We start from the raw sequence: 56504 nt of genomic DNA, 5'->3' as shown, positions 1-56504 counted from the left end.
CCCGAAGGCACCGCGACGCACAGCGGCCACGTCACTCCAACGGCACAGCCCCGGGTGCCCGGGCCTCGGGCCGGAGGCAATGCTGGGGAGGCCGCCTTTCCGCAGGAAGGGGTACTGCCGTGACACCGAAGAACGGGCGCATCAGGCGCAGGACCAGGACCAGGACCAGGCCCCGCTACGGGTACACACACGTGCACGTCACCGTGACACAGACCCCCTCGGCCAAACGGATCGCGGGTGAGCACCAGGGACGGGACGACGTCGGTGTGGGGGACGTCTCGTTCGCGTTCAGTGTTCCCCACGGCTCGGCAGTGGTTCCCGTGGTGCCCTCGGACGCACGAGACGCTGACCCGGTACTCGAGCATGCCCGTCTGCTGGACGAGCTGCTCCGCTGCGCCGTCGACGCGCCGCCAGGGTCCGTCGTCCACCTCCTGGCGAGCCACGACCCCCATACGGCTAGGCTGGGCCGGGCCATACGGGCCATACGGGAAGAACTGCTGCGGACCGAGCGGAACACCGACGGCTCCCTCCACTCCGGATCCTCCCGCTCCGGCACCACCGTGCTCGACCCGGTGACCCACGACCCTGCCTGGTGACCTCCCCGCAGCTTCCGAACGGGGGCGTAGGAAGGATTCGTCATGTGCGGTACCGAGGCTGTTGCGAGGCGAAAGGTCCTGGTCAGCGACCTTGATGGCACGCTCCTTGGAGGCGACGAGGACAGCCGCCGCCGGCTGCGCCGCGCGTTGGACCGCCATCGCGACATCACCGTGGTCTACGCGACGGGCCGCAATCTCACCTCGGTCCGGTCCCTGCTTGCCGAGGACCTCTTCGTCCCCTGGCCGCAATGGATCATCGCGGATGTCGGGGCGAGTGTCATCGACACCATGGACATGTCCCATTCCGAGCCGGTTGAGACGGTGCTGCGCACCGGATGGCCGGGGGAGCGCCGAGTCCGGCAGGCACTGCGCCGCTTTCCGCAGCTCGTCTACCAGGACGCCGTCGTGCAGGAAGGCAGGTGCTCCTACTACCTGGCCGCAGGCGAGCTGTCGGACGAGATCACGGCGACCATCGAGGCGATGGGATGCTCCTGGACGTATTCCGCGGACCTGTACTTCGACGTGCTTCCGCCGCATGCGGGCAAGGGTCCGGCCCTACGGGAACTCATGCACCGCCTCCACTGGCCGCGGGCAGACCTGCTGGTGGCCGGGGACTCGCTCAACGACCTGTCACTTTTTCGGCTCGGCACGCACGGAGTCGTCGTCGGCAACGCCGAACCGGCACTGGTCGCGCAGTTGGCCGGCGATCCGCTGGTCCACCGCCCGGCACTCGACGGCGCCGCAGCCGTGCTGCACGCGCTGGAACGGCTCGGCTGGGTGCGGTCGCCCAGACGCGTGGTGATCGGGTATCACCGCCCGCCCTGGCAGCGGTACGAAGGCCGCTGGCGGCCGCCGGCGAGTCCCAACGGAATCTTGCCGACCCTCGTGTCCGCCCTCGGGGCCGACAGCGGTGAGCTGGACGCCGTATGGGCCGCCGCCACGACCGAGGACGCGGCCACGGCGGCCACGATTCCCCCAGGACTGCCCCTGACGCTGCTTCCGCTGCCGGCCGACCAGTGGGCCGGGTACTTCCACCGCGCCTGCAAGGAAACCCTGTGGCCCGCCCTGACCTCCCAAGCACACCTCATCCGCCACGACCCGACCGCCTGGGCGGACTACGAAGCCGTCAACGCCGCTTTCGCGCAGCATGTCAGTGCCCACGCCGACTACGGCGGAACCGTGTGGCTGCACGACTACAACCTGTGGCTGGTCCCCGCTCTGCTCAGACAACACCGTCCCGATCTGACGGTCGGCCTGTTCCACCACACTCCGTTCCCCGACCCGCGGACGTTCCGGCGGCTCCCCGAAGCCGAGCAACTGTGCGCCTCCCTCGCACAGCTTGACTGGGCCGGGTTCCACACCGCCCGGTTCGCCGGGAACTTCCGCAGCCTGATGGCCGACGTCGCCGCCCGGGTACCCCGCATCGGGGTGCACCCCCTGGGCATCGACCGCAGAGCCGTCGCATCCCTCGCCCGAGCCCGAGCCCGAGCCCGAGCCCGAGCCCGAGCCCGAGCCGCTGTCGCGACGGGGACGGACGGCGGAGAGCACCGGGTGATCCTCTCCGTGGAGCGACTCGACTACGCCAAGGCCCCCGTGCACAAGATCCACGCTCTGGGAGAACTCCTGAACGAGTACCCGGCTTTGCGCGGACGAACGCGCTTCCGCCTCGTGTGTCCGCCTCCGGAGAAGGGGATACACGCGTACGACACCACCCGCGCGGAACTCGAAGGGGCCATCGCCGAACTGAACGGGTACTGGCGGAAGGACGGCTGGGAACCGGTCGAGTACATCACCAGAACGCTGCCCTTCGAGGAGGTCGTCGACCACTACCTGGCGGCCGATGTCTTCTGGGTGACGTCCCTGGCCGACGGCATGAACCTCACGGCTCAGGAGTACGTCACCGCTCAGGCGGCCACCGGCGGTTCGGGCGTGCTGGTCCTCTCGCGCCATGCCGGTGCCGCCGACTACGTGAAGGGCCATGCCCTCCTCACCGACCCGCACTCCCGGCACGACCTCGTGGAGAAACTGCGCACCGCCCTCGCGATGCCCCCCACGCTACGCCGGGCACACACGGCTCGTCTCGCCGGCCTCCTGGCGGCACCGGCTCCCGCCGAATGGGCCCGCAGCATCGTTGCGGCCATCGGCGGAGGTGACGACTGGCGGTCCGCGTCGGCCCGGACGTGAGGCGGTGTACATCCGTGATGCTCGGCGGTGGTTCTTGGAGTTGCAGGTCCTGATGAAGCGCTGCGCCGCAGGTGGTCATCGGTGAGCGGGCGGCGCCGGTTCGCGGTTGGTCAGGGGGTCCTCGACCACGACCGCCAGGCGATGCCCCGGCGTCGAAGCCGGGTCCGGGTCGACTTCGAGCTGTAGCCCTTGTCGCCGATGACGTGGCCGGGCCGCTCGCGCGGTCGGCCCGGTGCCGTTCGAGGCACCTGTATGGCGTCCATCGCGGCGGTGAACTGGGTGCAGTCGTTGGTGTTCCCGCCGGTCAGGATGAAGGCCGGCGGAGCCCCCTTTCCGGGCTCCCGCCGCATGCTGGTCGGCACGAACGGCAGTGGAGTCGACCGACACGAGCCACTCGATGTCGCCCCGGATCCGGGGTCGCCTGGCGGGACGTGCCTGAGTGGGACGGGTCGTGGGCCGGCCGAACTTCCACACGATCCCGTTCAGGACCGTTCGGTCATCCAGCCGCGGCCGCCCGAAAACAGGCCGGGGCAGCAGCGGCTCCACGCGTTCCCACTCGGCATCGGACAGTTCATGGCGACGTATCACCACACCACGTGATCCACAATCCAAGATCAGCTTGGCGACAGACCCCAGGGGGTCTCAGCCCCTGGGCCTGAGACCCCCGATGCCTCGGCGGGTGCGCCCGGATCCCCGTCCGGGCGCACCCGCCCACGCATGTCCTGGCTCGTGTCGCCCGACTACGCCGAAACGTTGGCGCCTGCGCTGGGGGCGAACCCGCTCCCCTGCTCGGCGAACACGTTGATCGCGGCGCCCAGGAACTCCACCAACCCGGGGTGGTAGGAATCGTGGAACGCCCTCATGGCCTCGTCCTCGGCGTAGAAGAGCGACATGCCGACGTAAGCCTCCTTGGAGGGGGTGTAGAACCGGCAGACGATGTCGAAGTGCCTGCGGACGAGCTCCTGGATCTGTTGGTCCCCGGGCAGGGAGCCGCCGTCCAGGAAAGCGGTGATCTCCCGGTACAGGACGTCCCAGTCCTGGTGGACCCGCTCCCTGTCCACATGTTCCCAGTCGTTGGTCTCGGCAAGGCTCTTCGCCTGCTCCTCGGCCAACGACCGGCGACACTCGTCCTCGTAACTGTTCCCCACGGCACTGCTTCCCATTGTTGCGTCGCCTCTCCAGTGAACCCGGGAGACCGCCGACATCGACATCGACATCGACATCGACCGACCGTCGGTGATCAACTTCCGGTCCAGGCCGGACGATGACACACAGCCACCCGGACGGCAAACCAATTCCTGGGCCCTCCGGCGCTTCGTCCCGGTCAGCCCGGCGGCGGAAAGGCGCAGCTCGAACGGCGAGCCGTCGAAGCGGAGCGTCCAGGCGTTCCATTCCGCGGGCCCGGATTCCCGCGGCGAACTCGCGCCGCTGCTCCCGGCAGACGCGGGCCTCCTGCACTCGTGTGCGTACTCGGGCCGGGCCGCCCGAGGCGGCCGCCACCGCGCCCACCCGGCAGCGCGGCGCGCACGGGTAGGCGTGAACACCGCTGGAAAGGGGGGCAACATACGGTCGAGCGACCGAGACCTGCGGCCGGCACCGCACACCCCGGGCGCCGGATGCCGGGGGCCCGGTCCCTCGACGCCATGACCGGAACACGAGCGGAGCGGCCCATGCTTCTCTACGCCCAGACCCCAGCACGGCGGAACCGCCAGATCCTCGCCGACCTGATCGCCATGGTCATGATCGCCGGCACCGTGTGGTTCGCGCTGGCTGTCCACGACGCGATCATGCTGCTGGCCGAGCCGGGACGAAAGGTGGAGAGCGCGGGCGAAGGCTTCGCCGGCGCCCTCGACGACGCTGCCAAAACCGCCTCGGACGTGCCGCTCGTCGGCCACCTCCTGAAGAAACCGTTCCAGTCCGCGGCCGACGCCGGCACCGGGCTCGCCGATGCCGGACAGTCACTGCAGGACGCCGTCGACCAGTTGGCCACCCTGGCTGCAGTCGTCCTGATCGTCGTCCCCATTGCCTTCGTCCTCCTCTTGTGGCTTCCCCCGCGCCTGCGCTGGATCCGTCGCAGCGCCGCCCTCCGAAGCCTTCTCCACGCACCTGGAGGCGCCGACCTCCTCGCGCTGCGCGCCCTCACCGGACCGCCGGGCGCCCTCCGCGCGATCCCTGTCCCGCCGGGCGGCCTCGCGGACGCCTGGCGCCGCGGCGACCGGCACGTCGTCGCCGCCTTGTCCGAGTGCGCCCTCACGACGGCGGGGCTGCGGCCCTGACCGGCGAAACAGGTAGCTGGTGAGGGCGACAGCCGCTATGCACAAAACCAGGGATACGTTCTCAGCGAAGCGGATGATGCTGCGGGCGATGCCCAGCAGGGCCGTAGTGGGGGAGTCGCGCGTCCAGTCCCGCAGGAGGGGACAGCAGGATGCCCCCGACCCCTTCCAGGGAAGGAGTCCGCGTGCGGCTCCCCGTCGCCCAGGACCCCCGTGACGGGGAAGACGGTGTTCTCGGCGAGCCGCAGCAACAGGAAGGCCGGCTTCGGAGTGGCGGGCGTGCGGCCGGAGGCGTAGTTCCCGCCGCCCATCTGCAGAGCGAGGAGGTAGTGGAAAGCGCGGTCGACTGCCATGTTGCTGCAGCTGGACGCGGCCAGCGAGACAGTCGACGACCTGGCCCGGACCACCGAGGATGCCTACCGCTCACATCCGGATGCGGCGATCACGCTTGGCATTCCCGGGATCGGCCCCCAGGTTCGGTGCCCGCATTCTGGGCGAGAGGGGTGATGACAGGAGCCGGTTCGCCACCCGGCTGACCGGCACGGTCTCCGGACGGGAACGGCGCAACGGCCGGGGACAGGGCTCATGAAAATGCCTTCCGTGGAGGTGCTCGTTCTTGCACCCCACCACTGCCAGCCCCCCGGCCTCACAGGAAGGAAACAGTGCTACCGGTGAGTCACCGGTGAGCTCGCGCCATCCAGTGAAAGCTCCCCAGTACAGGTCAGAGCCCTGCCGACAGGACTTCACCAGTGATGAACCCTGTCCCGGTGACCTCACCAACCACCTCACCGCTCCCACCACCGCACCGGGAGCCGATCCGGCGCGCGTGCGGACGAAGCGGTAAGTGCCTGCCAGCTCGTCGGGCGTGTTGGTCACGCGCAGGCGGGCAGGGGCAGTCTGGAGCGGTGGTGAGCACGAAGACCCCGCGTTGTCGGGAGTGCGGAAGGCCGTTTCCCGACGGACCGAGGAAGAGTGGCGTCGACGTCGCCTTCAGGAGGCGTCACCCTCGTGGTGGCCGTTTCCGTCACTAGGAGGGGTCAGACGTGCCGACGCGGCCACTGCGCTCCGCCCCGGCTGACAGCATCCCGAAGTGGAGGACACATGTGTGGAGGACACATGTGCAGCTGCGGAACCCTGCCCGACCACGACGAGTGCTCAACCTGTGCCGTCCCCCCGGCGTTCGCCGGCTCCGCGGCCGAGGACGAATTGTCCAGGCCTACCCCGTCCCACACCTCAGCGTACCCGGACGAGCCGCCCTTCTGAGAGGGAGCGGCCCTTGCGTCAGAACGGCGGGTCTTCGCTGTAGCCGCCGCCTATCCAGTTGCCTTTGCCGTCCCAAGAAGCGCGTGCAGCTCTCAGGCGGGCATAGTGCTCGCGGGCTGCGATGTCGGACGCGTTCTCCCATCCGCTGGTGTCGTGACCCCATGCCTTCAGTGCGTCCAGGACGCGGTCGCGATGGCGCCGGTCAGTGCTGGTGGCCAGTAGACGTCGTGCGTGGCCGGTGAGATCAGCCTGGTGCTGGGTGAGAAGTGGGTGCTCTATGAGAGGAACGGCAGCGATCAGAGCGGCGTGGCGCACGTCCGCGGTGTCATGGCCGAGGAGGGCTCCCACAGCGGAGAAGATCGCTGGCCGTGCGTCCCTAAACGCAAGCATCTCCGCGTACTCATCGAGACATTCCTCCCCGTAGAGACGTTCGTCCATGGCAACGCACTCGTCGTCGGCGTCGTAGGCGGTGTCGCCGAGCCAGTCGAGGAGCTGCACGAGGGTCGGGTGGGTCGGGGGTTCCGTAGTGTCGTGGCTGCAGTCGCCTGCCGTGATGGCCGGGTGGTTGAGGATCGCCGCGACGAAGAGCGCCACGGGCACGGTGGCCTCGTAGATGCTGTTCTGGTGAGTTACGGGGCCCAGCGCATCCTGGAGAGCGGACTTCCTGATGACCGGGTCCGAGCTGGTCAGGAGTGTCAGCGCCGCCGGCAGGGATTCACCCGTGCCGCAGGCAGTGGCCAGCGACGCCCAGTCTGTGCTGTCCAGCAGTGTCTGAAAGGGAGGGAGCTCGGCGGGGCGAGGCTGCTCGGTCTGTCTGCGGCTGCGGGTCACAGGCTGAGGCTATTGCGTTGATGAGCCGGAGTTGTGCCCGGGCTCACGTGGAGAGCAGGACGCGCTTGCGGAGTAGTTTCGAAGCCTGCGCGGCCGAACATCTGGCGCTTGAGCTCTTGATCCGGTTGATGTGGCCTTCGACGACTCCGGAGTTCCACGGTTGCGTGAGGCCGGCGGTGACTGCGTCGAGGTCGCGTTCCAGGTGCCGGGCGAATCGCCGCAGGCCGGGCGGGTCGGCGGTGGTTGCGGTTTCGATCCATGCCGGCAGTTGGTGGCCTTGCAGCTGGGTGAGCCTGTGGGCGAAGGTGCGCGCGTGCCCGGTGAGTGCGTCCAGTTCGGGGCAGTTGGCCAGCACGGCTTTGAGCTGGAGTCGGTCGCCCTGGGCCACGGCGGCGGGGTGAGGCCGAGGGCCGACCGGCTGGGGTTTGCCGCGTAGGTTCCGGCTGGCGTAGGCGCGAACGCTGGGAAACCGCAGGTAAGAGCCGTGTATTCGACTCGACCAGCACCCGCACCCCGGACAGGCCGCCCGCCTGGTCGTGGACCGGGCCTCCACTCTTACGACAGCGTCAGTCACGTCGGCCGACTCCACCGACATGTTCTCCACCGGCCCGAACAACAGCTCTTCCAGCTGCGGCCGCACGTTGTTCACAGCGCAGAACTGTCGACGCCGTCACCCCTCCGGCAGGTCGATTTTGGGGCGATGTGAATCACCATCGAACGACGACCAGCCGGCACGCTGTGTACGCGACCACAAGAAGTGGACCAGAGCCGGTTCTCACCTACGCAGCCAACCGGGTCGTGGTTCCGTCTCATAGGGGGCAGTCGCCGGTTCTCCCGGCCGGGTCGCTGGAGCCCCTACCAGGGGTGAGTGCCTGTTGCTCCGGCAGATGATCGCCATCGGCACCCGGTGATCGGCGCCCGCGACGCTGCCGCCCTGTTCACGGGGTTCGCCAGCCCCTGCAGGCCTTGCGCGGCTGAGGGGGAATCAGTGGGGGAGGTAGGAGGGGGACATTGAGGGGGACGCAAGAGGGGGAAACCGCCCGGGATACCGACCTGATCCCGCACCTTGCATTCGCACTGGTCAGGCGCCCCTTTCGGTGGTGGTGACCAGCCAGACTTTATTTATGTAGGGAGGAGGAGGCGATGGGCTTGTAGGGCGCCTGACGGATAGGCGGGACCGGAAGCGAGCGGCGGTGCTTCAACCCGCTGCGGGAGAGCCGTGAGCTGTGCCAACTGCTGGTTCATCTCCTGCCGGCCGCCAGTGGGCGGTCAGGCTGGGCGGCGTCGGCGGTGCCGAGCCGGGGATCGCATCCGATCGCGTCGTAGGCGTCGACCAGGAGCAGCTGGATGTCCGCGGGCGCGAGTGAGTTGTGGTGGACACCGAGGGCGTGGCGGCCAACCTCGCACCGGGCTGCGTCCGGGCTCGGTGTACCCACCTCGCTGGCCCGGCCGGCCGGGCTTCGGGGAGGAGGCGTTCGGCAGTGCGGGTGCTGATGTCGTGGTGCGGCGAGGGGGCTTATAGGCGAATCAAATGTGGCCGACGCCCACTTCCGCTGAAAGCGGGTGGCAAGGGCGCCGGCCGACCGAAGAACACACCACGAGAGAACCCGCGTGCATCATCAGGCCGAGCATAGCGCCCGGACCGGGTGCAGGCACGCACCCGTGATCCGCGTTGGACGAACCGCCGTGAGCCGGCGGGAGCTTGCTGACGCCCTGGGGATGACATGGCCGACGTTCCGCCGGCTCAAACCGCACGACGCCGAAGGCTTCCCCGAACCGATCAGTTCGCAGGGGGCGCTGGTGCTGATGTGGGACCTGGAACAGGTCACCGCCCACCGAGACGGCAGACCGCAGCCGGCCCTTCCGACCGAAGAGGACGACACGGACCTGCTCGACCGCCGGGAGGCGGCCGTCGTGCCGGCCGTAAAGCCGCGCAGCATCGACAGCTATACAACCGACCCGAGCCTCGCCGACCACGTTGTGGTGGTGGGCGGGGTCGAGCACTGGCCCCGCGGCGTGCTGCGTGCCTACGGAGCCGCCCGAGGCACCATGACTGCGCCCAGCGGCCGGCCGACCGGATCCGGCGACATGGTCCCCCGGGATCTACTCCCCGGACGCATCGCTGAACTCCTCGACGCCGAACCCGCGGTCACTGCCGCCCACGCCGTCGACGTCCTCGGCATCTCCACCTCCACCGCGCAGAAGCACCTCCAGCACGAACGGGCGACGCGCATCGCCGCGCAGATGCACACCGAGCCAGGTCTCAGCGCCGAAGAGGCCGCAGACCGCCTCGGATACCCCCCGGCACTCCGCCGCAGCGCCGCGAAGGCAGCTTAGCAGCTTCACGACAAGCGCTGACATCCCCCAAGACCGGCGTGCCGGCTTCGCTGCGCTGCGTCCGGAACGAGCGCTGCGCGCTCTCACTGTGAATGCGTAGGTCCGTGGTCCGCGACAGCGGGTTGGCGTCAGCGCTGGTGGGGGCGGCTCAGCTGAGGGGGAAGGCTTATGGTCTGGCGGGCTGCTGTCACGGTGTGACCAGTCGGCTGCCGTGAGGTGACCGCCTGCTGGGGTATCGGCTGGCACCAGCCCCCACACGCACACCGGGCCTTGCCGTACTGACACGGGGTGGCGTTTGGTTTTGTCGGGCGCTGCTACGAAACCGTTCCTCTGCACCCCACGGACGACCGTTCAGGAACCGTAGGTGATGGATACCTGCGCCGACCCGGTGGCGGGGCCGGAAGTGCCGCCCGCCGGGACGAGGTTCGACCCGCCACCGCCGCCACCGGGCCCGCCGGCGCCGGCAATGACCAGGAAGCAGCCGCCGCCTCCGCCGCCACCGTGCCAGCCGCCGCCACCACCGCCCCCGCCGATTCCGCCACCGCCCGTGCCGCCGGTACCGGGCCTGCCGTCGGTGCCGGCCTTGGAGTCCTCGGGGCAGGCGGCTCCGCCCTTGCCGCCGTGGGTCTGGGTTCCGCCGCCACCCCCGCCGCCGCTTTCCGGTCGCTCGCCGCCGGGCTTCCCGATGTCGCCGGCGTTTCCGCCGGTGGCCTCGCGGACGGGACCGGCGAAGCTGGAGCCGCGTCCGCCGCCCCCGCCGCCGGCGGCGACGATGAGGCGGGGGTCGGTGCCGGCAACGCCGGTCAGGGCACAGTTCGCGCGCGCCGAGCTGCAGGTGCGGACGTCACTGGCACCGCCGCCGCTGCCGCCGGGGTGCTGACCGGTGACGGCTCCGCCGCCCGTGTCGACGTTGACGTAGTAGGTGGTGCCGGGCACCACGGTGAGGGTGGCGGTGACGGTGGCGCCGGTCCCGCCCGCTCCGCCCTCGATGGCGGACTGTCCCGGCTCGCCTGTGGCGGTGACAGTCAGTCGGGTGACGCCGGCCGGTACGACGAACCGTTGGTTGGCGCCGGCGGTGAAGGTCTTGGTCACGGGCGCCGCTGCGGCGGGCGCCGCGGGCACCACCAGGACCGCTGGCAACGCCGCGGTGGCGAGCAGGAGCGCGGCACGTCGGGCTGTGCGCTGAGGGCGGTTGGACTGTTGTGCGGTCAAAGTCACGATGGGGACTCCTGGACAGGGCCGTGCCCCCCGGACGCGCGGACGTAGGTAGATGGTCCGGCCCCTGCACGGGACCGTCCGCCGCGGACCGGCCGGGCCGCAGCGGTCAGGCGTCATGCTCTCCCTCAGTCTCCCCGTTTCCCGGTCCGCCCGCCTCCCGGCGTCCCGGTCCGTCGCGGCCCCAACCACCCCCATCCCGGGACCGCCCGCAGTTACGGGACGTCGCCCCGCCACCCGAACCGGCAGGGGTAGACGCCATCGGCTTCGGCCGGCTCGTACGCGCAGCGGCCACCCGGCCCGAACGCCCCCCCGTTCCGACATCAGCAAGGCGCCGTCGGCGAGTTCCATCGGACCCCAGCCCGTCACGTCGAGCAGCCGGCCGTCCATCGGGCCGCCCACCAGCTCTCCACAGGAGTGGCCCGGCACCGGACCAGGGTCAGCGTCGTCCAGGTCCGCCCCGTAGACCCGCTGGTCCTTCCACGCAGCATCCACCCGCCCACCCTCCCACCCCGCTCCCACCCCCGGGCCGGGATCGCCGTTCTGCCTCCGGTGATGGGAACCCGCGCATTTCCCCGCCCCTGCTCTCGGTTCCCCAGCTCGTTGCCGCTTGAAGCAAGTGGGAAGAAGCCCAGGGTGAAGGCGCCGGTGACCTGCAACAACCGGCAGCCGTCCTGGTCTACCCCGTGGTGAAGCGTGCGGTGGGCCGGTCACCGTTCTGCGCCTGCTGCGCGCGCTGTGCGACGGCCCTGGCGAGGGCTTCGAGAACCGTCGGCGACGGAGCGCCCTTGGTAACGCCGTGCGTGATCTCGGCAAAGATGGTGCCGACAGTCAGCTCGATGCGCAGCGAGCCGCTCGTCGATGTGAAGCCGGCGCTCATGTCACCGACTTGCTGGAGCGATGTCCTGCGCCAGTCCCGGGGCTCCAACGTGGACTCGTAGACCGCCTTGGCCTTGTCTGCGCTGTCCATCGATGCGAGCTCCACTTTTGCTCCGGAGGAGCCTCCCGGACCGATCAGCCGGGCGGTCACCTTGTAGCGAAAGCCGCAGAGCGCGCCGTCACACGGGTCGTCGTAGACGTAGAGATCCGCTTCCTTCCCCATCGACCATCCAGACGGCAGGTCCTCGATACCAGGAACGATCAACTTCCCCAGATCCTGCGGTACCGCCGCCACCGCCTTCTTCTGCCCGCCAGGCTGCATGCCGTCCGGTGTTCCTCCGCTCCCGCCGCTGCTGCACCCCGCCAAAAGGACGGCCAGCGCCCCACAGGCGACTGCCTTCCCTAAACCCGTCCAACGCGCGCTGACGAGCATCCCAGCCCCCTCTAGACCGCACCGCACGGTGTCGTCCCCTGCCCAGCACGGCCATCATGGCGGCGGCCACTGCACACGCCAACCCCGCCTCCTACACGACGTGCGGCTGCGCCACATCCAGGAGCAGTTCACCACCGGCCCGGCCGCGACGGCGTCTTCCACCGGCCTCACCAGGCGTGGGAGGACGCCGCAGGTCTGGCGGTCAACGACGGCTTCCGGGTTCGACGACTTGGAGGTCACCGCAGCCAGCCTGCAGGAGTTCCTCTAGCGGCTCGGTCATTGAATCACCGGCCCGCTCTGACTGGCCGAGGCCAGCGTCCGGGCACCTCCCATGCCAAAGTGGTGGGGAGTCAAGTGAGCAGGTCTGGCCAATGGTCGAGCACTGGGTGGGGAAATTCAATGAGCCCCATCAGACGCCGGGGGTGTGCCGGTCCTCCTGGCCGTGGGCGAGGATCGGCAGCAGTGTCTCGGCGGCGTCGCATCGGGTGCAGGCGAGTGTGCCGGGCCGGCCGAGGGCGTCGAGCGCGGCCGCCGTCTTGACCGGCACGGCTCGGTGCGTCGCCAGCGGGCATCCCTCGGCTTGCACGGTGGCCGCCCGGGCGCTGGTGCGGCCGTCCAGCACCCACACCCACGGCGTTGCCGGGGCCGCTGCCGCACCGGTGGGGTTGCGGTGGGTGGGTACCTGGGCCAGGGCGGCGCCGGTGATGGGGCGCAGCTGTGCGGAGGTCACCCACGTGCTGTACTCCGAGGGCTCGACGCCGCCGCCTTCGGTGGTTTGCCACAGGGGTACGCCGATGCGGTACATCCACAGCCCGGTGTCCATCCGGAGCCGCTCGTGGGGCCGTACGCGTCCGATCTCCTGCCCGTCGGCAGCAGGAGAGTGATCGCTGCGGGCGGTGGTGGGGGGCGGTCATGATCAGGGGCGGGAAAGCCGTTCCGCCCGGGCCTGCCGGCATGCCGTGCACAGGGGGCTCGCGCCGGCTCCGTAGCGTGTGGTGGCCCGGCGGCAGCGGACGCACGGCCCGGTCGAGACCGGCGAGGGCCGCGCGGGTGTGGCCTCGATGCGGCGGCTCATGCTGCCGCCTTCCGCCCCGGGGCCCGTGGGGGTGCGGGCGGCGCGGTGCAGGTCGGCTGCGTCGGCCCGTCGGCCGGTGGGGGCGGTCCAGTAGGGGTGCGTGCACAGGCGCGCCGACAGGTCGAGAAGCCGGCGCCGCAGCGCGGTCGTGCCGGCCCCGGCGGGGGCCTGCGCCAGTTCGGCGTAGGTTTCAGTGGTCTCACCCTCGAACAGAAACACGTGTTCGAATTCCTGTGCGAATGCCTCGCCGAACCCGTGTCCCGTGCCGCTGGATCTTGACCGTTGTCATCGGACTTTGACGGTCGCGGCTTTGTGTCATCGGAGTGTGACCACCGCAGGTCAGCGACTCAGTGCGTTGAGTCGCCGACCTGCACTTATGTGCAGTTCCTCGTAGACGTGCAGGTCAGAGCCCTGCGTTCGTCATGCAGGCTGCTCGATGTGTGGTGACGGGGAGTCAGGAAGGCTTGACCGTAGAGAGCGGGGTGGCGGTCACCTTGTTGTCGCACTGGGCCCACCACCCGTCCTTCAGGGCGACCTGGTGCTTCCCGGAGTGCGGCAGCCCGATGACCATCGTCGGATACGCCGCCGGGGTCTTGCCCGACACGCAGTAGCCGTCGCCCTCCCCCTGGACCTGGACGAAGGTCAGCTTCACCCATGCCTTGCCCTGCGGCCGGACTGTCACGGTGGCCGCCTTGCCGGTGGGGGTGACCTTGAGCGGGGTGTTGCCGGCGCCCGTGACCGTCGGGTAGCCCTTCAGGACGCACGTCTTCCGGGAGACGTTGGTGAACTGCACGACCGCCGCCCCGGTCCCGGTCCCGACGGGCCGGTGGGCGGCCTGCCAGGCGCTGACCTGGAGGGCGGAGGCCGGGCAGGCCGGCGGCGGGGTGGAGGTGGTGGTGGTGCTCGCCGCCATGGCGGTGCCGGGCAGGATGCCGGTCATCGCCGCCGCGGCGGCCGTGACCGCCGTCGCAGCCAGAGCCGCCCTGCGAATGCCGTTGCTGTGACGCATGCTGTCGTCCCCCTGAGTCGTCTCGTCCGCGGGTTTCGGTCGCCGGTTGTTGCCCCGCGGTACGCGTGGTACGCGAGTGAAGATATGCGCGGGAGAGCGGGAGGGTTCCGTGTGGCGACCACCTGTGACGGAACGGTCAAACTTCGATGGCAAACGGTCAAGATTCAGTGGCACGGGACAACCCGCAAAGCGCCAGATGGGCGAGATGGGGCTGTCCAGTCTCACATGGCCTGGTCCCCGTCTCAGGTGCGGATGACAGGGCGGCATCCCGATGCTTCAACGATCTGTATGACCAGTACGTCGACACGGAAGAGCCGGCAGTTCCTCCGGTTGAACGAATATCGGCCTTCGTGGCCGTGCTTTTGCGACGGTGGCCGGATCGCGCCGAAGGCGACGATGACACCTCGCCGTGGGCAACGGCTCCGCTGACCGGGGAGGCCCGTGGCCCCTTGATCTACTTCCCCATGAGCTGGAGCATGGCCGACGAGGCGTCCGCCCACGCGGCGGAAGCCGCTTCTTCGATGGGTCTCAACTGTTTTGACCCGCAGGCGCGGCAGCTCCGGCCTTGAGCTTTAGCCCGCCGGCATCGGACCAGATCAACTGAGACGAGGTTCGGTATCCACCGCTGCCGGACCACATCAGCTGAGAATCCGACTCGCGGTGCGTCTCGGACAGCCTGGTCGCCGCAGGTCACAGCCCGACTCTCGAACCAGATCCTTTTCTGGCCGCGGAAGCCGCCCGCCACCATTGTCTCGTCCTGCCGGATGACCCGGAGGGTGTGGGTCACCGCCTTGTGCTCCAGGTTCTTCGTCGCGCTGCTGTGGGAGTACCCCAGGGCCAGGCTGTACGTCGTCGTTACCGACGCGCTCGCAAAACCCGAGCTGACACCCAGGACGTTGTGCGCGTCGCGATCCGCACGACCGTGGAGCACTGCGCGAGTATCGAGGGCTCGCGCTCGTGGCGTGACGCGCTCGGTCGGTAGCCAGGGCCCCGGCGCTGCACCGTTCCGACGGGTCCGAGGCACACAGGAACTGGCGGAGCGGGGTCGCTGACTCGGCCGCCGTTCGTCCGGTGAGGCTCTGGCGCACCTGGCCAACTGCCGTGTTCCTGCGTTAGGTTGCGCCGGAACCGACCTTCGGCCACTCGCCCCTTCGGGCCGTAGCGGTCATCTCTCTGATCCGCTTACACCGTTTGGGAGAGTCATGCGCAAATGCAGAGTGTGGCCCGCTGCGATCACGGGCGTCGTCGCCCTCGCCGTCGCCGCCGTGCCCGCTGTCGCGTCCGGCGTTCAGGAGCAGCCCTCGTCGACGACTGCCGGGAGCGACGCGTTCTACACCTACAACGGCAGCAAGCCGCTGTCCTCGTACAGTCCCGGGGACGTGCTCAAGGTCCGGACGCTGACGTACCACGTCCTGGGTATCGCGACCCCCCTCCAGGCGACGCAGCTGCTCTACCGCACCACCGACGCGCAGGGCCACCCGTCCGCAGGCGTGACCTCCGTGCTGCGCAGCCCTGGTGGCGACGGCCGCAAGGTCGTGTCGTACCAGTCGTTCTACGACTCGCTCGACCCCGAAGACGGTCCATCCCGGGCGGTCGCGGGCAACGTCAAGCTGCCCGGCGGCTTGATCGCGAACGGCGAGTCCACGCTCGTGGCGCCGCTCCTGCTGTCCGGCTACGACGTCGTCCTCCCCGACACCGAGGGGCAGGCCGCCCACCTCACGGCCTCCCGCGAGTACGGATACAACACGCTGGACTCCCTGCGTGCCGCTTCCAGCGCGGAGTCGCGGACCGGCATCAGCCCCGACGCGCGCGTCGGCCTCATGGGCTACTCCGGCGGCGCCGTCGCGACCAACTGGGCCGCTTCCCTCGCGCCCACGTACGCCCCTGACGTCAACAAGCGCCTGGTGGGATACGCCGAGGGCGGGGTGCTCGTGAAGCCCTCGCACATCCTCAGGTACATCGAAGGCAGTCAGGTGTGGTCCGGGCTCATCCCGGAGTTGCTCATCGGGCAAGCGCGTTCGTACGACTTCGACCTCAAGAAGTACCTGAACGACTACGGCAAGCAGCTGGTCGACGAGCACCAGCACTCCTCGATCGCCGACGTGCTGGGCCACTACCCCGGTCTGACGTGGAAGAAGATGGCGAAGCCGGAGTACGCGAACCCGAACTCCGTACCCGAGCTCGTCGAGGCGGTAAACAAGTCCAACCTCGGCCTGGCACCGACCCCGACCGTCCCCGGCTACATCGGTCAGGGCAACGCCGGGTTCCTGGAGGGAACCACGAGCAACATCGCGGGCATCGGCTCGGGCGATGGCATCACGGTCGCCGGGGACACACGGGCGCTGGCGCGGAAGTACTGCGCCGAGGGCGACGCCGCGGTCTGGTACCAGCAGTACGACGTCCTCAGCCACTTGACCGCGCCCACGGCCACGGTGCCCACCGCGCTCGCCTGGCTGCGCGCCCGGTTCGCCGGCGAGGAGGCCCCGTCCTCCTGCGGCAGCATTGCCCAAGGCAACTCACTTGCGGCTGATGAGACGGCGCGGATCCGCCGTCCCTGAGCACGATCCGCCGGATCGTGCAGTTCTCCGAAGCCCGGACCGTCTCTCCAGCCCAGCAGATGCCCTCATCGTCGATCTCAACCCGGATGATGTCGTCGCTGGCGACGCCACGGACGAACCACGGGGTGTTGTCCAGCCGCACGGTGCCGTCGCCGAGGTCCACGGCCCACAGGCTCTCGACACTCGCCGGCGGCCAGCCGTCTTCATCGATGTCCATCCGGAAGTGGACCTTCACACTGGATTCGAACCGATGACATCCGTGTCCTGCGCTCGGGGCTCTACCTGAGCAGCGCTTTCCAGGCGCTGTCCCTGAGCTAAAGACGCTTTCGGCCAGAGAGCGTCCCCCCCGCCTGGCTTCTAGGGTGGGAGGGATGCCGATCTCTCCTGTGAATCCACAGTAGCTGCCAGGTTGCACGACCGGCGGCCTCACGGCTGCTCGGCCGCACCCTCCGAGTCCGGTGCGTTGCGCTCTCGCAAGCCAGAGGGGTGGCTCGCGGCCGCCCTGTCCGCCCACTCGAAGGACAGCACGACAAGTGTCGTTCTCAATGGACAGATCTGGTGCTCAGGCACAACCGGTGTGGCTGAGCGGGGTAGTTGGCGAAATTCGCCAACTACCCCGCTCAGAACTTCGCCCATACAGCGCTTGGTAGACGGTGAGTGGGATCTCATGGGTCTGCTGCTGTGCCGGTCCGGCCCCTGGCCGGATGGGGTCATCTGCCGAGTGCGACCGGGCCGAGGTCGGGCGGTAGGTGGCGTACGGCCAGTGCCACGGCCTCGTGCGGTGTGGCGAACAGGCCGAGGTCTGGAGTGATGAAACCCCTTCCCACTCCGTACGTGCCGTCGCTGCCCGCGGTCAGGCAGGGTCCGCCCAGGGTCAGGCTCGGGCGGGTGGTGGCGGAGAAGCGCAGCGCCCAGTGGCTCGTGAACGGGTAGAGGGCGCGCAGCGTCGGCTCGGCGTACGCCGCCTCGATCAGGGCCTGGTACGACTCCTGCCAGGTGTACTTCAGGTCGGCCGCCTCCTGGCGCATGCCCTGCCACTCGGATTCCGTCAGACGCACGGGATCGTTGTCGGGCACCTCGAACCGGCCGGTCAGGTGTACGAAGGGGGCCGCCCGGCGGATGTCCTCCAGGGGCGCTCCGTCGTGCCACGCCCTCGCAGCCCTGGCGACTTCCGCCAGGTCCTTCGTCTCGCCGTCGACAAGGAGCAGGCCCTGGAACGGCTCCTCGCCCCGGATCGACCACTGCCGTTCGTACTGCCCTGCGCTGATCCGCAGCGGCTCGCGGTGCGGCAGGGTGCTCGCGACGGACGCGTGGAGCAGCGGAGCGCTGTCGGAGGACGTGACGGGGGCGGTGTCGAGGTGGCCTTCCGCCTCGGCTCGGAGCGCGGTGGCGAGGCTGCCGCAGGTCGCGACGTCGGGGTACAGAACGTCGGGATCAGGAAGGGTAGGCACGGCTCCTGAGTATGCCTGACCTGCTGATTCCAGGAGCAGGCAGGCCGGCTCCCTCACTGATCGCGGATTTCTGCCGCCTGGTCACCCTGGAACCAGCCTTTGCCCTCTTCCTCGCTCACTCCGCCAGCCAAGACGCTCATCCGCCATCTATCGCGCTCGGTCCCGACTCTGAGCATCGGAGTTGTCCTTGGGGGCCAGACAGCGCGCTCAGTCACAACCGGTGTGACTGAGCGCGGTACTTGGCCCCACCGGCCAAGTACCGCGCTCAGTTCGGAGCCCTCCCAAACGGCCCTAAAGGTGCGGGGCGCCCTGGTCAGCTGCCGCAGGCGCATCCCGCGACGGCCTTGGCCTCGGCCGGCGTCTGGGCCGGGTCGACGGTCTGCTCGTCGGGGGTGCAGCAAGCGGTGGTGCCGCAGCAGGCGTCCGGGGCGCCTGCGGCGCTCTTGCCCAAGGTGTCGGAGTCGGCCTTGACGACGTAGACCTCCCACGGCTCCTTGCCGGGCCCGGTGACCCACACCTTGTCCTGGAGGGCGTAGCAGCAGGAGGTGTCGTTCTCCTCGAAGGTGGCCAGGCCCGTGTCCTTGAGCCGGGTGGTGGCCGCGGTGACGTCCTCGGTGGTGGCGACCTCGACGCCGAGGTGGTCCAGGCGGGTCTCCTCGCCGGCCTCGCCCTCGATGAGGACGAGCTTGAGCGGAGGCTCGGTGATGGCGAAGTTGGCGTAGCCGTCACGGCGCTTGGCGGGCTCGGTGTTGAAGAGCTTGGAGTAGAAGGCGATCGAGGCTTCGAGGTCGGCGACGCGCAGGGCGAGCTGGACACGGGACATGACGGTCTCCCAACGACTTGTTTCGACGCTTATCAATACAGTCGACCTTGCCACCCGATTAGATGACTGTCAACATAGAGAAATGTCGAATCAAGCTGGTCTGCCGGTGCTCGGACAGGACGACGTCGCGTGCTGCGCGCCGATGGTCCGTGAGCCGCTGGGTGAGGAGGCCGCGGCTGAGCTGTCGCGGATGTTCAAGGCGCTGTCGGACCCGATCAGGCTGCGGCTGCTGTCGCTCATCGCCTCGCACGAGGGCGGCGAGGCGTGCGTGTGCGACCTGACCGGTCCCTTCGACGTCTCGCAGCCGACGATCTCCCACCACCTGAAGGTGCTGCGCGAGGCCGGGCTGGTTGGGTCCGAGCGGCGCGGGACGTGGGTGTACTACTGGGTGCTGCCCGAGGCGTTGGCGAAGCTGTCCGCGCTGCTGGAGATCCCCGCGATGTCCGCGAAGGCTCCCGCGTGAGCGCGTCCGCGCCGCTGATACGGCGGGCAGCGGTCGAGGGGCTGGGGACGGCCGCGCTGGTCGCGGTGGTGGTCGGCTCCGGGATACAGGCCACCGAACTGACCCACGACGTCGGGGTGCAGCTGCTGGCCAACTCCCTGGCCACCGTCTTCGGGCTCGGCGTGCTCATCGCCTTCCTGGGACCGGTGTCCGGGGCCCACTTCAACCCCGCGGTGACCCTGGCCGCCTGGTTCACCGCCCGGCGCACCGGCGACGGCCCGGGCCTGCGCGACGTCGCCGCGTACCTGCCCGCGCAGATCGCCGGGGCGATCGGCGGCGCGGTGCTGGCCGACGCCATGTTCGGCAAGCCTCTGCTCGCTTTCTCCACCCACGAGCGGTGGGCCGGGCACCTGTGGCTCGCGGAGGTCGTGGCCACGGCGGGGCTGGTCTGGCTCATCTTCGGTCTCGCCCGCGCCGGCCGCGCGCACCTCGCGCCGCTGCTGGTCGCCGCCTACATCGGGGCGGCGTACTGGTTCACCTCCTCCACCTCCTTCGCGAACCCGGCCGTGACGATCGGCCGGGCGTTCACCGACACCTTCGCCGGCATCGCCCCCACCTCCGTGCTGCCCTTCCTCGCCGCCCAGCTGATCGGCGCCGCCGCCGGTCTCGGCCTGGTCGCGCTCTGCTTCGGCCGCCCGGCCGCCGCAGGCGAGGACGAGAACGAGGTCGTCGTCGCCCATGCCCGGCAGCAGCCCCTCGCTCCCGCCCGTTCCACCGAAGAAAGCGCCCTGGCTTGATGAGCACATCCCCCGTCCCGTCCGTGCTGTTCGTCTGCGTGCACAACGCCGGCCGGTCCCAGATGGCCGCCGCCTTCCTCACCCACCTCGGCGGCAATCGGGTCCAGGTCCGCTCGGCCGGTTCCGCCCCCGCCGACACCGTGAACCCCGCCGTCGTGGAGGCCCTGGCCGAGGTCGGCATCGACATCTCCGCCGAGACGCCCAAGGCCCTCACCACCGAAGCGGTGCAGGCCTCGGACGTGGTGATCACCATGGGCTGCGGCGACGCCTGCCCCTACTTCCCCGGCAAGCGCTACCTCGACTGGCAGCTGGAGGACCCCGCCGGGCAGGGCGTCGCCGCGGTCCGCCCGATCCGCGACGAGATCGAGCGCCGCATCCGCGGCCTGCTCTCCGAACTCGGCATCGACCCCGCAGCGTGACCGCCGCCGAGACCGGCGTGCGCATCGCGCCCATGGGGCCGGAGCACGCCGAGCAGGTCTTGGCGATCTACCAGCTGGGCATCGACGAGGGCAACGCCACGTTCGAGACCACCGCCCCGACCTGGAAGGCGTTCGACAAGGCCAAGCTGCCCGCCCACCGCCTGGTCGCCCTCGACGGCGGCCGTGTGCTGGGGTGGGCCGCCGTGGTGCCGGTCTCCGACCGGTGCGCGTACGCCGGCGTCGTCGAGCACTCCGTCTACGTCCACCCCGACGCCCGCGGCCGCGGCGTCGGCCTTGCGCTGCTGGAAGCGCTGCTCGCCTCCACCGACGCCGCCGGGATCTGGACGGTGCAGTCCGGCATCTTCCCGGAGAACACCGCCAGCCTCGCCCTCCACCAGCGCGCCGGCTTCCGCATCATCGGCACCCGCGAACGCATCGGCCAACACCACGGCACATGGCGCGACGTCGTCCTCCTCGAACGCCGCAGCCCCCTCATCAGCTGACCCCGCACGCTCCGGCCACGGTTCTTCCACAGGCCAGTAGCACGCACACAGTGCCAACAAGCGTGCTCAAGGGCCAACCAGCGCGCACGGTCACATACCCGGTGTGACTGTGCAAGTTGGTTGGCCTGGGCTGGGACAACTTCGATGCACAGGGGTCGGCAGAGGGGTTGACGACACAGGTATCGCTTCCGGCGATGCCCTCGGGGGCTTGCCCGGCGTTCGCTCAGGTCTCAGGTCTCAGGTCTCAGGTCTCGGGCCTGGGGGCGAGGGTGATGAGGGTGGTGGCGATCTGGTCGAGGCGGTCGGGGGCGAGGGCGTAGAGGACGTAGTAGCCCTCGCGTTGGGTGGTGGTGAGTCCTGCCTGGGTGAGTTGGTGGAGGTGGCGGGAGATCACGGAGGGGGACAGACCGAGGAGGGTGGCGAGTTCCTGGGTGGTACGGCTCCGGGCGGCGAGGTGGGTGATGATCTGCAAGCGTGGGGCAGCGGCCAGGGCCCGGAGTGCGGTGAGGGTGTCTTCCTGGCTGGTGGGGCGGGCGGTCGAGGCCGGCGCGAGGGGCAGGGCGGGGTAGGTGATCCGTAGGGGCCAGGGGGCGTCGCAGGTGACGCGGACGTGGGGCCAGACGTAGTGGCTGGCGGTGAACGTCACGGGGTGTTTGTGGGTGACGGTGATGTCGTGGTCGTGCGGGCGGTCGAGCCGCAGGGTCCGCCGGGCGGGGTCGACGCGGATCTGGGGGGCGAGGGTGCGCAGCATCGGGAGCAGGCCCTGGTGGGCGATCCGGGTGCCTGAGCGGGCGATCGACTCGTACAGGGAGGGTTCGATGCGCTCCCACTCCTGGGCGAAGGCGGCGTCCCAGTAGTCCTCCAGCACGGTGAGCGCGTCGTCGAGGACGGGGAAGGGGTCGGTGAGGATGCTCTCCAGCCGTGCCGCCCGGTCGGGATCGCTGTCCCGGTATTCGGCGAGGACCGCGTCGCGGGTGGCGGGGTCGTCGACGAGGTCGTCTCCGGTGTGGAGGGTGGTGTCGACGAGCGTGCGGGCGAGTTCGGCGGCCAGCAGGGTGGGCGGCAGTGCCCGTACGGCCGCGAGCTGACTTGCGAAGTCGGCATCGTGATCACCGGCGCGGCTTTCGAAGAGGGCGGGGATGTAGTCGGCCACGACGAAGCCGTGCTCGCGCATCCGCCGGCGCAGGGCTGTGGGCAGGCGGCGGCACCGCCTCACCCAGGGCACGTGCAGGGCGTGGTGGCCGGGGTCGGTCAGGACGTGCCAGGAGTGCACGGCTTCGAGCAGGGGTGAGATGGAGAAGGCGATGTCCTCCTCGGCCGTCTCGGCGAAGCGCAGGGTGATCACGATTGCAGGATTTCACAATCAGTTGATCGGATCTCGCCATGTCGATCAGGATCAGGGACAGACCGCGCGCCGCCCGGCCGCAGGTCGACTCCCCTCCTCTTCCGAGCCGAAGGCGCAGGTTTCTTCCATGAGTACGCCCGAAGCACCCTGGCGAGCCGTGCTGGACGCGGACGGCAGTACGTACACCGTCCACGAGCACGCCGCCGCGCACAGCGTCGAAGAGCGCCAGGCCCTGCCCTTCCCCTGGTCGCAGGCGGTCAAGACGCTCGCCTTCACCACCCCGGAGATCCCGCTGCTGCTCGTGGCGCTGCGCGCGGAGGACCGGGTGGACTACGCCCACCTGGCGGCCGTGCTCGGCACCAGCCGCTCCCGGCTGCGCACGGCAGACGCCGCCCTGCTCGCCGCCGAGGGCCTGGCGCCCGGGGGCGTCCCGCCGGTCAGTCACCGGCCCGGGGTGCCGTGCCTGATCGACACCGCGGTCGCGGAACCCGACCGGCCCGTCTACTGCGGCGCCGGAACGGCCGACCGCACCCTCCAGATCGGCTCCGCCAACCTGGCCCGCCTTCCCCGCGCGCAGCTCGCCGTCCTCTCCCGGTAGCCGCCCGCCCGCGCGCCGGGACCGCCCCTCGTCACATCACGCAACGCGCGCAGCCCTTTCCGGCCGCATGGCACAGATCAGGAAGTACCGGCTCATGGTGAGTACCGAAAGCCTCCTCGCGTTCGCCGCGATGTCCCTCGTCGTGATCGCGATCCCCGGCCCGAGCGTCCTGTTCGTCGTCGGCCGCGCCCTCGCCCACGGCCGCCGCACCGCGCTCGCCACCGTCCTGGGCAACCTCCTGGGCTGCTACGCCCTCGTCCTGGCCGTCGCCCTCGGCGTCGGCGCCCTGGTCCAGAGCTCGGCCACCGTGTTCACCACCGTCAAGCTGGCCGGCGCCGCCTACCTCGTCTGCCTCGGTGTCCAGGCATACCGCCACCGTGGCCGGCTGCGCGCCGGCCTGGCGACCGGGGAAGGCGAGCGGCGCGGTGATCTCCGCACGGTCCTGGACGGCCTACTGGTGGGCGCCACCAACCCCAAGGGCCTGGTCTTCTTCGCCGCCGTCCTGCCGCAGTTCGTCAACCACGACGCCGGGAGCATCCCGCTGCAGATGATGATCCTCGGCCTGATCCCGGCCGGCATCGGCCTGGCCTGCGACACCGTCTGGGGCCTGGGCGCCTCGGCCGCCCGGGCCTGGTTCACCGGCTCCGACCGACGCCTGTCGATGATCGGCGGCGCTGGCGGCATCGCCCTGATCGGCCTCGGCCTCACCGTCGCCACCACCCGCCACTGACCCCGCCCCGGACCAGTGGGCCGCCGCCGAGCCGTACGGACCCGCTGCCGCGCCGTCGGTCACCGACGAAAGCGCCCAAGTTCGAGATTTCGGAGGCGTTGGCACCACGAACTTGGTCCTGACGGCCGGGATCCTCGGCTGTGTACGGCTCGGTTCCGATTGATTCGGTGTCGAAGTGCATACGTCTTCGGTGCCCGGTGAGCCGGTCCGTGGTCAGCCGACTTCAGGTACCGCGCCAGGCGGAGGAGGCTCCTCCGCAGTGACACACCGGGAGCGGCCGACCCACGAATCCGGCGTCAGGGAAGACCATTCAACTTCGATCTCAACGCCGTGGACTGTGCGGGTATAGTCCGCGAGTTGCGTGAAGATCGCCGTCTGCACGTCCTCAAGGGCCGCATCGGCGGGCATCGGGACCTTGCCACATCCGCCGCCCCAGCCATGGGCAACGAACGTGAAGGGCCACACGTTTTGCCCGGACAGCAGGATGATCTCCCTCGGTATGCCGAAAGAAGGTTGCTTCTTCTTCGTCTTGGGTCGTCTCGCCACGGTGCCATCCAACCCGACGGACCTCGGCGTCCGGCACCCGGCGTACACACCGCAGGCTTTCCGTGGACTGAGGACCGTCCCACTGACACAACTCTGCGCGCCCCGCACATCAAATCTGTGCACGCCGGGTGTCTCTCGGTAACGGTTTCGCACACCCTGATGAGGTTCAGCCATCGAAGGCTGTTCCTGTGGCTCCTGGCCACCCTTGCGGCGATGTTGTAGGCCGTGCACGTCGTGCTTCGCGTCGCGACGGCGAGGACAGGGGGAGCGATTCCGATGGACACCCGGGATGTCATACGCCTGATGGGTCGCCGGACAGCACTGCGGTACGGGCTGGCCGGTGTCGTGGCTGCGGCCTTGGCTGCCTGCTCGCGTAGCGGTGACTCCACCAGCGTCAAGTTCCAGACCTTGGACGCCTTCCTCCAAGGGGCCTGGGACTTCGAGGCCGAGACCGGGGACCGGGCCAAGATCACGGTGCGGCCAGGTGGGAGCTGGGTGGTGATGGGAGGTGAAGAGGACAACCCGTGGAGGGCGGAAGGCACCTGGTCCCTCGCCGCGGGCAACCTGTCGGTGGCCATCGGGCAACCACACAAGCCGTACATCGTGCATGACGTGCCCAAGGAGGTGGAGAAGGTACTGGCAGGCTCGTACACCATCTCAGGTGGGCTGACGGACAACCAGGACAAGGGTTACCGCAATATGCAGGTCGGCTACAGCAAGAACAAGGTGGTGCTGACGTTCCCCGACTACGTGGAGGCAGGACGGACCCGGGTCGTCACCTGCACCAGGGTTTCTGAGGCTCCGTAACGAAGCCTTCGCCGGGCAGGGCGCAAGCCGACAAGGTCCTGGACACCCTCCTGGAGGTAGTCGGGATCGCGGAGGACGTCGTCGCATTCCGTGGGGGCGCTCACGATTTCCGAGTAGAGCGGGTACCCACCGCACAGGACGTCGGCTTCCCCGACAACGCTTTTGGCGTCGCCTCGCCGGCCTTTCTGTGGGAGAGATTCCGGCATGCCTCGGCATGATCCAGTAGGCACCCTCGACGCTTGACGACGGTCATTGGGAAATCAGTCACAACAGGCGTGTCCTCCTGGTCTCGGTCGGACAAGGGGTCGGGGTGGAATGTCCGGGTGTAGCGCAGTCCGGTGTCGGGGGTGGTGTTGAAAACCGCGCACGGGTGTTGCGGGTCGTCGCCGGTGACGGCGGCCTCTTCGAGGATCCGGTCCTCGCGGAGTCGTTGGGCGGTGACCGGAAGGTCCTGGAGTAAGGGCTGCATCCAGCCGATGGTGACCGGCGTGCGAGAGTGCGCGCGGTCTGCAAGCTGAGGAACAGGTGTGGGTTGCGGGTGTGTGGCCAGCGTGAGTGGCGGAGTTGGATGTAGTCGGCGTCGGCCTGACGGGTGAGGGCGTCGAGGGGTGGTCGATGTTGCCGTGCACGAGCCGGCCGCCGGTGAAGTCGACAGCAGCCAAGGGCAACGCGGGCCTGGTGGGGATAGAGCGCGTGAATTGCCGGCGTCGTCGTTGCCACACCGCGGCGGTGGCCCTGTCGTCGGTACTCGCCCTCGTCACCGGCCTCGGCTCAGCCGCTTCCGCCACCGCTGAACCCAGTCCGACGACCGGCCCGCGAACCACCGCGGCCGTGGCGCGGCAGGAAGACCTACGGACCGAGTGCGCCAAGCATCCGGAAGCGAATACCCAGAAGGGCTGGGTCAAGAGCCGCTTCGAAACGTGCGTGCACCAGCCCGTCTACCTCAAGCTCATGGACGACAGGGGGCGGATGCGCGGCGAGCTCTGGTTTGACCTGTGGATCCTCGGGTTCGCCTACGACGGATCCCGGCGCGTCATCGCGGCGTCGACGGCGGACTGGCCGAGCGCCTCGCTGAAGTGCGACTTCCCGGTCCCGGTGGGGCTGACGACGCAGAGGTTCTCGCGCCGGCCGACCCATTCCTGAGTCCGCAGCGCGGACTGCGTGGGAACTGGAATCGAGGACGCTTCCTCGTTCCAGATGTGGAAGGTCTTGCCGGTCGGGAAGGCAGCCCGAGTGCGGCGGGTGTGGAGGTTCGCCGCGTCGCGGCCGGCGGCTTCCTCCGTCGGCAGGGCCCGCACGATCTCGGCGGGATACCAGCGTTGGGCCTTCGCGGTGGGGATGATGTCCACCATCGTCCGACGGATGTGCGGCAGCTCCAAGCACCGGGTCAGGGCAATTGCCTCATCGAACGCGGCGTCGGTCGCGACCGCGACGGCGGAGGCCGGGGCGGCCAGCCTGGGCCGTGCAGGGTGCAGTTGCGGTGCCCCTCATCAAGGATTCCTCGCTGTGATTGGCTAGATTGATCGGGTGTTCGAACGAGTGGATGCTGAAGAGTCCGCAGCCCTGGAGGCGCTCGCCCGGAAGGTCCGCAACGAGTTGGCGGCTGCGGGCCTGCCTGTGCTCGCCGGGTTGAACCCGGTCCTGGCCGGCGGCGCCGAGGTGGACATCGACGACGGAGCCGACGCGGCGGGCGGGGTGTTCGTCGGCTGGCAGGCAAGCCCCCGTTTGCGGGCATGCGCGAGCCACGCGTTCGGGCTGAAGCACCTGGACGATCCGGTCCTGCGGCACTCCAGCGCGATCAGGGCCGCGATGATGCAGGCGATGGCCGCGGTCTTGGCCTCGGCCGGCTTCAGCGTCGAGGACGCGCGCGACGAATATCGCCCGCAGCAGCTACGGGTCCTGGCCGGACCGCCGTCCGGGCAGCCCCCGATGTGGCAGCTCCGTGACGACGAGGTGGCCCTGTAGGGCTGGCAGGACGACGCCCCTGCCGGGGCGGACTCAACCCGCGCCGGATCAGGGTGTGTGGTGTGGTGAATCCTGACCAGGCGGAGGTGCCCGGTTGCAGGCTGTGGATCTTGACTGGCGGGCACTGAGCACGGCCCGGCCCCGGGCCCGCTCACCCCTCGCCGACCTCGAACCCGTCGCTCCAGGCGGTGGTCGGGTGTTCTTGGCGGGGGTGGCGTGTATGGCCCAGGTGGGTAGGGCCGCGGTGGCGTGCTGGCGGCGCCGCCCCCCGACTTCCCGGCCCCGGTGGGCGGTACGGCACTCCGAATCGTTGATCACCTGGGCCGCGATCACGCTCATGACCAGGTGCATCACTCGCCGACAGTCCCGCCGGGCCAGCCAACCAGCTCTTCGCGACCACACCCGGGACTGATGGGGACACCGCCACCTCCCGCCCCCTTGGGAACGGCGGCGGCCACCGTCAGGTCGCCAAGCGACATACGCAACCGCCCCCAGCTGCTGTTCCAACGTCCGGTCGCCGCCGCCCGCTCCCGAGCGACGCCACCGCCATCCCGGGCGACTGCGAGTCCCGGACCAGGCGGCCCTGGCCGGAATCACCTATGTTGCGAACCGGTGTCGGATGGTGCGATGTAGTCGCGCCTGCTCGTGCCGCATCGCCGCGTCCGGCGCTCGACGCCTCCTGGTGCGGCGAGCGGCAAGGCGGTCGCTGTCCGGGGGTGCCGCGGGGGCCGCGGCGCAGACCGGCTTCACCTTTGCGCCGCTGCTCCTCGTCCTTGGCGAGTGGAGCGGGCTGCGGTTGTGTGTGGAGGGCGTAGGCGTCACCGCAGCCGCAACTGCCTGGGAACCCGACGCGGCTGCCGACAGCGCCTGGCCGCCTTGGCCCGGTCGAACCTCATCCCGCCCGCTCCGCCGCCCGTATGGAGAAGCGGTGACGAGCCGGCAGACGCCGTGCGGTCGCCTTCCGTGAGTTGCTTCGGCCCTGTCTGTGCGGATGGTCCCCCTTCCTCACCAGTGGGTGAGGTCGAACACCTGGGAACAGTAGGGGTCGGTTTTGTCGGAGGGGTTGTAGCGGAGCTGGTCGTCGGCGATGAGACTGGGCAGAGCTGCCGCCAGGCCTGTGATCCCGGCCCTGGGCACCCCGTCCTCATCCCGTAGAGCGACATCGAGTCCGCACGGGGCCTCCTGGGCGTTGCCGGTGACGTAGAGCCGTGCTCGCCCGGAATCGAGGAGCAGGAAGCCGACCAGGAGGAGGTCCTGCTCGCCGGTGCCCGCCACCGTGGTGAGGGCGGTGGCGGCGGCGTGAAGTGAGTCGGTGACGTCCAGGGCGGCGGGGCGGGTGTCGAGGAACTCGCGCAGGGTTTCGCTGGGCATGACGGGGATCCCGTGAGCCTCCCGGACGAGGTCGGCCTCGTTGTGCCGTTCTGGGGAAGGGTGACGCACCAGATTGCGCACGGCGGCCACCAACTCCGCGGCGGGGATGTCGTGCCCGACGCGATCGAGTAGCGGCACGTCGTATGCCAGAGACGTCGTCAGCGTCACCCCATCCCAGACGACCACACGTACGACGTCGGGCTGCTGCGGAAGGGGGAGGACCGCTCGGACGACGGGTCCGCCTCCAAGGGGAGTCGTCGTGCACCGGAGCATGGCCCTGACCAGGGCGGCCTGTAGCCGAGTGAGTCCCCCGCTCTGCCAGGGGGAAGCCGGATCCGACTGTGCGTCGTCGCCCAAGGGCGTGGGGGGCGGTGGTGTCATGTTTCGTTCACCGCATCCGGGCACCTGTTCCGTGACACCCGCTCACAGTACGCAGTGATGGTGCCGATCTTCTGGCTTTGGTCGGAGAGTTGGTATTCACCGTCGGCGGTCTTGTAGTCGTACTGGGCAACGACCTTGATGCGAGCGAGGATTGCCCCGAGACGGTTGGTGAGCACCCCTCCGTACTCGCGCCGCGCACCCTTCTTCACGGGGTGCTCGCTGGTGACGATTTTGATGACTTTGGGGTCGCGAATGTTGTGCCGTCCGGAAAAATGCTGCCAACCGAAAATGCTGTTCCCTTCCCGGGTCGGGATGGCCTTTCCTTCACCGTCCGTGCTGACGAACCTGACGACGCTCCAGTGGCTGGCGCCTCCTGGTGCCGCAAAGGTTCGTGCGTGCGGCGTGGCGGCGGTTGCCAGGCCGGCGGCCTGGGCACGGTCCTCCCCGTACGCGACCGCGTACTCCGCATCAGACATCACGCTCAGATCTTCTTGTCCCCGCGGTAGGGTGCGCGAGGCCGCCGGCGGGGCAGCGGCAAGGGCCACCAGGAGCGTGGCTCCTGCAGTGGCAAGGGCCACGGTGGTACAGAACCGGACGATCAAGCAGGCCTCCTCGGGCGCACCCATGAGAGCGGAAGGTGCTGTCGCTCCCAAGGATGGAACAGCAGCGTCGGCTGGAACGGACCGAACGAGGAGGTTCACCCGAGTGAGCGCGGCGGCGCCGCTGATACGGCGGGCGACGGTCGAGGGCCTGGGGACGGCCGCGCTGGTCGCGGTGGTGGTCGGATCCGGGATCCAGGCCACCGAACTGACCCACGACGTCGGGGCGCAGCTGCTGGCCAACTCCCTGGCCACCGTCTTCGGCCTCGGCGTGCTCATCGCCTTCCTGGCCCCGGTGTCCGGAGCGCACTTCAACCCCGCGGTCACCCTGGCCGCCTGGTTCACCGGCCGACGCACCGGCGACGGCCCCGCCCTGTGCGACGTCGCCGCCTACCTGCCCGCCCAGGTCGCCGGGGCCGTCGGGGGCGTGGTGCTGGCCGACGCCATGTTCGGCAAGCCGCTGATTGCCCTCTCCACCCACGAGCGGTGGACCGGGCACCTATGGCTCGCGGAGGTGGTGGCCACGGCGGGACTGGTCTGGCTCGTCTTCGGTCTCGCCCGCGCCGGCCGCGCGCACCTGGCGCCCTCATGTCCGTTCCACCGAAGAAGGGTCTGGCCCAAGTTGTGTGGGCGACTACTCGTTGTAGTTGTTGATCTCTGCTTCAGGTGCTCCCAGGTCGCCCGGATTTCGCTCCTCGTATGGCTGGCGTGCTCGACATTCGGTCGCCGTGAGCAAAGATCCCTCTGCGGTCGAAGAGCTGTTGTTTCCCTCGAACACGATGGTCGCGATCACGTCCGTCGAGTCGGACGGTGAAGAGATACGCGTCGAGGCACGGGCAACCGCGAGCGGCGCTTGCTGTCCTGGTTGCGGAGGCTGGTCAGCTCAGGTCCACGGCTCTTACCAGCGTTTCCCCACAGACCTGGCCTGTGGTGGGCGGCCGTGCGTGCTGGTGCTGAAGGTCCGCCGGTTCCTCTGTGCGGCGCCGGCCTGTCCAAGGCGCACGTTCGTCGAGCAGGTACCGGGACTGACCAGGCGCCACGGTCGTACTACCGAGCGCCTGCGGTCCACGATGAGCAAGGTCGGGCTGGCGCTCGCCGGGCGGGCCGGTGCACGCCTCGCCACGCATCTGGGCATCGTGACCAGCCGCAATACGCTGCTGCGGCGGGTGATGGACCTGCCCGACCCGGCACCGACCGAGCCCCTCGCCGTCGGCGTGGACGACTTCGCCCTGCGCCGCGGCCATGTCTACGGCACCGTCGTGATCGACGCCGAGACCCACCGGGTTCTCGACCTGCTGCCCGAGCGCGATGCAGCCACCCTCGTCCCCTGGCTCGCGGCCCACCCGGAATCGAAGTCATCTGCCGCGACCGCGCCGGCGCCTACGCCGAAGCAGCCGACACCGCTGCGCCCCAAGCCCTCCAGGTCGCCGACCGGTTCCACCTCTGGCCGAACCTCGCTTCCGCCGTCGAGAAGACGGTGGCTGCCCACCGCTCCAACCTGCGTGACTTACCGCTTCCGGTCCCCGAGCTGGAACCCCTCTGGGAGACGCCGACCGGAGAAGTCACCGATCCGGACGATGAAGTGGACATCCCGTCAGGCAGTTCGCCGAGCGGGCCCGGATGCACGACGCTCTTGCCCACGAGCTCCTCGCCCAGGGCATGAGCCTGCGGGCCGTCGCACATCCTTTGGGATGGGGTCGACACACCGTGCAGCGATACGCTCGTGCAGCGTCCTGGCAGGACATGGTCAAGGGGCGGAAGCGGCAGCTTCCGAGCAAGCTCGATCCGTTCAAGCCCTACCTGGCCGCACGCTGGCCGAGACTGCTGGAAGGGTGCCTGTCCTCGCTCTCTTCCGGGAGATCACTGCCCGAGGCTTCCGCGGTCACTACACCATCGTGTGCGAGTGGATCCGCCGCGATCTACCTCAGCGGGAAGGCTTCACTCCCGCCCCGCCCCCGCCGTCAGTACGACGGGTAGCCGGCTGGATCACCCGACACCCGGCCACCCTGACCGAAGAGAAGAAGGTCCACCGCAAGGCGGTCCTCGACCGCATCCCGGAACTGGCCTGCGCCGCCGAACTGACGAGCTCGTTCGCGGAAATTCTCACCATGCTCGACGGCCTGCGCCTGCCCGAATGGATCACCGAGGCGGTGACCGCCGGCCTGCCTGGCATCAGCACCTTCGCGGCCGGGCTCGAAAGCGATTTCGATGCGGTCACCGCCGGACGCACCACCGACTGGAACTCCGGACCGGTCGAAGGCGCAGTCAACCGGATCAAAATGCTCAAACGGCAGATGTTCGGCCGCGCCGGCTTCGAACTCCTCCGCAAGCGCGTCCTGCTCTACTCCTGACAAGGCCGCTCAGGGCGCGTCGTCGATCAACCCGAAGCCCTCTGGAAACGCTTCCAGGAACTCGCGGCGACCTGGGTTGTTCTCGGCGACTGCCATCTCCCCGACCAGATCGATCAACTCCTGTCGCTGATCACTCGGCAGCGTGCTGACCACATGGCCCACACCCTCCATGACCTTGACCGCGTCGTCCTGGTCCATCTGCTCGTCCTCGCTACCGTCGATGAACCACAGGACATCGACCAGAGCCTCGGCCAAGGCACGAGTCAGTGACGGGTACGAGTACGTCATGAGGGCCTCCCGGCGGATCAACGACAGAGTCCGGCCATCCGACCACACACCACTGACATCACTGTCCGTGAGCCCCCAGAAGAAGTGGACCAGAGCCGGCCTCGGTGGGGTGCCAAGAGGCGTGCAGGTTGGCCCGGACGCCGGTGCGGAAGTGCCGCTCCAGCGCCTCGGCCAGGGCCTGGACACCGGGGTGGTTCTTCCGGCGACTGGGGGGCAAGACGTGGCCCGGATCAGTTGCTGCTCAACCATCTGCCGTCGCTTCTGGTGTGCAACGTTTCTGAGTGGTGCTCAGCTGTGAGGGAAAGCAGCTGACGGTGATTCGAACATATGACAGATTGGTGGGCGCGCGACCTGATCTTCATCCTCGAAGGAGCAGTTTTGCCCCGCAAGTTGACCACAGCCGTCATGACGGCGGCCATGATCACCGCCACACTGGCCGTTGCCCCCTTTGCCGTGGCTTCGTCACCGTCGAAGAACACGCCGGTGACTGCCGGGTCCCCGACCTCCTCCACCCTCGGCACGGTGGACAAGGCGACCCTTAAGCGGCAGGCCCAGCTGGACGCTCTCGCCGATCAGATCACCGGCACCAGCGGCACGGAGGCTGAACACGTCGGCGGCTACGGCGGAGTTGTGGTGCACCCGGAGACGGGTGAGCTTTCCCTGTATTGGAAGGGTGGTGTCCCGCAGAACGTCAAGGATGTCCAGGCGAGTGCCGCCGCCAAGGGTCTGAAGGTGACGGTCTCCCCGGCCGCGTACTCCGCGCAGGAGCTGGAGGCGGCCCGCGACGCCTTGAAGAAGGCCGTCAAGGGTAAGGACGCGGCTACGGAGCCGGCCGCAGCGTGGAATTCCATCGCGGTCCTTCCCGATGGCAGTGGCTTGTCCGTCACCTACAACTCGCCTACGTCGCAACCCGCTCCGTCCGCGAAGTTCGGGAAGTTCGGGAAGAGCACGACTCACCCGATCTCGGCGCAGCGGATCACCAGCGCGTCCGCGGTGGATGTTGCTGCCCGTGCGCAGACGCTGGCCGGTGTGCCGGTGCAGGCGGCCGCCGCCTCGGAGACGGAGGACACCAGCACTCGGTCCTCCGACGTCGCACCGTTCTGGGCCGGTGCGCATTTGGTCAACCCTGACGGCTCCTGGTGCACATCTGCCTTCGGCGGTACGTATACGGGCACGGGCAGCAATATCATCCTGACCGCGTCGCACTGCGGGACGTCTGGGGCGTTCACCACGCCCCAGGGTGTCAACGAGGGATACGCCGGGATCTCCAACACCGACTATGACACGACGTTCGTGAACGTGGGCAGCGCGGCTGGGAACCAGTTCTACGATGGGGCGTGGAACGACCCGACCGGGTTCCACAAGCACGTTGCGGGCTGGGGTCTCAACAAGGCCGGCGACTATGTGTGCACCTCGGGTTCAATGTCCGGTATCCACTGCAACCTCCTGGTGAAGTACGCCGGGGTGACGATGAACATCGGCGGCATCGACCGGTATAACGTCGTCCAGGCGATACGGACCGACACCAGCATGGCGGTGGCACGGGGTGACAGTGGTGGCCCGGTTGTCACCAGCGCGGACGGCACCTACGGAAACGACATGCAGGCCCGAGGCCTGATCAGTGGTTCCTGGGGTAGCACTGTGGGGTGCCCGGCCGGGAGTGTCGCCAACAGTGGGACCACATGCTATGAGGGTGTCGCCTTCATCGGTATGTCTGCCATTGTGAACAAGATGGGATTCAGCCTCAACACCTGACCTGACAGGGGAGCTTCGTGATACGGACCACCGCTCGCACCGCCGCCATCGTTCTGGCCGCGATGCTCCTCGTCGGGTGCGGTACCGGTCACAGTGGCTCCGCTCTCGCGCTGCCGACGCCCTCGCCCGGTGACACCGCAGGACAGATCATGTCCGTCACCGGCGAGGGGTTCACCATCTGCGGGGTCGGTCTGAGCATGCCCGGCACGTACAACGTGACGGTGTGCGGAGACCTGGCGAAGGCGCGCGCGGTGCTGGATACCCGCTTCCCCGGCCAGACGGCACCGGTCGCCTACAGGCCGGATGACGGCGGCGCGCACACCCCTCAGGAGCTCGTGCTGCAGTACTGGGTGAACCACACCAAGGGCGACGGGTTCATGATCAGTTCGACCCGCATCACGGGGACCGGGAAGATCGAGGTTGGGATAGACGGGGATCTGGCCAAGGCCCGCGCGGTCCTGGACCGGCAGTTCCCGGGGCGGACCGGAGTCCACGCAGAGCAGGCGTCCGACCCGCTGGTGTTCCACCCCTAATGGTGGTAGGGAGCCGTATCTCAACCGATCTTGGAACGTGCGGCCGTGACGGCCCGACCCCTGCCTTCGTGGCATCTGGGCGGGTGACGACGGCCGAGGGTCCGTTTCGACCCCTTCGCTCCTGTCTGCCCCCAATGCGCCCCCAACCACCTCAGTTTGCGCCCTGTGGACGTGAGACTGTCGCCGATACTACCGAAACATGCCCCGACAGCGGCCGTACCCGAGTGACCTGTCCGACGCCCGATTGGAGTTGATGGAGCCCGCCCTATCGGCCTGGCGGGCCGAGCGAAGAGGGAAAGGCCTGGACATAGGCCAGCCGCCCGAGCGCGACCTGCGGCGGATCATGGACGCAGTCCTCTACGTCGACCGCCCCGGGATCCCATGGCGCTACCTGCCGCACGACTTCGCGCCATGGGAGACGGTCTTCGGCTACTTCGCCGCCTGGCAGAAAGACGGCGTCTTCGACCAGCTCGACGGGCTCCTCCGCCGGCTGGTACGCAAGGCCGAGGGCCGCAACCCCGAGGCAAGCGCATGCATCCTGGACGCCCAGAGCGTCAAGATCTCCGCCCACGTGCCCGCAGCCAGCCAGGGCATCGACGCGGGCAAGAAGATCGCCGGCCGCAAACGCCACATCGGCGTCGACACTCCCGGCCTCCTCCTGGCCGTCTTCGTCACCGCGGCCAGCGTCTCCGACAACGCCAGCGGCATCCAGGTGCGCTCACAGATCGCGCCGGCCCACCCGCACGTCACCAAGGCCTGGGCCGACAACGGCTACCGCACCAAGCCCATCGAACACGGCGCCCGCCTCGGCATCGACGTCGAAGTCGTCCACCGCGACCTTGCTCGGAAAGGCTTCAAGGTCATCCTGCGCCGCTGGGTCGTGGAGAGGACGTTCGGCTGGTTCATGCACCCCCGACGCCTCGCCCGCGACTACGAAACCCACCCGTACCGCTCTGAGGCCATGATCAAGCTGGCGATGACAGACCTGACGAGCCGCCGCCTCACGCGGGAATCCACTCCGAACTGGAAAGACTCATAGTCGCCGGTCCACACTGTTGCGCGCGTCCACCGCCCGTGACGAACTGTTCGAGCTGACCGACGCGATGCTGTGCGCGGACGGGCCGGTGAGGACGCCGGTGGACTTAACGCTGCTGGCCGAGCACCGCTGCGGGCACGGCGCCCTGTATGCGGCCTTGAACCACGGCCGCATCGACGTTGCACTCCGGCGCCGAGATGGTCTCGTCCAGGTGACTCGCCGTGGTCACGCGACCTGTGACTGAGTGTCGTACCTGGCCAGTCTGGCCAGGTACGACGCCGCTAGTTGACCCCCAGCCGGGGTCCTGGGCGGGTCGGCAGGACGGGAGAGGATCAACACTGGCTCCGGCCCAGGTAGCCCGCTCCTTACTCGGGGTTGGGAGGCATGTCGCGGGCGTCTCGGACGCCTTCCGCCGAGCGCCGCGCCCTCCGGCTGAGGTCGCCCCCTGCATGCGTCCTCCGAGCTTTTCGATCCGGGCCACGCGGTCGGGTTCGGCCGCGCATAGTTGGCCGACTCTGCGGATGTGGTGTCGGGCCCCCCGCCGAGCCCGTTCCAGTGTGCTGGGCGCGGCAGTCACGTCATACCGAGGCATACGGGCCCTCGGTCGCCATCGTGTTCTGCATCGCCGTCAGCCTGCGGACGAAGAGGATGGCGAGTATGCCGGCGATCATGGTGATCAGGTCGGAGGCGATTCCGAGCAGTCCCGCCGAGAGCAGTTCGTCTACGGTCTCGGCCGTCATGTAGATCTTGCTGAAGACCCGGCCTGAGATCGCAGCCAGCACCCAGACCACCCACCATGACGTCAGCAGGCCGGCGGGCGCCGTGCGGTCGGAGCCGTCGGGGCCGCGCTGAGTGCTGGCACGCCAGGTCTGCCGCGCGATCCGGTGAGGCAGGAACAGATTCGCCACGGGGACGAACCAGGCACCTATGGCCCAGCCGCGGCCCAGGGTGAAGACGTCAGGGCGGAAGATGCCGCCGTTGCTCCGCACTCGGTGGAACCAGACGATGAAGACGACGACCGTGGGCAGCACCGTGAGGAACTGCAGGACGCCGGCAAGCATGGTGAGGGCGGGAGACAGGCCGAGTTCGAGGTCGTCGAAGCGGGTGCTCCCGGCGAATCCCTGCAACCAAGACTGCTCGTACACCCCCGCGCCAGCGGAGAAGAGGTGTGCTGCGGCCGCTGCGCCGAGCGACCAGGTCAGGGCTGTCGCAAGGCCCGTCGGGGAGCGCAGCACCACACCCTGAGGGACAGGCGGAGCCACATGGACAGGCCCGTGGGCGTAAGGATGGCCCTGATAGGGGACCTGATGCGGAGCTGGGCCCGTTTGAGGCAAAGGCTGTGGATGAGGCTGCGGAGGCGGCTGTGATCCGGGCGTGCTGAAGGACATGATGTTGGCCCCTCACGGGAGTTGATGACATGCGGATGGCTTCTGCCCGGGCGGGCGAGACCGCGGAGAAAATAGGCCGCCCCATGCCCGGAGGCCAGACGGATTCTGTTGGCCAGGGCGTACGGAGATCGGCGGTCCGGACCGCCGACGACTAGGGATCGGCCACCTCGGCCACAGTATTTCGTACTCTCGGCGGTGCCGTCGGACCGAGGTTGCGGGCAGTTGGTCAGTTGCTGTCGATGATGTCGCCTATGTGGGTCCATCCGTTCGGGCCGGTGGTGTCACCGCCGTTGAACAGGTAGGCGCTGAAGCCGCCGCGGTTTCCGGCGAGGAGGTAGTCGGCGTGGGTGTCGGCGTTGTAGTCGACGAGATGGACGCGGTTGTGGTCGGTGGTGACGCCCCCGGCGGTCTGTCCCAGCGCCTGCCAGCCTCCGTGGCGGTCTCCGCCGCGGTTCAGGTAGGTCTGGAGGGATCCGTTGGGGCTGATGGTCCAGTAGTCGGCTCTTCCGTCACCGTCGAAGTCGGCCAGGCGCACTCGGCTGCGGTCGGTGGTGGTGCCGCCGGCGACTTGGCCAAGGGGCATCCAGCCGTTGGCGCTGCTGTCGCCGCCGCGATTGAGCCACACGTTGACAGCGCCCGTGTCGGCGATGGTGAGGTAGTCGGTCTTCCCGTCGCCGTCCCAGTCCGCGAAGCGGACCTGATCCTGATTGGTCGTGGTCCCGCCGGCTGCCTTTCCGATGCCTTGCCAGCCTCCGCCGGTGTCGCCGCCGCGGTTGAGCCAGACGTTTACGGAGCCGTCGGGGCTGACGAGGATGTAGTCGGCCTTCCCGTCACCGTCGAAGTCGCAGAAGCGGACACGTGCGCGGTCTCTGGTGAGTCCCGCGGCGACCTGCCCGAGCGCCTTCCAACTGCCGCTGCCAGGGACCGGTTGGTTCAGCTGGACGTTGACGGCACCGCTGTCTTCGACGGTGAGGTGGTCGGGGCGGCCGTCGCCGTCGAAGTCGGCCCACCGGTCGGGTCCTCTGCCGCCGGCCTCAGTCCCGGCCCGGGGGACGGGCCGGCGCACGGTCCAGCCGTCGGATACGGCCCGTTCGATGCCGTCCTGGAAGACCGAGGCCATTTTCGGGTAGCCCTGGTCGTTGGGGTGCAGGCCGTCGGGCATTTCCGCTGGCACGCTCAGGCGTGGGGGCTCGACGTAGGTGAAGTGCTGTCCGGAGGCGCGTCGGGGTGCCTCTTCCGCCTGGATGATGGTGTTGAAGGCCCTTACCTGGTCTTCGTATCCGGTGGTGTCGGGGAGCAGGCCCTGGACGATGACGGTGATGCCGGGGCGGTCGGCCTGGATGCGGTCGATGAGGCGGGACAGCTTGTGCGCGGAGGTGGGGCCGTCGCCGAAGTGCTGGTTGAGGTCGTTGATGCCCAGGTGGACGAGGACCACATCCGGCTCGGCCGCGGCCAGCCACCCGTCGATCTTGCTGTCCACCTGGCCGACGGTCCAGCCGTTGTGGCCCTCGTGGTCGGGGTCGCCGACCTGGCCGGAGGAGTTGGAACCGACGAAGTCGGGTGTGTACCGGGACTGCTTGGCAAGCTGGTCCCACAGGGTTGTCCGATAGCCACTCTCGTGCGAGCTGTGGGCGCCCTGCGTGATCGAGTCACCCAGCGGCATGATCTTGAGTAGGGGCGGTGTCGGCTGTGGAGCCGCCGTCGCGGGAGCGGCACCGAGAGCCATCGCGGCAGTTGTCGTGAGTACGGCGAGGGTGAACGAGCTGAGTGACGTGAGGCGTTTCATCATGTCCTGGGTGTCGGTAACGGTTGGCTGCCGGGCCGGCCTCTTCGGCTGGCGCCCGGGCAGCTGAAGGCAGGGCGTGGCGGAAGCAGACGATCCGTCCGCCCGGTCTCATGAGGGGGCCGGGCGGACGGATAGCAGAGCCAGGCGTACGAAGCCGGGTCAGCCGTAGGTGCCGATGTCGCGGCGGGGTCAGACGCCGCCGGCGACCATGCCGATGTTGGTCCAGCCGTTGCCGCCGGGCACGTCGCCGCCGTTCCAGCCGTAGACGGTGGCGCTGCCGTTGGCGCCGCCGAGGATGTAGTCGGCGTGGGTGTCGGCGTTGAAGTCGACGAACTGGACCTTGGTGTGGTCGGTGGTGACGCCGCCGGCGATCTGACCGATCGTCTTCCAGCCGTTGGCGGCGACGTCGCCCCCGCGGTTGAGGTACAGATCGACAGCGCCGCTCGGCTTGATCACGTGGTAGTCGGCCTTGCCGTCTCCGTCGTTGTCGGCGAGGCGTACGCGGCTGCGATCGTTGGTGACGCCGCCGGCGACCTGGCCGAGAGCGGGCCAGCCGTTGCCGGACTGGTCACCGCCGCGGTTGAGGTAGACCGAGAACGCGCCGGCGTCGTTGAAGACGATGTAGTCGCAGCGGCCGTCGCCGTCCCAGTCCGCGAAGCGGATCTTGGTGGCGTCCTTCGTCAGGCCGGCGGCGACCTTGCCCAGGGCTTTCCAGCCGCCGGCGGGGTCGCCGCCCTGGTTGAGGAACACATCGAGGGAGCCGTCGGTGTTGATGACGATGTAGTCGGCCTTGCCGTCGCCGTCGAAGTCGGCGAAGCGGACTCGGCTGCGGTCATTGGTCATGCCGGCGGCGACCTTTCCGAGGGGCTGCCAGCCGTTGGCTCCGGCCGGGTCGCCGCCGTGGTTGAGGTAGACGGAGATCTCGCCGTTGTCGGCGATGGTGATGTAGTCCGGCTTGCGGTCGCCGTCGAAGTCGGCCCAGCGGATGCGGTCGCTGCCGCCGGCCTCGCTGGCCGCCGCTGACCGGCGTGAGGTCAGCGAGCCGATCCACTGGCCCAGGTCGTCGACCCGGGTGCCGTACGCACCGGTCTTGGTCTCACTGCTGTCGAGGCAGCTGCCTTGCCAGGAGCGGCTTCCGACGGCAACGACCGCGGGTTTGCCGTTCTCGCTCCGCACCGCCGGGGCGCCGGCATCGCCCTTGCAGACGGTGGCATCCACAGGAGACTTGGCGCTCAGGTCGATGCCGGTGGCGGCGACAGTCCCAATGGAGAAGGCAGCGGTGTGGATCTTACTGGGCGCCCACTGGGCCTGGGTGCGGCCGAAACCGGCGACGGTCAGCTCCTGACCAGCCGCTGGCACGGTCGTGGATACGGCGGCAGGCGTGGTGCCGAAGGCGGGCTTGTCCAGCCGGGCCATCACCAGGTCCCGGTCCTCGCGTGGCACGAGCTCGACGATGTCCGAAGTGTGGCCGCCGGATGTCGCCAGGTCGGTCCGGCCGACAGTGACGGTCGTCTTCTCCTTCGGTGCCCCTGCCGCGACGGTGTTGTTCTCGACGGGATTAGCGGCGAAGCAGCTCTTCGCCGCGAGCACCCAGCGCGGGTCCACCAGCGTCGCGGTGCAGAACCGCTTGTTGTCCCCGATCGTCAGCTTGCCCGTGAACGCATACGTTTGGTCACCAGAGGGCTGAACGGGAGCGGTCGCAGATCCGGTCACCCGCATCTCCAGCAGCGTGGCCTGTTGCGGATCCGTCGGGTTGGACTCGCCGAACCCCTTGGAGGTGCCCCTCGGCACGCTCAGGCTGGACGTCTGACTGTTGATCGTGACCTGGGCGCTCAGGTCACGCCCCATGGTCTCGATGCGGAAGGCACGGGGGACATTGACCGCCAGGTAGCCGGTGTTCGCGGCCTTGAAGCAAATCCGAGAGTCCTCGCTCTTGAGGTTCCGCGCCCACACCATGATCTGGTACGGGCCGGAGCAGGAGGTGAGAGTGATATTGCCGTCTCCCGCGATCAGATCGGCCCCAGTGGTGGCGAGCGCGGCGGAACGGAACGGGTACGCGCCGTCTTCGACAGCGAACGCCGCGCTGGCATTGGCCGGCGTTACCGGCTCGGCGTACGCCAGCGGAGCCCCTGAACTGATGGCGACGGCGGCGATGAGGGTGGCTACGGGCAGTCGTCTGAGAATACGCACGAGGTGTTCAGGCCTTCCAGGCAACCCTCGATGAAGGAATCACGAGGCTGGGTTCGATGGAAACGACCGCGCCGCGACATTGCGGAGGGCCGTGATCGCCTGGGGGCTGACCGCACAGTAACCCCTCGAACACGCGACCTGTACCTGGGTTGTCACGAATCGATCCGCCTGAGCACTGAAGGCGACGGTTTTCGGCCCTGTTGCACGCATCGTTCGAGGGACCGCCTCGCATGCCAGAATGCAGAAAATTACCGGGTTGCCGGCTGCAATGGGCTTGTGGCATTGCGGACCAGCGGTCCCCGCCGAAGCACCAAACCGGCCGTTTCGAACAAGAGGCCACCAGCAAGCCTCCTGAGCAACCACCACTTGATTGAGATCACTCAAGTCGCGATCAACCGTAACTCTATTGACGTGTCCGATGATCAGAGTCGCGAACTGCTGTCTTCGGCCTGGGGAAGCCGCATCAAGGAAGCCGGCGGAGCGCGCCCGTGCACGCAGACAGGAAGCAACGACGCTACCGACCCCTTCCCGAATTGAGGAGCGGGTCGGCCTGACCGTGCGCACGCAGACCTCACACCATCACAGGGGGAACGTCCCGTGCGTCACAACCCAGTGCGGCCCGGCAGAGCCCGGGGGAGGGGAACCGCGACGGCCTTCAAGGCCGCACGCGGCCTGCTTCCTCTGGTCCTGCTGGCCGGACTTGTTTCCGCTGCCCCGGCAGCGGCCGATGACCCTTCCAGCCCACCGCTGACACTTCGCCAGCAGGTACTTCAGCAGTGGAAGTCCGGCGGTCCGGCCGTCAAGTCCGCTGCCGGCCAAGCCCTGGTCGGCACGGACGAGCAACTCCGCGCCTACCTGGAGAACGGCCAGAAGATCGCCGAAGAGCTCGACCTCCGCGAGGCCGCGCTCAAGCTCGTCAGCGACGCCGGCCCCGGCCTGCGGGAAGCAGCGCAGCGAGCGCTGGACGGCACACCCGCAGACCTTGCGGCCTTCATGAAGGACGGCTGGAAGGCACCACTGGCCGAAGACGAGCGCGTCCAGGCCGCGATGATCGCCGAGGGCGGCGGTGCCGGCCTGAGAGAAGCCGGCGATGCCGCGATGCGCGGCTCGATCGACGACGTCCGTGCCTTCCTGACGGAAGGGCAGCACAAGCAACGCGACGACGACGCACGAGTGCGCGTCGCGCAGCTGGAAGCCAATGGCGGACCGGCCACCAAGCGGGCAGCTGCCGCAGCTCTCAAGGGCACGATCGAGGACATCCGTGACTTCCTGACCTACGGGCAATACATCGCAGCCGCTCAGGACCAGGAACACGCCACCGTCACCGACCTGGCCAAGCAGACCGAAGAGGCCGGCGCCGCAGCGGACAAGGCCAAGAAGAGCGCCATCGAGCAGGCCAGCAAGGCCAAGGAAGCGGCACGCCTGGCCAAGGCCGAGTCGGCCAAGGCCGCCGCCGAAACCAAGGCAGCGCAGAACGACGCGGTCAGGGCCGCGGACGCCTCCCGCCGGGCGGCCGAGTCCGCCCGCCGCGCCGCCTCCGCCGCCCAGGCAGCCATTGCCTCGGCCCGGGCTGCCAACGCGGCCGCCCAGACTGCCGCCATCGCCGCGTACAACGCGTCCAACGCCGCCATGCAGGCTTCCCGGTCCGCAACCCAAGCCTGGAACGCAGCCGCTTCAGGCAAGGTCAACGAGCGAGTCGCCGCCGATGCGGACAAGACCGCCGCGGCGGCGGAGAAGATCGCCAACCTCACCGACGCCCTCGAAGGCGTTCTACGAGCCACCACCACCGCTCTACAGGCCTCGCTGGACGCGATCGCCGACATGAACGCAGCTGCGGGCAGCGCGGCGGAATCCGGGCAATGGGCTGCCAAGTCCGGCGTGAACGCCGACGAGGCCGAAGCGGCCGCAGCCTCCGCACGCCGCCACGCGGCCGAAGCGAAGCGGTCCGCCGCTGCCGCGCAGAGCCACGCCAACGCGGCTGCCTCCCAGGCCCGTGAGGCTGCTGGCGCAGCCCGGTCGGCCGCGGGACACGCACGCAGGGCTGCGGAAGCCGCTCGGCACGCTGCCGACTACGCCAACGACGCTCAGAAGGCCGCTACCCAGGCCAAGGCCAACGCCGACGAGGCACTCAAGTCCGCACAAACCGCGGATGCAGCGGTCAAGAAGGCCCAGGACGTCCAAGCGGCCGCCCGCGCGAGCGAAGCCGAAGAAGTCGCGGCCCGCACCACGACCCTGGTCAACCAGGCCCGCGACGACAAGGCCCAATACGACGCGACCCAGGCAGAGATCACCCGCCTGGGCCAGGAAGCCATCAAGCTCGACGCCGACGTCGACACCCTCGCCAAGCAAGCCACCCAGCCCGGCGCCGAGACCGTGACGGTCGCCGCGACCGGCCGCAAAATGGCCTTGACGGTCATGCAGACCCGTGGCCCCTGGAGCCGGGCCGCCGCCGAGGCAGCGCTCACTGGCGACGACGCCGCTGTGGTCGGATACGTGACCAACGGCTGGAAGAAGGCCGCAGAGCAGGACGAACGCGAACAGACCAACCAGCTCGCCAAGACGTCACCGCACGGCGACGTGCGTACGGCCGCCACCAACGCGCTTCAGGGCAGTGGTGCTCAGATCCACACCTTCCTGACCGCTGGCCAGTACCAGGCCGCAGCACCCGACAACCGCATTGAGGTCGCCCGTATCGCCGAAGCCGGCGGCACCGGCGTCAAGGAAGGAGCCAAGGCAGCCCTGGAGTCCACCGACCCCAAGGCACTGGCGCAATTCGTTCTGGTCGGCCAGTACAAGGCCCAACTTGAGGACGACCGCATCGAAGCCTCACGCCTCGCCGAAGGTGGCACCCCCGAAATCAAGGCCGCCGCAGAAGCCGCACTCGCCAGCCCCGAGACACAACTGCGCACCTTCATCGAATCCGGCCAATACCGGGCCAAGCGCCGAGACCAGCTCAACACCGCCCACATCGCACAGATCCAAGGCATCATCGCCGACGCCAGCGCAGTCGCGGCCAAGGCCTTCCAGGACGCCTACTACGCCGCCCAGGCCGCCGCCAACGCCCAGGGCTACGCCGACGAAGCAGCCCGGCACGCCAAGACCGCCAACGACTACGCCAACAAAGCCGCCGGCTACGCCAACGACGCCAACAAGTCAGCCAACAACGCCGCTGCATCCGCATCCGCGGCCGCGGCCTCCGCGACCTCGGCCCGTAACGCCGAGGCCCGCGCCGCCGCCAGCGCACAGCAAGCCACCAGCTCCGCGACCTCGGCCAGAGCCAGCGCCGACGCGGCCGCCGACTATGCGGCCAGCGCTCACCAAGCTGCCCGTGAAGCGCGCCAGTCCGCGACAAACGCGGGAGCGAGCGCCAAGGACGCGCAGGACAGGTACGACAGGACCGTCGACCGGTACATGACGGAGCAGTTCCTCAAGGCCCAGCAGGAGCGCATTAGGCAAGAAGCCGAGCAGAAGCGGACCTCCCTATACCTGTTGGGTGCCAAAGTAATCAATCACCTGGGCTGCTTCATCCTCAACAAGGGTGACATGCTTTGTCGGGGTGTTTCCCTGAATACCCAGCTTGACTTCTTGCATCTCAAGCTCGATATCATTGGGCTCGTGCCGGGGTATGGCGAGGCCGCCGACGGTGTGAACTGCGCGCTCTACACGGTGGAAGGGGCCGCCGACCATTTCATCCCCACCGGCCGGGAAGGGATGCTGCGGGATGCGGCACTCTCCTGCATTTCGATGGTTCCCATCGGCGGATGGGTGACAGCTGGAATCAAGTTCGGAAAGTGGTCTGATAAATACGGCCCAAAGGCGAGGGAAGTATTCGACGGCCTCTCCGCGCTTATCCGGAAGACCTCTAGGTGTGCCAAAAACAGTTTCCCGGCTGGCACGCGGGTACTGATGGGAGACGGCTCTGCCAAGCCCATCGAACGCGTCGAAATCGGAGACTATGTCCTGGCGGCCGACCCGGAGGACGGAACGGCCAGCTCCCGGCGGGTTGTGGAAACCATCTATACGCCGGAGGACCGGGATTTTACAGACATCGAACTCCGTGGCGGACCATCTACAGAGACTCTCACCTCCACCGACCACCACCCCTATTGGGTGCAAAGCCGAAAGCGCTGGGTGGACGCCGCCGACCTGGTGGTCGGGGACGAGCTCCGCACGCCAGTCGGATCAGCGATTCAGATCGGTAAAGTTAGCCATTGGCAGGGCCTGCAGGCCGCATACAATCTGACTGTCGCCGACCTTCACACGTATCATGTGCTGGCTGGCGAGGTGCCGGTCCTCGTACACAACACCGGATGCAGCGACATAGCTCTGGGTAAGCAGACCGTGGGCGACGACGGTGAAGCACTCGACATCTTTGGGATGGAAATCGGTGCCCTCACGTACAAGGACTGGCCTGATAGTGGAGGATCCTGGCATCGCCAGGTGGATACGTTCCTCAACGACGGTGTAACCAACATTCACGTCAGTCTTGACGGAATCGACAACCCGCGGGACTACGCCGCATCGGGGGCTAGTGTAGATCCGAAGGTAGACGATCAAGGGTTCACGCGTTGGGAAATGTGGCGTCTGAGTCAATCGCCACATGCATGGCCACGGGTCACTTGGTATCGCAAGGGAAAAAAGGTGTCGAACCCCTTTGAATGACATGCATGCTATTTGGCGAAGTGGGCGTACGTTCCATGTTTGGCGCTACGCGATCGGACACTCTCGGCTTCTTCTGAGGAGCCCGCAAGCCGAGCACGGCGGCGATCTGGCGATCGTGTGTGAAGGAGTCGAGTTTTTGAAACTAGCCCGGGTGCTCCCCGACCTGACCTTGGCAACTGCCGACGGGCCCCAGCTACAGGAAATCGACGAAGCGGGAGTTATAGGAGTCCGTCCACTACTGAAGCTGGCACTTCACTACGGCGGGAGGGTTGGTCTTCTTGCTTGCTCTAAAGTGAGGGCAGGCGTGGCCCGTCCCGAAAATGGCGGTGCCGGTTTTGAGCTTGAATCTGTTTGTTTTCAGTTGAAAGCCTGATAGTGGCATTTTCGTGCCCCCCATCGTAGCCCGCGGTGGGGGGCACCTGACCGATTTCCAAGAGATTTTGCCGCCTGCGGGCCAGTGCGGAAGTGCTCCGAAGAGAAGTTCTGCAAGGCGCCGCCGTCTGTCCGGGTCGGCGAAAACGCCGCCGGTGCTGTCGTTTCCGGCTGAAGGTCTGGTGTCGTGTGTGTGGGTTTGCGTTTGGGGACTGATTGTTCGGCTGGCTGGGGCGTCACTCCTTGGTGGGATGCGGTCCGGCGTGTCGGAATGAGGCGTGTGGCCGTGGACAGCGTTTTCGGAACGGGGACGGGCGTCTGCGGAGGGGCTGATGGTGGAACACGGTCCCGGTGGCTCTGCTGAGTGGGTAGTGCCGGCTGTTGTGTGACGGGAGGCGGCGGTCACGCGATGGCCCTCGATGGTCGCGGCGGACTCGGTTCTGTGCACGTGCGGTTGACTGCTTCGGCTTGCGATGTGTCCGAGCGGACGGTGTGGAACTGGCTGGCGGTGGCCCGGCGTGAGGGCCGGTCGTCGGCCCGGACGCCAGGGCGGGCCACGGTGACTCCCGATCTGCGTTAGCGTCGGGCGGTGTAGGGCGGGAACGTGGCAGCGGTGCACCGGGAACTGGTCGCCCAGGCCGCCTCGTTCGGTGAGCCGGGCTCGGTTCCTTGTCTGCCTCCCAGGCCCGTGAGACTGCTGGCGCAGCCCGGGCGGCCGCGGGACACGCACGCAGGGCTGCGGAAGCCGCTCGGCACGCTGCCGACGGAGTACGAGGGCGAGCTACGCGCCCTGGTCGAGTGGGTGGAGGGCATGCTCGTTCCCGGATACCTGGCCGAGGCCTCCGCCGACGCCCGCTGATGCCACCTGTGGACCGACCACCCCATCGCCATCGCCCGCCTCCATGCCCTCTGGCTGTCCTGGCAGGAGCTGACCGACCCTGCCACCTGCGGGTACACAGGCCCCAGCGTGTGGCACCGCGACCACTACGACCCATGCATGCGAGAACTCCGCGCCTCCTCAGGCCCCTTCCAGGGCTGCACCAAGGGAGAGCACCAGGTGGCCCACCGGATGCCGTCCCTGGTCCCCAGCGCATGGACCCTGCCAGCAGACAGCACGTGAGCCCCCAGGGAACCTTGACGTCCCCGGGGGCTCGCCGACCCGACTAGCGCTTCAGGCGGCTGCGGACGGCCAGGGCGGCGAGGCCGAGGAGGGCCGGTGCGGTGAGGCGGGACGCCATCTCGGTATAGGTGCCAGCGGTGGTCAGGTTCTGGCCGGAGGAGCGGAAGACCACCGAGTTGACGACCACCCGCAGGGACTTCTCGAACCGGTCGGTCGTCAGGCGTTCGCGATAGGGACCGTCCGGGTTGGCCGGGCCGGGTACGTCGGTGGTCATCGTGATGCTGCGGCCGACCACCGTGCCGGTGCTCCTCGGCTTCGGGTCGTTCTGCGGCAGGCCCCACAGCATCATCGCCAGCACGGTGACGGTCATGGCCGCCAGGAGCCAGCTAAGGGCGCGCGAGGCTCGTTGCCCGTAGCCGGACAAGGCCCAGTACGCGGTGAGCAGGCTCCGCTCGGCCCGGGGGATGTCGTCGGCGTGGCGGCGCATCTCCATCTCGCCGTAGTAGAAGTCGGCGGCACCCGGTTCGTGCTTGCCGTCCTCGAAGGCCTTGCGCAGCTGCCGGTACACCGGGGCCAGTGCGGCAGGCTCCTGCACCTCCTCCCCGGCTGGCGCGGGCGTCCAGCCGTGGGCCGCCCGGCTGCGGGCGGCCCGCCAGTGATGCTCCTCGGCCAGCGTCCGGCGCGGGGTCCAGCGCGCGGGCCGTGTCCCGCGTCGGAGCAGGCCGGCGGGGGCGGCGGCGAAGGTGTACTTGCCTTCGAGCCGGAGCTGGTCGAGGTGGACGGTTCCGGCGAGCAGGCACTCGGTGAGGTCCACGCCGGTCAGCACCACGTGCGCGGCGTCCACTCCCCGTAACGACATGATCCGCACGCCAGGGCCCGGGCGGCCGGGTCCGCCCGAGAAGCCCTGTTCGTCCACTTCCCCGCCATCCACGACGAAGGGCCGGGCTCGGGCGGTGATGCTCAGCGGGCTCTCGACGACCGCGTCGCAGAGGTCCACGGCCGCGTACCGCAGCCGCAGCGCCGCCGTAGAGGCCCACCGCGTCCGCCGGCACCGCACCGCTGCCGCCGCGGCCTCCAGCGTCATGGCGGCCCCGAACACCGCCTCGGACAGGTCCAGCGTCCCCGCGCAGACCAGCGGGCCGACCCGTGCGGAGCCCTCGAACGCCACCCCGGCGAACGACACCCGGCCGCCGGCCGTCAGCCCGCGGAGCGTGGTGGCGAGGTTGACCCTGGTCCGATCGAAGTGGCCGTCACCGCCGATGCGGGCCTGGTCGAGGGAGAGGAAGCCGCCGACCTCCATCCCTTTGAAACCCGCGTCCCGCCCGGTCCTCAGCTCGTCGAAGACAGCGCGGCCGTCCACGCGCATCCGTTCGAACGAGGCACTGCCGCCAACTTGCGCTCCCTCGAACACGGCACGCCGGCGGACCGTCATCCGTTCGAAGCAAGCGTCCCCGCCGATCCTCACCTGCCGGAAGAGGGCGCGGCCGCCGATCTCGGCCCGGTCGAAGGAGACGTTGCCGGCGATCTCGGCCCCGTCGAACAGGGCGTCGCCGTCGATCCGCACCAGGTCGAAGCGCACGGCGCCGTGGAACACCGCCTCCTCGAAACGGGCCTGGCCGATGCGCGGCCCGGCCGTGGAGGGATCCGCGAGCGCGGTGAGGAGTTCCCTGAGCAGCTCTACGGTGAAGCGGGTGCCGCGGTGGTCGAGGTCGGTGCCGGGCCGGAGTTCCGCGAGGTGGGCGGCGCGTTCGGCGTCGGGGAGGTGGGCCAGGCATACGGCGTACGGCTCTACCCGCCGGCCCCTGCACCCGGCGCCGCCCGGCGGGGCTTCGGCGCAGTGCGGCCATGACGGTACGTCCGGTGCGGTGCGGCGGTACGGGGCAGCGGTCATGTCCATGAGACGTGGCACGGCAAGCGACCGGTTGCGGTAAGGCTGTGACGCGCCCACCGGGGCCGGGGCCGAGGACCAATGACCGGGGCCGGCCCCGACGCCACGACCGGGCACCGGAGCCCTACCTCGGCTGGTACGCGTGGTGGAGACTGATTCAGTGGATTCGCTACAAGCACCCCCGTGTGGCTTTGTTCACGGGTTCCGACGGCGCCTGTTCATGACTTTGGGCGGCGGGCGCCGGAGAGCTTGTTCGATGTTCACGAGAACCGACACCACCCTGCCGCCAGAGGCGGGGCACCCGTGCAGACACCGGGTGCCCCGCAGCCGAGACGACTGCGGGGCACCCGGTGGGCCGGAGATGGACTTCTACTGGGGGGATACCTCGGACTTCGGCTTGCCGAAGTGCCACTTGTGGACGACGAACTTGAAGTCCTTGAGGTCGCCGTTCTCGTCGAAGCTCAGAGCGCCGGTCGGGGTCTTGAAGGAACCGGCGTGGATAGCTTCGGCGACCTTGTCTGGGTCTTCCGACCTCGCTGCTCGGATGCCCTGGGCGATCAGCTCGACCGCTGAGTAGGCGGGGAAGATGTAGGGACCGCCGGCGTCCTTGCCGTCGGCCTTGATCGCGTCGACGATGGCCTTGTTCTCGGGGTCCGCGTCGAACGCCTTCGGGACAGTGATCAGCAGGCCCTCGCAGGCGCCCTGCGCGATCTGCGAGAGCGAGTCGTTGGCGCATGCCTCCCCGGCCATGAACCGGGCCTTGAGCCCCTTCTCCTGGGCCTGGCGCAGGATCAGGCCGAGCTCGGGGTGGTAACCGCCCCAGTAGACGAAGTCGACGTCGTTCTGCTTCAGCTTCTGGATGATCGAGGAGAAGTCCCTGTCGCCGGCGTTGAGCCCCTCGAACACGGCCACCTTCACGCCTTTGCGTTCCAGCGTCTGCTTGACGGCAGTGGCCAGGCCCTCGCCGTACTGCTGCTTGTCGTGGAGGACCGCGACGGTCTTCGGCTTCACGTGGTCGGCGATGTAGTTGCCGGCGGTCGGTCCCTGCGCGCTGTCGAGGCCGTGCGTGCGGAAGACGAGCTTGTAGCCGCGGGCGGTGATCTCAGGGCTCGTAGCCGCAGGCGTGATCATGAGGATGCCCTCGTCCTCGTAGATGTCCGAGGCCGGCTGAGTCGGGGCTGAGGCGATGTGGCCGACGACGAACTTCACGCCGTCGTTGACGACCTTGTTGGCGACGGCGACGGCCTGCTTCGGGTCGGCGGCGTCGTCGTACTCCTTGGCCACCAACAATTTGCCGTCGACGCCACCCTTGGCGTTGATGTCCTTGATGGCCTGCTTGGCCCCGACGAACTGCATGTCGCCGTACTGGGTCACCGGGCCGGTCTTCGGACCGGCAATGCCGATCAGGATCGTGTCAGCCACTACATCTCCCCTTCTTGAGACGGATGGTCAGCCCGCTGCCGGGCGCGGGAGGCGGCTCCAGCACCGAGGGCTCTCACCGAATCCCGGTAGCAGTCCATCGCCATGATCAACCGACGATCCGGCGCCATGCCGCACACACACTGCCTTCACTCGAACGAGTCCGTGGGCGCTGTCCGGCTGGGGGCCGGTCACCTGTGCGCTGGCGCGGGACAGATCGGACGCTGTCCGTTCTCGTGAACATTTCGAATCGCCTCCAGCCCACGCTGACTCCCGAAGAGGCGTACAAGTGCTGCCCCTACTCGTGAACAGAGCCACCGTGGGTGAGGATCGGCAGCAGTGTCTCGGCGGCGTCGCATCGGGTGCAGGCGAGTGTGCCGGGTCGGCCGAGGGCGTCGAGGGCGGCCGTCGTCTTGACCGGCACGGCTCGGTGCGTCGCCAGCGGGCATCCCTCGGCGTGCACGGTGGCGGCCCGTGCGCTGGTGCGGCTGTCGAGCACCCACACCCATGGCGTCGCCGGGGCGGCCGCCGTGCCGGTGGGGTTGCGGTGGGTGGGTACCTGGTCCAGGGCGATGCCGGGGATGGGGCGCAGCTGTGCGGAGGTCACCCACGTGCTGTACTCCGAGGGCTCGACGCCGCCGCCTTCGGTGGTCTGCCACAGGGGTACGCCGATGCGGTACATCCACAGCCCGGTGTCCATCCGGAGCCGCTCGTAGAGCCGCACGCGCCCGATCTCCTGGCCGTCGGGCAGCAGAAGGGTGGTCGCTGCGGGCGGTGGCGGGGGGCCGGTCACGGTCAGGGGCGGGAAAGCCGCTCCGCCCGGGCCTGCCGGCATGCCGCGCACAGGGGGCTGGCGCCGGCGCCGTAGCGCGTGGTGGCCCGGCGGCAGCGGACGCACGGTCCGGTCGAGACCGGAGTGGGCCGCGCGGGTGCGGCCTCGATGGGGCGGCTCATGCTGCGGCCTTCCGTCCGGGGACCCTGGGGGTGCGGGCGGCGCGGACAGGTCGGCTGCGCCGGCCCGCCGGCCGGCGGGGGCGGTCCAGTAGGGGTGGGTGCGCAGGCGCGCCGGCAGGTTGAGAAGCCGGCGCCGCAGCGCGGTCGTGCCGGCCCCGGCGGGGGCCTGTGCCAGTTCGGCGTAGGTCTGCTGCCACGCCCTTTGCAGGGTGATCAGGTCCTCGGGGAAGCGGAACGGTGGTCGCACCCCCCGATGGAAACACGTGTTCGAATTCTTGCGCGAATGCCTCGCCGAACCCACAAAGCCACAGATGGGTGTCCCGTGCCATCGAAGGTTGATCTGTGCCAGCGACCATTGATCAACCGTTCGTTTGTGTCATTGAAGGTTGATCGGCCTGTTGACCTGGGCCTATGGCGAGACGGCACTCGATCCGGTCAAGTTCGTTGACGCGGCTGGCAGGTCAGGTGGGGCCGCGTCATGATCGCCAGCAGGCATCCGCCGCGTGGCGGCGGCCACCCTTGATCGCGTGAGAGATGGAGGCACCATGGCAGCGCCGACCGCTGGCAAGGAGTACGTCGAGCTTTCCACCCCGGTCCCGGTGAGCGTTCCCGGCAAGATCGAGGTGGCGCAGGTGTTCTGGTACGGCTGCCCGCACACCTATCACTTCGAAGCCTCCGTGAACCCGTGGGCGGACAAGCTTCCCAAGGACGTGGCGTTCCGCCGCGTCCCGGCGATGTTCGGCGGCCCCGGGGATGCACATGGGCAGATGTTCCTGGCGCTCGAAGCCATGGGTGTAGAGCACAAGGTCCACGCCTCCGTCTTCGACGCGATCCAGAACCGGCACGTGAGGCTGACCGAGCCCCACCAGCAGGCCGACTACCTGGCTACCCAGGGGGTGGACAAGGACAAGTACCTCGCCACCTTTAACTCTTTCGCCATCAAGGGCCAGGTGAACCAGGCCAAGGAGCTGGCCAAGAAGTACGAGGTCACGGGGACTCCCTCGATGGTGGTCAACGGCAAGTACCGCCTCGACCTCGGGACGGCCGGCGGCCCCGAGGGCGTCTTGAACGTGACCGATCACTTGATCGCCAAGGAGCGCACGGCTCAGGGGTGACATCCGATTCCCCCCGGTGAGCCCGACGGTCCACATCACGGACACCTCGGGCTCACCGCTGGCCAGGCGGCCACTGGCCTGATCAATCTTCGATGGCACACGCTCAACCTTCGCTGTCACAGGACATGGGCGAGGTGGGGCGTCGTCCTGGCCGGATTCGGTCGACCCTGGAGGGGGGAGGGGCGAGGGAGGCTCTGTGACGTTGCGACCGCCGGTTGAGCCGATGCTCGCGCAGGCCGCGAGGCGGTGCCGGGCCTGGCCGTGCTGCGGGCCGGGGTGGCCTATGAGCAGAAGCTCGACGGGCACCGCGCGATCTTGTTCACCCCGGCCGGCCTGGGCGGGCGGGTGGTGGTGCAGACCCGGCGCGGGGCGCTGGTGCAGGACCGGTGGCCGGACCTGGTGGCCGCCGCCGAGGCGCAGCTCCCCGCCGGTCTGGTCCTGGACGGTGAGCTGGTCGTCTGGGACACCGGAGAAGCCCGGTTGTCGTTCGCGGCGTTGCAGCGCCGGGCCGCCTCCCGCGCGCGCGGCGCCGCCGTCCTCGCGGCGAAGGGGCCGGCCTACTTCGTCGCCTTCGACGTGTTGCAGCTCGGCGGCCAGGAGCGCCTGACCCACCCTTACGCCGACCGCCGCGCCCTCCTGTAGCAGCTGTTCGCCGACCACGCTCTGACGGCCCCGTGGACCCTGTGCCCGATGACCACGGACCTCGCCAAGGCCCGGGAATGGCTCCGGACCTGGACTGACGTGTCCGGGGTCGAGGGAATCGTGATCAAGCCCCTGACCGGCAAATACCTCCCGGGCTATCGCGGCGGCTGGACCAAGATCAGAAGGCGCGACAGCACCGAAGCGGTCATCGGCGCGATCACCGGCACCCTGACCCACCCCCAGCTCCTGGTCCTGGGTCGCTGCGACGAGATGGGCCGGCTGCGTCCTGTCGGCCGCACGGTCCCGCTGCGCCCGGAGGTCTCCCGACAGGTCGGCGAGCACCTGACAGCAGCCGGCCCGGGGCACCCCTGGACGGTGGTGCGGTTCACCGGCGTGTTCCGCCACCCGCTGCGGTTCCAGCGGATCCGCCTGGACATGACCGCAGGCGACGTGCCGCGGTTCGGGGCGGGCCCCACGGCGGCGGCTGGCTGACCGCCGCAGCACAGGCCGCCCCGTCCTCCGGGCGGGTGAATCCGGCCCTCGCGTACGCGTAGGCGGCTTATGCGGTGTGTCCCCAACTCACGGCAACAACAGGTCTATTGACAGTTTCCAGCTGGGTTCGTCATGGTTTGCGGCGGCCCGGTTGGCGGGCTGTTCCGGTGTGCGATTGGGGTGCGTTTCGGCATGGGTGTGCGGCGTGAGAGCTCCGACGAGAGCCAGGCTGCGGGCCGGCTGCGGGCGCCGGTGGCGGCCTGGCGGTGGGCGGCCGGCTCGGGCCTGGTCCCGCCGCCGGACGCTGGCTCGGGCCGGTGGTCGCGGGCGGTGGTGGAGGCCTGCGACCCGGAGGCGGTCCGCGCAGCGCTGCGGGGGCGGGGCCCGATCGGTGCCGGGGTGGCGGCGGACCGGCTGACGGAGGCCCTGGGGGGTGCCGTTGCCGATCCTGCGGCCGAGGGTGACGGCTTCGGCGGTGCAACAGTGCGGGCCACCAATGGGTCTAGTGGTGGCCCGTGTCGGGTGGCGTCAGGGGCGCTCGCGCCTGGCCCGCTGTACGACCACCCAACCGAGGGCTTCGCTCCAAGCCCACTTGCGGGAACGAGGCCACGCCCCGACTTAAAAAGATCAGGTGACGATGATGAAATTCAGTCGCACCGGCAGAGTAGTGGCATGACTTAATTACGTCACCCCAGTAGCGATCAGGCACGCCACGGAAACCCGTACCTTGACAGCCCCTGAGAATGCAGCCGCTTGCGTGAAGGCGAGGGGCCGCCCCCGTGGAGGGGGTGGCCCTTTCCTTCGAGGCCAAGGCCGATTGGTTGTTCGACCGTGGTTCGGAGCGCTTGGGGTCCGCCGGTGCCGCCGGGAGGAGGCGCCGACGGGCCAGGTAGGGGCGGGGCGGACGGAGACACATCCGGAGGCCGCGAGCAGCGCGGCGGGGCAGGGAGCGGCGGTGCATGGCTGTCACCGTGCGGCAGCAGGGCCTGAGGCCGCCTCTGACGGCCCCGTGGCGCCCCTCGGGTGAGCACGGGTTCGAGTGCGGCCGCTCAGGCGGGCGATCTTCTGTCTGTCCGTGCATGAAGACAGGGCCTCTGGTGCAGCTCGGGGTTGTCGAGACCTTGAGCACACAGCACACCAGGAGGCCCTACCGACGGCATGAAGCCCGGCACCTCCACCGCAGAGCCGACACAACACCTCGTCTCTGCCGCCGAAACACCGACCCTATGCCTGACCAGCGCAAATGCACCCGTCACTCTCGGAAGGACAGTGGCTTGTAACTGGCCTGGACAGGAATCGTGGCAGAAGTCTGGTCTAGGTTTGGCCTGTGAACCACAGCAACCTCACGGCCGGGGCGCCCCGCGAGCCTGACGTGCCGCCCTACCAGATAGTCCTGGCGGAGACTGATTGGGGTTCGCTTCAGACGGCTTTCGGGAACGGTGAGTGCCTTCCCGAAGTCCTGGCACGGTTGCTGGAGCCTGATCCCAAGGTGCAGGTCACCGCTTTGTCGGAGCTGGGTGAGCTGGTCGGCCACCAGAACACCATCTACGAAGCCACCGCCCCCGTCGCCCTGTATGTCGCCGCCATCCTCACCCACCCGGCGGCCATGACCCTCCGGCCGTATCGCAACGTTCCCATCCGCGCGACGTTGTTGAACTGGTTGGCTTCCACGGTCGACAACGCTTCTGACGTGGTTGTCGACCGCACCGAGCAGTACTCCCCTGGCTTCCTCACCCCCGGCACCATCGTGGCGGCCTTCCGGGACCTGCGCCCGATGCTTTATCGAGCCGTGGCGCCCTTCCTGCAGGACAGTCACGAGGACGTGCGCGACGCCGCCAGCCTCGCTGCGCTCATCCTCGCCGAACACTCCGCGCTCGCCCAGCACCGCGGTCACCTCGCCGTGCACGCGCGCCGCATCCTGGACACCAGCAGCGACGACCCTAACCGGCGCGTTGCCTGGAAGGCCCTCGAAGCATGGGGCCATGACGTCACCGACATCGAACCTTTCCAGGAGAAGCCCTGGGACTGTGGGCCACACAGCGATGGCCGCGGCAATCTCGAACCTCCCTTCTGACTGATAAGCGAACGGCCCACCGGCCCAAGGATGTGCGGCCGAGGCATGGCGTGGGCTCGCCACCCGCTACGACAAGACGCCGCAGAGCTGCCTCGCTGGACTCCACCTGCGCGGCCCGGTGATCTGGCTCCGCAGCCTGAATCCCACATGATCGCTACTGGCGATGGACTTCAGAGTCCGAGCTTGAACCCGTCATGGCTGCGGATGAAGCCGAGTCCGGCGTAGAAGCGGTGCGCGTCCTCGCGCTGCTTGTTGCTCGTCAGCTGGACCAGTCCGCAGCCACGCTCGCGTGCCCGCGTAATCGCACGTTCCATCAAGATCCGGCCCAGCCCGCCGCCTCGCCGGTCCGCGCGGATCCGCACCGCCTCGATCAGGAGCCGCTCGGCGCCTCCCTGGCCGAGCCCGGGGATGTACGTCGCCTGCAGGCAGCCCACCACCGTCCCGCCCTCACCCTGACCTTCGGCGTCCTCAACCAGGACCAGCATCTCGTTGCGCGGGTCCGCGTCGATCTCCGCGAAGGCGTCCTCGTACGCCTCTGTGACCGTGACCGTCGCCGGGTCCACCACCCGCTCCTCATCGGCAAGCAGGGCGAGCACCACCGGCAGGTCGGTGCGGGTTGCGAGGCGCAACGTAAGAACGGGGGCGGGAACAGGCTCAGCGAACATGCGCAGACCCTAACCGGCTCCACGCATGAAGCTGTCAACCACCCCGCCGCCTGCTCACGACCTCAGACAGCCCCTAGGGCCTGTCGTCAAACTCCCGTCTGCCCCGCGACGCCTGGCACGTGCTCTCGCCGCACCGGGCGAAAGCCAAGTACGTCCAGTACGCGGGCTTCCGCCCGGTGCACCGAGAGCACGCACCAGACGCCGCGGGGCCGCCCTCCGGGCGACGACGGGAGTTTGACGACAGGCCCTAGACGAGTAAGTCCGAAGTCCTGGTCAGTGGTCGTAGGCGATCAGTGATCGTGTGATCGGTGTTCCGGTGGCCCGGTTGTGCCAGATCGCGGCGG

Annotated in this window: 49 protein-coding genes and 6 pseudogenes; 28 read left to right on the top strand and 27 right to left on the bottom strand. The window is 68.8% G+C overall.

Going from position 1 to position 56504, the window contains the following annotated elements:
* The first annotated feature begins 323 nt into the window (after positions 1 to 323).
* Both ACZ5NJ_RS03135 and ACZ5NJ_RS03130 read left to right on the top strand, forming a co-directional pair.
* Positions 324 to 596: a hypothetical protein gene (locus ACZ5NJ_RS03135; RefSeq protein ID WP_468762121.1), complete on the top strand. Its 273-nt coding sequence runs from the start codon at positions 324 to 326 to the stop codon at positions 594 to 596.
* Positions 597 to 638: 42 nt separating this feature from the next.
* Positions 639 to 2780: a trehalose-6-phosphate synthase gene (locus ACZ5NJ_RS03130; RefSeq protein WP_468762118.1), complete on the top strand. Its 2142-nt coding sequence runs from the start codon at positions 639 to 641 to the stop codon at positions 2778 to 2780.
* A gap of 110 nt (positions 2781 to 2890) precedes the next feature.
* Here ACZ5NJ_RS03130 and ACZ5NJ_RS03125 read toward each other — a convergent pair whose 3' ends face one another.
* The 3 genes and pseudogenes from ACZ5NJ_RS03125 to ACZ5NJ_RS03115 all read right to left on the bottom strand — a co-directional run bounded on the left by ACZ5NJ_RS03125 (position 2891) and on the right by ACZ5NJ_RS03115 (position 3928).
* Entirely contained in the window at positions 2891 to 3142 is a 252-nt protein-coding gene (locus ACZ5NJ_RS03125) for a transposase (RefSeq protein WP_468762116.1), read from the bottom strand.
* Between the two features lie 115 nt (positions 3143 to 3257).
* Positions 3258 to 3368 (bottom strand): annotated as a pseudogene (locus ACZ5NJ_RS03120) (hypothetical protein); the annotation flags it as partial.
* A gap of 152 nt (positions 3369 to 3520) precedes the next feature.
* Positions 3521 to 3928, bottom strand: coding sequence for a TipAS antibiotic-recognition domain-containing protein (locus ACZ5NJ_RS03115; protein WP_468762114.1), 408 nt, complete (start codon positions 3926 to 3928; stop codon positions 3521 to 3523).
* A gap of 522 nt (positions 3929 to 4450) precedes the next feature.
* Between ACZ5NJ_RS03115 and ACZ5NJ_RS03110 the strand changes: the two genes are divergently transcribed.
* Entirely contained in the window at positions 4451 to 5056 is a 606-nt protein-coding gene (locus ACZ5NJ_RS03110; protein ID WP_468762112.1) for a hypothetical protein, read from the top strand.
* Between the two features lie 1278 nt (positions 5057 to 6334).
* Here the strand turns inward: ACZ5NJ_RS03110 and ACZ5NJ_RS03105 are convergent.
* On the bottom strand, positions 6335 to 7147 hold the full coding sequence (locus tag ACZ5NJ_RS03105) for a hypothetical protein (protein ID WP_468762110.1): 813 nt from the start codon (positions 7145 to 7147) through the stop codon (positions 6335 to 6337).
* A 43-nt stretch (positions 7148 to 7190) separates the two neighbouring features.
* Positions 7191 to 7535 carry a hypothetical protein gene (locus ACZ5NJ_RS03100; RefSeq protein ID WP_468762108.1) on the bottom strand — a complete coding sequence of 115 codons (345 nt, stop codon included), beginning with the start codon at positions 7533 to 7535 and terminating at the stop codon, positions 7191 to 7193.
* A gap of 1331 nt (positions 7536 to 8866) precedes the next feature.
* On the opposite strand from ACZ5NJ_RS03100, the gene ACZ5NJ_RS03095 reads away from it, so the two are divergent.
* The gene (locus tag ACZ5NJ_RS03095) at positions 8867 to 9484 is read left to right on the top strand and encodes a hypothetical protein (protein WP_468762106.1); all 618 of its coding nucleotides are present in this window, start codon (positions 8867 to 8869) and stop codon (positions 9482 to 9484) included.
* A 351-nt stretch (positions 9485 to 9835) separates the two neighbouring features.
* Here ACZ5NJ_RS03095 and ACZ5NJ_RS03090 read toward each other — a convergent pair whose 3' ends face one another.
* The 5 genes from ACZ5NJ_RS03090 to ACZ5NJ_RS03070 all read right to left on the bottom strand — a co-directional run bounded on the left by ACZ5NJ_RS03090 (position 9836) and on the right by ACZ5NJ_RS03070 (position 14095).
* On the bottom strand, positions 9836 to 10702 hold the full coding sequence (locus ACZ5NJ_RS03090; RefSeq protein ID WP_468762103.1) for a hypothetical protein: 867 nt from the start codon (positions 10700 to 10702) through the stop codon (positions 9836 to 9838).
* Positions 10703 to 11378: 676 nt separating this feature from the next.
* A complete protein-coding gene (locus tag ACZ5NJ_RS03085) occupies positions 11379 to 12011 on the bottom strand; it encodes a hypothetical protein (RefSeq protein ID WP_468762101.1) in 633 nt (210 codons plus the stop codon).
* Between the two features lie 409 nt (positions 12012 to 12420).
* Entirely contained in the window at positions 12421 to 12834 is a 414-nt protein-coding gene (locus tag ACZ5NJ_RS03080; RefSeq protein ID WP_468762099.1) for a DUF6233 domain-containing protein, read from the bottom strand.
* 93 nt (positions 12835 to 12927) lie between these two features.
* Positions 12928 to 13305: a hypothetical protein gene (locus ACZ5NJ_RS03075; protein WP_468762097.1), complete on the bottom strand. Its 378-nt coding sequence runs from the start codon at positions 13303 to 13305 to the stop codon at positions 12928 to 12930.
* Positions 13306 to 13540: 235 nt separating this feature from the next.
* A complete protein-coding gene (locus tag ACZ5NJ_RS03070) occupies positions 13541 to 14095 on the bottom strand; it encodes a DUF4232 domain-containing protein (protein WP_468762095.1) in 555 nt (184 codons plus the stop codon).
* A 1202-nt stretch (positions 14096 to 15297) separates the two neighbouring features.
* Between ACZ5NJ_RS03070 and ACZ5NJ_RS03065 the strand changes: the two genes are divergently transcribed.
* Entirely contained in the window at positions 15298 to 16653 is a 1356-nt protein-coding gene (locus tag ACZ5NJ_RS03065; RefSeq protein WP_468762093.1) for a lipase family protein, read from the top strand.
* Positions 16654 to 16696: 43 nt separating this feature from the next.
* On the opposite strand, the pseudogene ACZ5NJ_RS03060 reads toward ACZ5NJ_RS03065, so the two are convergent.
* The 3 genes and pseudogenes from ACZ5NJ_RS03060 to ACZ5NJ_RS03050 all read right to left on the bottom strand — a co-directional run.
* Positions 16697 to 16870 (bottom strand): annotated as a pseudogene (locus tag ACZ5NJ_RS03060) (DUF4265 domain-containing protein); the annotation flags it as partial.
* 493 nt (positions 16871 to 17363) lie between these two features.
* The gene (locus tag ACZ5NJ_RS03055; protein WP_468762090.1) at positions 17364 to 18104 is read right to left on the bottom strand and encodes a DUF6193 family natural product biosynthesis protein; all 741 of its coding nucleotides are present in this window, start codon (positions 18102 to 18104) and stop codon (positions 17364 to 17366) included.
* Between the two features lie 313 nt (positions 18105 to 18417).
* Positions 18418 to 18927, bottom strand: coding sequence for an ArsI/CadI family heavy metal resistance metalloenzyme (locus ACZ5NJ_RS03050; RefSeq protein WP_468762088.1), 510 nt, complete (start codon positions 18925 to 18927; stop codon positions 18418 to 18420).
* Between the two features lie 82 nt (positions 18928 to 19009).
* Here ACZ5NJ_RS03050 and ACZ5NJ_RS03045 point away from each other — a divergent pair, with 82 nt between their 5' ends.
* From ACZ5NJ_RS03045 to ACZ5NJ_RS03030, 4 genes are read left to right on the top strand one after another with little or no spacing between them, the layout of a single operon-like run.
* On the top strand, positions 19010 to 19390 hold the full coding sequence (locus ACZ5NJ_RS03045; protein ID WP_468762086.1) for an ArsR/SmtB family transcription factor: 381 nt from the start codon (positions 19010 to 19012) through the stop codon (positions 19388 to 19390).
* Positions 19387 to 20166: an aquaporin gene (locus ACZ5NJ_RS03040; RefSeq protein WP_468762083.1), complete on the top strand. Its 780-nt coding sequence runs from the start codon at positions 19387 to 19389 to the stop codon at positions 20164 to 20166. Before ACZ5NJ_RS03045 ends, ACZ5NJ_RS03040 begins: the two co-directional genes overlap by 4 nt.
* The gene (locus tag ACZ5NJ_RS03035; RefSeq protein WP_468762081.1) at positions 20166 to 20585 is read left to right on the top strand and encodes an arsenate reductase ArsC; all 420 of its coding nucleotides are present in this window, start codon (positions 20166 to 20168) and stop codon (positions 20583 to 20585) included. Before ACZ5NJ_RS03040 ends, ACZ5NJ_RS03035 begins: the two co-directional genes overlap by 1 nt.
* A 32-nt stretch (positions 20586 to 20617) precedes the next feature.
* Positions 20618 to 21088, top strand: a complete 471-nt coding sequence (locus ACZ5NJ_RS03030; protein WP_468763127.1) for a GNAT family N-acetyltransferase — start codon at positions 20618 to 20620, stop codon at positions 21086 to 21088.
* A gap of 244 nt (positions 21089 to 21332) precedes the next feature.
* On the opposite strand, the gene ACZ5NJ_RS03025 is transcribed toward ACZ5NJ_RS03030, so the two are convergent.
* On the bottom strand, positions 21333 to 22433 hold the full coding sequence (locus ACZ5NJ_RS03025; RefSeq protein WP_468762079.1) for an ArsR/SmtB family transcription factor: 1101 nt from the start codon (positions 22431 to 22433) through the stop codon (positions 21333 to 21335).
* Positions 22434 to 22560: 127 nt separating this feature from the next.
* Between ACZ5NJ_RS03025 and ACZ5NJ_RS03020 the strand changes: the two genes are divergently transcribed.
* Entirely contained in the window at positions 22561 to 23031 is a 471-nt protein-coding gene (locus ACZ5NJ_RS03020; RefSeq protein ID WP_468762077.1) for a YbaK/EbsC family protein, read from the top strand.
* A 94-nt stretch (positions 23032 to 23125) separates the two neighbouring features.
* On the top strand, positions 23126 to 23761 hold the full coding sequence (locus ACZ5NJ_RS03015; protein WP_468762075.1) for a LysE family translocator: 636 nt from the start codon (positions 23126 to 23128) through the stop codon (positions 23759 to 23761).
* Between the two features lie 213 nt (positions 23762 to 23974).
* Here ACZ5NJ_RS03015 and ACZ5NJ_RS03010 read toward each other — a convergent pair whose 3' ends face one another.
* The gene (locus tag ACZ5NJ_RS03010; protein WP_468762073.1) at positions 23975 to 24307 is read right to left on the bottom strand and encodes a hypothetical protein; all 333 of its coding nucleotides are present in this window, start codon (positions 24305 to 24307) and stop codon (positions 23975 to 23977) included.
* Positions 24308 to 24532: 225 nt separating this feature from the next.
* Here ACZ5NJ_RS03010 and ACZ5NJ_RS03005 point away from each other — a divergent pair, with 225 nt between their 5' ends.
* Positions 24533 to 25114, top strand: a complete 582-nt coding sequence (locus ACZ5NJ_RS03005) for a hypothetical protein (protein WP_468762071.1) — start codon at positions 24533 to 24535, stop codon at positions 25112 to 25114.
* 100 nt (positions 25115 to 25214) lie between these two features.
* On the opposite strand, the gene ACZ5NJ_RS03000 is transcribed toward ACZ5NJ_RS03005, so the two are convergent.
* On the bottom strand, positions 25215 to 25583 hold the full coding sequence (locus ACZ5NJ_RS03000) for a hypothetical protein (RefSeq protein ID WP_468762069.1): 369 nt from the start codon (positions 25581 to 25583) through the stop codon (positions 25215 to 25217).
* An 86-nt stretch (positions 25584 to 25669) separates the two neighbouring features.
* Here ACZ5NJ_RS03000 and ACZ5NJ_RS02995 point away from each other — a divergent pair, with 86 nt between their 5' ends.
* A complete protein-coding gene (locus ACZ5NJ_RS02995; protein ID WP_468762067.1) occupies positions 25670 to 26257 on the top strand; it encodes a hypothetical protein in 588 nt (195 codons plus the stop codon).
* Here ACZ5NJ_RS02995 and ACZ5NJ_RS02990 read toward each other — a convergent pair.
* Positions 26146 to 26568 (bottom strand): annotated as a pseudogene (locus ACZ5NJ_RS02990) (ATP-binding protein); the annotation flags it as partial. The gene ACZ5NJ_RS02995 and the pseudogene ACZ5NJ_RS02990 overlap by 112 nt on opposite strands.
* Before the next feature lie 73 nt (positions 26569 to 26641).
* On the opposite strand from ACZ5NJ_RS02990, the gene ACZ5NJ_RS02985 reads away from it, so the two are divergent.
* Positions 26642 to 27079: a hypothetical protein gene (locus tag ACZ5NJ_RS02985; protein ID WP_468762065.1), complete on the top strand. Its 438-nt coding sequence runs from the start codon at positions 26642 to 26644 to the stop codon at positions 27077 to 27079.
* Between the two features lie 1005 nt (positions 27080 to 28084).
* On the opposite strand, the gene ACZ5NJ_RS02980 is transcribed toward ACZ5NJ_RS02985, so the two are convergent.
* Positions 28085 to 28450, bottom strand: a complete 366-nt coding sequence (locus ACZ5NJ_RS02980) for a hypothetical protein (protein WP_468762064.1) — start codon at positions 28448 to 28450, stop codon at positions 28085 to 28087.
* Between the two features lie 377 nt (positions 28451 to 28827).
* Positions 28828 to 29433 (bottom strand): hypothetical protein, encoded by a 606-nt coding sequence (locus ACZ5NJ_RS02975; RefSeq protein ID WP_468762063.1) that lies wholly within the window; start codon positions 29431 to 29433, stop codon positions 28828 to 28830.
* 103 nt (positions 29434 to 29536) lie between these two features.
* Here ACZ5NJ_RS02975 and ACZ5NJ_RS02970 point away from each other — a divergent pair, with 103 nt between their 5' ends.
* The 3 genes and pseudogenes from ACZ5NJ_RS02970 to ACZ5NJ_RS02960 all read left to right on the top strand — a co-directional run bounded on the left by ACZ5NJ_RS02970 (position 29537) and on the right by ACZ5NJ_RS02960 (position 31781).
* Complete coding sequence (locus ACZ5NJ_RS02970) at positions 29537 to 30244, top strand: aquaporin (RefSeq protein WP_468762062.1); 708 nt, start codon at positions 29537 to 29539, stop codon at positions 30242 to 30244.
* A pseudogene (locus ACZ5NJ_RS02965) lies at positions 30210 to 31093 on the top strand (ISL3 family transposase). Before ACZ5NJ_RS02970 ends, ACZ5NJ_RS02965 begins: the two are co-directional and overlap by 35 nt.
* Before the next feature lie 232 nt (positions 31094 to 31325).
* Positions 31326 to 31781, top strand: coding sequence for an ISL3 family transposase (locus ACZ5NJ_RS02960; protein ID WP_468762060.1), 456 nt, complete (start codon positions 31326 to 31328; stop codon positions 31779 to 31781).
* A gap of 9 nt (positions 31782 to 31790) precedes the next feature.
* On the opposite strand, the gene ACZ5NJ_RS02955 is transcribed toward ACZ5NJ_RS02960, so the two are convergent.
* Positions 31791 to 32069, bottom strand: coding sequence for a hypothetical protein (locus tag ACZ5NJ_RS02955; RefSeq protein ID WP_468762058.1), 279 nt, complete (start codon positions 32067 to 32069; stop codon positions 31791 to 31793).
* A 327-nt stretch (positions 32070 to 32396) separates the two neighbouring features.
* Between ACZ5NJ_RS02955 and ACZ5NJ_RS02950 the strand changes: the two genes are divergently transcribed.
* From ACZ5NJ_RS02950 to ACZ5NJ_RS02935, 4 genes and pseudogenes are all read left to right on the top strand, one after another.
* Positions 32397 to 33824, top strand: a complete 1428-nt coding sequence (locus tag ACZ5NJ_RS02950) for a chymotrypsin family serine protease (RefSeq protein ID WP_468762056.1) — start codon at positions 32397 to 32399, stop codon at positions 33822 to 33824.
* 17 nt (positions 33825 to 33841) lie between these two features.
* Positions 33842 to 34357: a hypothetical protein gene (locus ACZ5NJ_RS02945; RefSeq protein WP_468762054.1), complete on the top strand. Its 516-nt coding sequence runs from the start codon at positions 33842 to 33844 to the stop codon at positions 34355 to 34357.
* Positions 34358 to 34556: 199 nt separating this feature from the next.
* Complete coding sequence (locus tag ACZ5NJ_RS02940) at positions 34557 to 35396, top strand: IS5 family transposase (RefSeq protein ID WP_468762052.1); 840 nt, start codon at positions 34557 to 34559, stop codon at positions 35394 to 35396.
* 13 nt (positions 35397 to 35409) lie between these two features.
* Positions 35410 to 35589 (top strand): annotated as a pseudogene (locus tag ACZ5NJ_RS02935) (transposase); the annotation flags it as partial.
* 382 nt (positions 35590 to 35971) lie between these two features.
* Here the strand turns inward: ACZ5NJ_RS02935 and ACZ5NJ_RS02930 are convergent.
* From ACZ5NJ_RS02930 to ACZ5NJ_RS02920, 3 genes are all read right to left on the bottom strand, one after another.
* Positions 35972 to 36631, bottom strand: coding sequence for a DUF4328 domain-containing protein (locus ACZ5NJ_RS02930; protein ID WP_468762050.1), 660 nt, complete (start codon positions 36629 to 36631; stop codon positions 35972 to 35974).
* Between the two features lie 376 nt (positions 36632 to 37007).
* On the bottom strand, positions 37008 to 38444 hold the full coding sequence (locus tag ACZ5NJ_RS02925) for an FG-GAP-like repeat-containing protein (protein ID WP_468762048.1): 1437 nt from the start codon (positions 38442 to 38444) through the stop codon (positions 37008 to 37010).
* Positions 38445 to 38756: 312 nt separating this feature from the next.
* Entirely contained in the window at positions 38757 to 40757 is a 2001-nt protein-coding gene (locus ACZ5NJ_RS02920) for an FG-GAP-like repeat-containing protein (RefSeq protein ID WP_468762046.1), read from the bottom strand.
* 597 nt (positions 40758 to 41354) lie between these two features.
* On the opposite strand from ACZ5NJ_RS02920, the gene ACZ5NJ_RS02915 reads away from it, so the two are divergent.
* The 3 genes from ACZ5NJ_RS02915 to ACZ5NJ_RS02905 all read left to right on the top strand — a co-directional run bounded on the left by ACZ5NJ_RS02915 (position 41355) and on the right by ACZ5NJ_RS02905 (position 46911).
* Positions 41355 to 45419 carry a polymorphic toxin-type HINT domain-containing protein gene (locus ACZ5NJ_RS02915; RefSeq protein WP_468762044.1) on the top strand — a complete coding sequence of 1355 codons (4065 nt, stop codon included), beginning with the start codon at positions 41355 to 41357 and terminating at the stop codon, positions 45417 to 45419.
* Between the two features lie 976 nt (positions 45420 to 46395).
* Complete coding sequence (locus ACZ5NJ_RS02910; RefSeq protein WP_468762042.1) at positions 46396 to 46650, top strand: hypothetical protein; 255 nt, start codon at positions 46396 to 46398, stop codon at positions 46648 to 46650.
* Positions 46651 to 46656: 6 nt separating this feature from the next.
* Positions 46657 to 46911: a DUF4913 domain-containing protein gene (locus ACZ5NJ_RS02905; protein ID WP_468763125.1), complete on the top strand. Its 255-nt coding sequence runs from the start codon at positions 46657 to 46659 to the stop codon at positions 46909 to 46911.
* Between the two features lie 43 nt (positions 46912 to 46954).
* Here ACZ5NJ_RS02905 and ACZ5NJ_RS02900 read toward each other — a convergent pair whose 3' ends face one another.
* From ACZ5NJ_RS02900 to ACZ5NJ_RS02890, 3 genes are all read right to left on the bottom strand, one after another.
* Entirely contained in the window at positions 46955 to 48802 is a 1848-nt protein-coding gene (locus ACZ5NJ_RS02900; RefSeq protein WP_468762040.1) for a pentapeptide repeat-containing protein, read from the bottom strand.
* Positions 48803 to 49168: 366 nt separating this feature from the next.
* Positions 49169 to 50221, bottom strand: a complete 1053-nt coding sequence (locus ACZ5NJ_RS02895) for a high-affinity branched-chain amino acid ABC transporter substrate-binding protein (protein ID WP_468762038.1) — start codon at positions 50219 to 50221, stop codon at positions 49169 to 49171.
* Positions 50222 to 50516: 295 nt separating this feature from the next.
* Positions 50517 to 51419, bottom strand: coding sequence for a DUF6233 domain-containing protein (locus ACZ5NJ_RS02890; RefSeq protein WP_468762036.1), 903 nt, complete (start codon positions 51417 to 51419; stop codon positions 50517 to 50519).
* Positions 51420 to 51720: 301 nt separating this feature from the next.
* Here ACZ5NJ_RS02890 and ACZ5NJ_RS02885 point away from each other — a divergent pair.
* The 4 genes and pseudogenes from ACZ5NJ_RS02885 to ACZ5NJ_RS02870 all read left to right on the top strand — a co-directional run.
* Positions 51721 to 52287 (top strand): annotated as a pseudogene (locus ACZ5NJ_RS02885) (thiol:disulfide interchange protein DsbA/DsbL); the annotation flags it as partial.
* Positions 52288 to 52533: 246 nt separating this feature from the next.
* Complete coding sequence (locus ACZ5NJ_RS02880; RefSeq protein WP_468762033.1) at positions 52534 to 52929, top strand: ATP-dependent DNA ligase; 396 nt, start codon at positions 52534 to 52536, stop codon at positions 52927 to 52929.
* Positions 52930 to 52977: 48 nt separating this feature from the next.
* Complete coding sequence (locus ACZ5NJ_RS02875) at positions 52978 to 53421, top strand: hypothetical protein (RefSeq protein WP_468762031.1); 444 nt, start codon at positions 52978 to 52980, stop codon at positions 53419 to 53421.
* A gap of 1327 nt (positions 53422 to 54748) precedes the next feature.
* Complete coding sequence (locus tag ACZ5NJ_RS02870) at positions 54749 to 55495, top strand: hypothetical protein (protein WP_468762029.1); 747 nt, start codon at positions 54749 to 54751, stop codon at positions 55493 to 55495.
* Between the two features lie 170 nt (positions 55496 to 55665).
* On the opposite strand, the gene ACZ5NJ_RS02865 is transcribed toward ACZ5NJ_RS02870, so the two are convergent.
* Entirely contained in the window at positions 55666 to 56160 is a 495-nt protein-coding gene (locus ACZ5NJ_RS02865; RefSeq protein ID WP_468762027.1) for a GNAT family N-acetyltransferase, read from the bottom strand.
* Positions 56161 to 56504: the final 344 nt, after the last annotated feature.

Source organism: Streptomyces sp. NPDC032091 (assembly GCF_055580265.1).
Note: the sequence above shows the minus strand (reverse complement) of the source record. Positions and strands in the feature narration are given on the sequence as shown.

Bases quoted from the DNA above. Each gene is read 5' to 3' on its own strand.
- ACZ5NJ_RS02980 (WP_468762064.1), bottom strand. From the start codon at position 28,450: ATGCCCAGCGAAACCCTGCGCGAGTTCCTCGACACCCGCCCCGCCGCC.
- ACZ5NJ_RS03035 (WP_468762081.1), top strand. From the start codon at position 20,166: ATGAGCACATCCCCCGTCCCGTCCGTGCTGTTCGTCTGCGTGCACAAC.
- ACZ5NJ_RS03030 (WP_468763127.1), top strand. From the start codon at position 20,618: ATGGGGCCGGAGCACGCCGAGCAGGTCTTGGCGATCTACCAGCTGGGC.
- ACZ5NJ_RS02955 (WP_468762058.1), bottom strand. From the start codon at position 32,069: ATGACGTACTCGTACCCGTCACTGACTCGTGCCTTGGCCGAGGCTCTG.
- ACZ5NJ_RS02875 (WP_468762031.1), top strand. From the start codon at position 52,978: ATGACCACGGACCTCGCCAAGGCCCGGGAATGGCTCCGGACCTGGACT.
- ACZ5NJ_RS03050 (WP_468762088.1), bottom strand. From the start codon at position 18,927: ATGTCCCGTGTCCAGCTCGCCCTGCGCGTCGCCGACCTCGAAGCCTCG.
- ACZ5NJ_RS03110 (WP_468762112.1), top strand. From the start codon at position 4,451: ATGCTTCTCTACGCCCAGACCCCAGCACGGCGGAACCGCCAGATCCTC.
- ACZ5NJ_RS03070 (WP_468762095.1), bottom strand. From the start codon at position 14,095: ATGCGTCACAGCAACGGCATTCGCAGGGCGGCTCTGGCTGCGACGGCG.
- ACZ5NJ_RS03065 (WP_468762093.1), top strand. From the start codon at position 15,298: ATGCGCAAATGCAGAGTGTGGCCCGCTGCGATCACGGGCGTCGTCGCC.
- ACZ5NJ_RS02940 (WP_468762052.1), top strand. From the start codon at position 34,557: ATGCCCCGACAGCGGCCGTACCCGAGTGACCTGTCCGACGCCCGATTG.
- ACZ5NJ_RS02950 (WP_468762056.1), top strand. From the start codon at position 32,397: ATGACAGATTGGTGGGCGCGCGACCTGATCTTCATCCTCGAAGGAGCA.
- ACZ5NJ_RS03000 (WP_468762069.1), bottom strand. From the start codon at position 25,583: ATGCAGCCCTTACTCCAGGACCTTCCGGTCACCGCCCAACGACTCCGC.
- ACZ5NJ_RS03085 (WP_468762101.1), bottom strand. From the start codon at position 12,011: ATGCTCGTCAGCGCGCGTTGGACGGGTTTAGGGAAGGCAGTCGCCTGT.
- ACZ5NJ_RS03130 (WP_468762118.1), top strand. From the start codon at position 639: ATGTGCGGTACCGAGGCTGTTGCGAGGCGAAAGGTCCTGGTCAGCGAC.
- ACZ5NJ_RS03045 (WP_468762086.1), top strand. From the start codon at position 19,010: ATGTCGAATCAAGCTGGTCTGCCGGTGCTCGGACAGGACGACGTCGCG.
- ACZ5NJ_RS02900 (WP_468762040.1), bottom strand. From the start codon at position 48,802: ATGACCGCTGCCCCGTACCGCCGCACCGCACCGGACGTACCGTCATGG.
- ACZ5NJ_RS02865 (WP_468762027.1), bottom strand. From the start codon at position 56,160: ATGTTCGCTGAGCCTGTTCCCGCCCCCGTTCTTACGTTGCGCCTCGCA.
- ACZ5NJ_RS02925 (WP_468762048.1), bottom strand. From the start codon at position 38,444: ATGCCGCTGGGTGACTCGATCACGCAGGGCGCCCACAGCTCGCACGAG.
- ACZ5NJ_RS03015 (WP_468762075.1), top strand. From the start codon at position 23,126: ATGGTGAGTACCGAAAGCCTCCTCGCGTTCGCCGCGATGTCCCTCGTC.
- ACZ5NJ_RS03080 (WP_468762099.1), bottom strand. From the start codon at position 12,834: ATGGACACCGGGCTGTGGATGTACCGCATCGGCGTACCCCTGTGGCAA.
- ACZ5NJ_RS03020 (WP_468762077.1), top strand. From the start codon at position 22,561: ATGAGTACGCCCGAAGCACCCTGGCGAGCCGTGCTGGACGCGGACGGC.
- ACZ5NJ_RS03095 (WP_468762106.1), top strand. From the start codon at position 8,867: ATGACATGGCCGACGTTCCGCCGGCTCAAACCGCACGACGCCGAAGGC.